Source organism: Borrelia venezuelensis (assembly GCF_023035835.1).
GTDB lineage: Bacteria > Spirochaetota > Spirochaetia > Borreliales > Borreliaceae > Borrelia > Borrelia turicatae.
On the sequence record NZ_CP073220.1, the window covers coordinates 1 to 57,671 of the forward strand.

60 protein-coding genes, 1 tRNA gene and 1 other RNA gene (1 of these 62 running past the window's edge) are annotated in these 57,671 nt (G+C 28.0%); 20 read left to right on the forward strand and 42 right to left on the reverse strand.

Annotated features, from left to right (window positions below):
- Window positions 1-435: 435 nt before the first annotated feature.
- The 3 genes from bvRMA01_RS00005 to bvRMA01_RS00015 all read right to left on the reverse strand — a co-directional run bounded on the left by bvRMA01_RS00005 (window position 436) and on the right by bvRMA01_RS00015 (window position 3,170).
- Complete coding sequence (locus bvRMA01_RS00005; RefSeq protein ID WP_247031290.1) at window positions 436-624, reverse strand: hypothetical protein; 189 nt, start codon at window positions 622-624, stop codon at window positions 436-438.
- 61 nt (window positions 625-685) lie between these two features.
- On the reverse strand, window positions 686-1,753 hold the full coding sequence (locus tag bvRMA01_RS00010; protein WP_433996701.1) for a glycoside hydrolase family 3 N-terminal domain-containing protein: 1,068 nt from the start codon (window positions 1,751-1,753) through the stop codon (window positions 686-688).
- On the reverse strand, window positions 1,716-3,170 hold the full coding sequence (locus bvRMA01_RS00015) for a UTP--glucose-1-phosphate uridylyltransferase (protein ID WP_247031292.1): 1,455 nt from the start codon (window positions 3,168-3,170) through the stop codon (window positions 1,716-1,718). Before bvRMA01_RS00015 ends, bvRMA01_RS00010 begins: the two co-directional genes overlap by 38 nt.
- 151 nt (window positions 3,171-3,321) lie before the next feature.
- Between bvRMA01_RS00015 and bvRMA01_RS00020 the strand changes: the two genes are divergently transcribed.
- A complete protein-coding gene (locus bvRMA01_RS00020; protein WP_247031294.1) occupies window positions 3,322-5,112 on the forward strand; it encodes a phosphoglucomutase in 1,791 nt (596 codons plus the stop codon).
- An 82-nt stretch (window positions 5,113-5,194) separates the two neighbouring features.
- On the opposite strand, the gene trpS is transcribed toward bvRMA01_RS00020, so the two are convergent.
- The 3 genes from trpS to bvRMA01_RS00035 form a co-directional block, all read right to left on the reverse strand.
- Entirely contained in the window at window positions 5,195-6,247 is a 1,053-nt protein-coding gene (trpS, locus tag bvRMA01_RS00025) for a tryptophan--tRNA ligase (protein ID WP_247031296.1), read from the reverse strand.
- A gap of 2 nt (window positions 6,248-6,249) precedes the next feature.
- Window positions 6,250-7,323: an AI-2E family transporter gene (locus bvRMA01_RS00030; protein WP_011771970.1), complete on the reverse strand. Its 1,074-nt coding sequence runs from the start codon at window positions 7,321-7,323 to the stop codon at window positions 6,250-6,252.
- Between the two features lie 96 nt (window positions 7,324-7,419).
- A complete protein-coding gene (locus tag bvRMA01_RS00035) occupies window positions 7,420-8,277 on the reverse strand; it encodes a hypothetical protein (protein ID WP_247031298.1) in 858 nt (285 codons plus the stop codon).
- 125 nt (window positions 8,278-8,402) lie between these two features.
- Here bvRMA01_RS00035 and cdaA point away from each other — a divergent pair, with 125 nt between their 5' ends.
- Genes cdaA through priA form a run of 7 tightly spaced genes read left to right on the forward strand, consistent with a single transcriptional unit; the run spans window position 8,403 to window position 14,681 of the window.
- A complete protein-coding gene (cdaA, locus tag bvRMA01_RS00040) occupies window positions 8,403-9,173 on the forward strand; it encodes a diadenylate cyclase CdaA (protein ID WP_041178546.1) in 771 nt (256 codons plus the stop codon).
- A 3-nt stretch (window positions 9,174-9,176) separates the two neighbouring features.
- Window positions 9,177-10,172 carry a CdaR family protein gene (locus bvRMA01_RS00045; RefSeq protein ID WP_011771973.1) on the forward strand — a complete coding sequence of 332 codons (996 nt, stop codon included), beginning with the start codon at window positions 9,177-9,179 and terminating at the stop codon, window positions 10,170-10,172.
- Window position 10,173: 1 nt separating this feature from the next.
- On the forward strand, window positions 10,174-10,551 hold the full coding sequence (gene acpS / locus bvRMA01_RS00050; protein WP_011771974.1) for a holo-ACP synthase: 378 nt from the start codon (window positions 10,174-10,176) through the stop codon (window positions 10,549-10,551).
- Window positions 10,552-10,554: 3 nt separating this feature from the next.
- Window positions 10,555-11,403, forward strand: a complete 849-nt coding sequence (locus tag bvRMA01_RS00055) for a DUF2225 domain-containing protein (RefSeq protein WP_247031300.1) — start codon at window positions 10,555-10,557, stop codon at window positions 11,401-11,403.
- A complete protein-coding gene (gene truA, locus bvRMA01_RS00060) occupies window positions 11,404-12,141 on the forward strand; it encodes a tRNA pseudouridine(38-40) synthase TruA (RefSeq protein WP_247031302.1) in 738 nt (245 codons plus the stop codon).
- On the forward strand, window positions 12,134-12,712 hold the full coding sequence (locus tag bvRMA01_RS00065; RefSeq protein ID WP_247031304.1) for a hypothetical protein: 579 nt from the start codon (window positions 12,134-12,136) through the stop codon (window positions 12,710-12,712). Before truA ends, bvRMA01_RS00065 begins: the two co-directional genes overlap by 8 nt.
- Window positions 12,705-14,681 carry a replication restart helicase PriA gene (gene priA, locus bvRMA01_RS00070; protein WP_247031306.1) on the forward strand — a complete coding sequence of 659 codons (1,977 nt, stop codon included), beginning with the start codon at window positions 12,705-12,707 and terminating at the stop codon, window positions 14,679-14,681. The genes bvRMA01_RS00065 and priA overlap by 8 nt, the downstream gene beginning before the upstream one ends.
- Here priA and udk read toward each other — a convergent pair.
- Complete coding sequence (gene udk, locus bvRMA01_RS00075) at window positions 14,678-15,298, reverse strand: uridine kinase (protein WP_247031308.1); 621 nt, start codon at window positions 15,296-15,298, stop codon at window positions 14,678-14,680. The genes priA and udk overlap by 4 nt on opposite strands.
- On the reverse strand, window positions 15,291-15,680 hold the full coding sequence (locus bvRMA01_RS00080) for a rhodanese-like domain-containing protein (RefSeq protein WP_011771980.1): 390 nt from the start codon (window positions 15,678-15,680) through the stop codon (window positions 15,291-15,293). Before bvRMA01_RS00080 ends, udk begins: the two co-directional genes overlap by 8 nt.
- Window positions 15,681-15,808: 128 nt before the next feature.
- Here bvRMA01_RS00080 and bvRMA01_RS00085 point away from each other — a divergent pair, with 128 nt between their 5' ends.
- A complete protein-coding gene (locus bvRMA01_RS00085; RefSeq protein ID WP_011771981.1) occupies window positions 15,809-16,777 on the forward strand; it encodes a YitT family protein in 969 nt (322 codons plus the stop codon).
- Here the strand turns inward: bvRMA01_RS00085 and bvRMA01_RS00090 are convergent.
- The 9 genes from bvRMA01_RS00090 to bvRMA01_RS00130 form a co-directional block, all read right to left on the reverse strand.
- Complete coding sequence (locus bvRMA01_RS00090) at window positions 16,774-17,754, reverse strand: RluA family pseudouridine synthase (protein WP_247031310.1); 981 nt, start codon at window positions 17,752-17,754, stop codon at window positions 16,774-16,776. The two genes, bvRMA01_RS00085 and bvRMA01_RS00090, sit on opposite strands and share 4 nt — an antisense overlap.
- Entirely contained in the window at window positions 17,755-18,252 is a 498-nt protein-coding gene (locus tag bvRMA01_RS00095; RefSeq protein ID WP_247031312.1) for a hypothetical protein, read from the reverse strand.
- 4 nt (window positions 18,253-18,256) lie between these two features.
- On the reverse strand, window positions 18,257-19,921 hold the full coding sequence (locus bvRMA01_RS00100; protein WP_247031314.1) for a diphosphate--fructose-6-phosphate 1-phosphotransferase: 1,665 nt from the start codon (window positions 19,919-19,921) through the stop codon (window positions 18,257-18,259).
- A gap of 68 nt (window positions 19,922-19,989) precedes the next feature.
- A complete protein-coding gene (gene queA / locus bvRMA01_RS00105; protein ID WP_247031316.1) occupies window positions 19,990-21,027 on the reverse strand; it encodes a tRNA preQ1(34) S-adenosylmethionine ribosyltransferase-isomerase QueA in 1,038 nt (345 codons plus the stop codon).
- Window positions 21,017-22,060 carry a Holliday junction branch migration DNA helicase RuvB gene (gene ruvB / locus bvRMA01_RS00110; protein ID WP_247031318.1) on the reverse strand — a complete coding sequence of 348 codons (1,044 nt, stop codon included), beginning with the start codon at window positions 22,058-22,060 and terminating at the stop codon, window positions 21,017-21,019. Before ruvB ends, queA begins: the two co-directional genes overlap by 11 nt.
- 54 nt (window positions 22,061-22,114) lie before the next feature.
- Window positions 22,115-22,705 (reverse strand): Holliday junction branch migration protein RuvA, encoded by a 591-nt coding sequence (ruvA, locus tag bvRMA01_RS00115; RefSeq protein ID WP_247031320.1) that lies wholly within the window; start codon window positions 22,703-22,705, stop codon window positions 22,115-22,117.
- Window positions 22,706-22,792: 87 nt separating this feature from the next.
- Window positions 22,793-23,272: a crossover junction endodeoxyribonuclease RuvC gene (gene ruvC / locus bvRMA01_RS00120; protein ID WP_247031322.1), complete on the reverse strand. Its 480-nt coding sequence runs from the start codon at window positions 23,270-23,272 to the stop codon at window positions 22,793-22,795.
- A 31-nt stretch (window positions 23,273-23,303) separates the two neighbouring features.
- Complete coding sequence (locus bvRMA01_RS00125; protein ID WP_247031324.1) at window positions 23,304-24,038, reverse strand: YebC/PmpR family DNA-binding transcriptional regulator; 735 nt, start codon at window positions 24,036-24,038, stop codon at window positions 23,304-23,306.
- Complete coding sequence (locus tag bvRMA01_RS00130; protein ID WP_247031326.1) at window positions 24,039-24,944, reverse strand: bifunctional 5,10-methylenetetrahydrofolate dehydrogenase/5,10-methenyltetrahydrofolate cyclohydrolase; 906 nt, start codon at window positions 24,942-24,944, stop codon at window positions 24,039-24,041.
- Between the two features lie 159 nt (window positions 24,945-25,103).
- Between bvRMA01_RS00130 and bvRMA01_RS00135 the strand changes: the two genes are divergently transcribed.
- A complete protein-coding gene (locus bvRMA01_RS00135; RefSeq protein ID WP_247031328.1) occupies window positions 25,104-25,739 on the forward strand; it encodes a BB0027 family outer member beta-barrel protein in 636 nt (211 codons plus the stop codon).
- Between the two features lie 6 nt (window positions 25,740-25,745).
- On the forward strand, window positions 25,746-26,777 hold the full coding sequence (gene bamB / locus bvRMA01_RS00140; protein WP_247031330.1) for an outer membrane protein assembly factor BamB: 1,032 nt from the start codon (window positions 25,746-25,748) through the stop codon (window positions 26,775-26,777).
- Here the strand turns inward: bamB and bvRMA01_RS00145 are convergent.
- From bvRMA01_RS00145 to lepB (bvRMA01_RS00155), 3 genes are read right to left on the reverse strand one after another with little or no spacing between them, the layout of a single operon-like run.
- Window positions 26,763-27,194, reverse strand: coding sequence for a DUF188 domain-containing protein (locus tag bvRMA01_RS00145; protein ID WP_011771993.1), 432 nt, complete (start codon window positions 27,192-27,194; stop codon window positions 26,763-26,765). The two genes, bamB and bvRMA01_RS00145, sit on opposite strands and share 15 nt — an antisense overlap.
- Complete coding sequence (lepB, locus tag bvRMA01_RS00150) at window positions 27,184-27,819, reverse strand: signal peptidase I (protein ID WP_011771994.1); 636 nt, start codon at window positions 27,817-27,819, stop codon at window positions 27,184-27,186. The genes bvRMA01_RS00145 and lepB (bvRMA01_RS00150) overlap by 11 nt, the downstream gene beginning before the upstream one ends.
- A gap of 2 nt (window positions 27,820-27,821) precedes the next feature.
- Window positions 27,822-28,802 carry a signal peptidase I gene (gene lepB, locus bvRMA01_RS00155; protein WP_011771995.1) on the reverse strand — a complete coding sequence of 327 codons (981 nt, stop codon included), beginning with the start codon at window positions 28,800-28,802 and terminating at the stop codon, window positions 27,822-27,824.
- A gap of 191 nt (window positions 28,803-28,993) precedes the next feature.
- Here lepB (bvRMA01_RS00155) and bvRMA01_RS00160 point away from each other — a divergent pair, with 191 nt between their 5' ends.
- Together bvRMA01_RS00160 and smpB are read left to right on the forward strand one after the other, a co-directional pair.
- Window positions 28,994-30,463, forward strand: a complete 1,470-nt coding sequence (locus tag bvRMA01_RS00160) for a PEGA domain-containing protein (RefSeq protein WP_247031332.1) — start codon at window positions 28,994-28,996, stop codon at window positions 30,461-30,463.
- A gap of 2 nt (window positions 30,464-30,465) precedes the next feature.
- Window positions 30,466-30,915, forward strand: a complete 450-nt coding sequence (gene smpB / locus bvRMA01_RS00165; protein WP_433996703.1) for an SsrA-binding protein SmpB — start codon at window positions 30,466-30,468, stop codon at window positions 30,913-30,915.
- 215 nt (window positions 30,916-31,130) lie between these two features.
- Here smpB and bvRMA01_RS00170 read toward each other — a convergent pair whose 3' ends face one another.
- The 6 genes from bvRMA01_RS00170 to bvRMA01_RS00195 all read right to left on the reverse strand — a co-directional run bounded on the left by bvRMA01_RS00170 (window position 31,131) and on the right by bvRMA01_RS00195 (window position 39,243).
- A complete protein-coding gene (locus bvRMA01_RS00170) occupies window positions 31,131-31,655 on the reverse strand; it encodes a P13 family porin (RefSeq protein WP_247031334.1) in 525 nt (174 codons plus the stop codon).
- A gap of 130 nt (window positions 31,656-31,785) precedes the next feature.
- Entirely contained in the window at window positions 31,786-33,672 is a 1,887-nt protein-coding gene (locus bvRMA01_RS00175) for a DNA topoisomerase IV subunit A (protein WP_247031336.1), read from the reverse strand.
- The gene (locus tag bvRMA01_RS00180; RefSeq protein WP_247031338.1) at window positions 33,672-35,468 is read right to left on the reverse strand and encodes a DNA topoisomerase IV subunit B; all 1,797 of its coding nucleotides are present in this window, start codon (window positions 35,466-35,468) and stop codon (window positions 33,672-33,674) included. The genes bvRMA01_RS00175 and bvRMA01_RS00180 overlap by 1 nt, the downstream gene beginning before the upstream one ends.
- Complete coding sequence (locus bvRMA01_RS00185; protein WP_247031340.1) at window positions 35,455-36,228, reverse strand: lysophospholipid acyltransferase family protein; 774 nt, start codon at window positions 36,226-36,228, stop codon at window positions 35,455-35,457. The genes bvRMA01_RS00180 and bvRMA01_RS00185 overlap by 14 nt, the downstream gene beginning before the upstream one ends.
- A gap of 5 nt (window positions 36,229-36,233) precedes the next feature.
- Window positions 36,234-37,685 carry a pallilysin-related adhesin gene (locus bvRMA01_RS00190; RefSeq protein WP_247031342.1) on the reverse strand — a complete coding sequence of 484 codons (1,452 nt, stop codon included), beginning with the start codon at window positions 37,683-37,685 and terminating at the stop codon, window positions 36,234-36,236.
- Window positions 37,686-37,749: 64 nt separating this feature from the next.
- Window positions 37,750-39,243 (reverse strand): foldase protein PrsA, encoded by a 1,494-nt coding sequence (locus bvRMA01_RS00195; protein ID WP_247031343.1) that lies wholly within the window; start codon window positions 39,241-39,243, stop codon window positions 37,750-37,752.
- Window positions 39,244-39,444: 201 nt separating this feature from the next.
- On the opposite strand from bvRMA01_RS00195, the gene bvRMA01_RS00200 reads away from it, so the two are divergent.
- Window positions 39,445-40,284 (forward strand): CheR family methyltransferase, encoded by an 840-nt coding sequence (locus bvRMA01_RS00200; RefSeq protein WP_247031345.1) that lies wholly within the window; start codon window positions 39,445-39,447, stop codon window positions 40,282-40,284.
- A gap of 47 nt (window positions 40,285-40,331) precedes the next feature.
- Here bvRMA01_RS00200 and phoU read toward each other — a convergent pair whose 3' ends face one another.
- Genes phoU through bvRMA01_RS00220 form a run of 4 tightly spaced genes read right to left on the reverse strand, consistent with a single transcriptional unit; the run spans window position 40,332 to window position 44,904 of the window.
- Complete coding sequence (gene phoU / locus bvRMA01_RS00205; RefSeq protein ID WP_011772005.1) at window positions 40,332-41,003, reverse strand: phosphate signaling complex protein PhoU; 672 nt, start codon at window positions 41,001-41,003, stop codon at window positions 40,332-40,334.
- Window positions 41,004-41,014: 11 nt separating this feature from the next.
- Window positions 41,015-42,040 carry a hypothetical protein gene (locus bvRMA01_RS00210; protein WP_247031347.1) on the reverse strand — a complete coding sequence of 342 codons (1,026 nt, stop codon included), beginning with the start codon at window positions 42,038-42,040 and terminating at the stop codon, window positions 41,015-41,017.
- Entirely contained in the window at window positions 42,037-42,423 is a 387-nt protein-coding gene (locus tag bvRMA01_RS00215; RefSeq protein WP_247031349.1) for a hypothetical protein, read from the reverse strand. The genes bvRMA01_RS00210 and bvRMA01_RS00215 overlap by 4 nt, the downstream gene beginning before the upstream one ends.
- Window positions 42,424-42,450: 27 nt before the next feature.
- Complete coding sequence (locus tag bvRMA01_RS00220; protein ID WP_247031351.1) at window positions 42,451-44,904, reverse strand: AAA family ATPase; 2,454 nt, start codon at window positions 44,902-44,904, stop codon at window positions 42,451-42,453.
- A 69-nt stretch (window positions 44,905-44,973) separates the two neighbouring features.
- Here bvRMA01_RS00220 and bvRMA01_RS00225 point away from each other — a divergent pair, with 69 nt between their 5' ends.
- Window positions 44,974-45,519: a ribonuclease HII gene (locus tag bvRMA01_RS00225; RefSeq protein ID WP_041178404.1), complete on the forward strand. Its 546-nt coding sequence runs from the start codon at window positions 44,974-44,976 to the stop codon at window positions 45,517-45,519.
- 8 nt (window positions 45,520-45,527) lie between these two features.
- On the opposite strand, the gene bvRMA01_RS00230 is transcribed toward bvRMA01_RS00225, so the two are convergent.
- On the reverse strand, window positions 45,528-45,890 hold the full coding sequence (locus bvRMA01_RS00230) for a DUF3276 family protein (RefSeq protein WP_081422774.1): 363 nt from the start codon (window positions 45,888-45,890) through the stop codon (window positions 45,528-45,530).
- A gap of 155 nt (window positions 45,891-46,045) precedes the next feature.
- On the opposite strand from bvRMA01_RS00230, the gene bvRMA01_RS00235 reads away from it, so the two are divergent.
- Window positions 46,046-46,118, forward strand: a tRNA-Gly gene (locus bvRMA01_RS00235).
- Window positions 46,119-46,163: 45 nt separating this feature from the next.
- Here the strand turns inward: bvRMA01_RS00235 and ssrA are convergent.
- Window positions 46,164-46,529: a transfer-messenger RNA gene (gene ssrA / locus bvRMA01_RS00240) on the reverse strand.
- A gap of 153 nt (window positions 46,530-46,682) precedes the next feature.
- Here ssrA and bvRMA01_RS00245 point away from each other — a divergent pair.
- A complete protein-coding gene (locus bvRMA01_RS00245; protein ID WP_247031353.1) occupies window positions 46,683-47,369 on the forward strand; it encodes a queuosine precursor transporter in 687 nt (228 codons plus the stop codon).
- Window positions 47,370-47,528: 159 nt separating this feature from the next.
- Window positions 47,529-48,104: a VUT family protein gene (locus tag bvRMA01_RS00250; RefSeq protein ID WP_236842838.1), complete on the forward strand. Its 576-nt coding sequence runs from the start codon at window positions 47,529-47,531 to the stop codon at window positions 48,102-48,104.
- Here bvRMA01_RS00250 and bvRMA01_RS00255 read toward each other — a convergent pair.
- On the reverse strand, window positions 48,091-48,747 hold the full coding sequence (locus tag bvRMA01_RS00255) for a TrmH family RNA methyltransferase (protein ID WP_247031355.1): 657 nt from the start codon (window positions 48,745-48,747) through the stop codon (window positions 48,091-48,093). The genes bvRMA01_RS00250 and bvRMA01_RS00255 overlap by 14 nt on opposite strands.
- 79 nt (window positions 48,748-48,826) lie before the next feature.
- Here bvRMA01_RS00255 and ung point away from each other — a divergent pair, with 79 nt between their 5' ends.
- The gene (ung, locus tag bvRMA01_RS00260) at window positions 48,827-49,498 is read left to right on the forward strand and encodes a uracil-DNA glycosylase (RefSeq protein ID WP_247031357.1); all 672 of its coding nucleotides are present in this window, start codon (window positions 48,827-48,829) and stop codon (window positions 49,496-49,498) included.
- Window positions 49,499-49,561: 63 nt separating this feature from the next.
- Here the strand turns inward: ung and secG are convergent, their stop codons facing one another.
- The 8 genes from secG to trxA all read right to left on the reverse strand — a co-directional run bounded on the left by secG (window position 49,562) and on the right by trxA (window position 56,633).
- Entirely contained in the window at window positions 49,562-49,924 is a 363-nt protein-coding gene (gene secG / locus bvRMA01_RS00265) for a preprotein translocase subunit SecG (protein WP_011772015.1), read from the reverse strand.
- Between the two features lie 11 nt (window positions 49,925-49,935).
- On the reverse strand, window positions 49,936-50,700 hold the full coding sequence (gene tpiA, locus bvRMA01_RS00270) for a triose-phosphate isomerase (RefSeq protein ID WP_247031359.1): 765 nt from the start codon (window positions 50,698-50,700) through the stop codon (window positions 49,936-49,938).
- Window position 50,701: 1 nt separating this feature from the next.
- Window positions 50,702-51,880 (reverse strand): phosphoglycerate kinase, encoded by a 1,179-nt coding sequence (locus bvRMA01_RS00275; protein ID WP_011772017.1) that lies wholly within the window; start codon window positions 51,878-51,880, stop codon window positions 50,702-50,704.
- Window positions 51,881-51,908: 28 nt separating this feature from the next.
- On the reverse strand, window positions 51,909-52,916 hold the full coding sequence (gap, locus tag bvRMA01_RS00280; RefSeq protein ID WP_011772018.1) for a type I glyceraldehyde-3-phosphate dehydrogenase: 1,008 nt from the start codon (window positions 52,914-52,916) through the stop codon (window positions 51,909-51,911).
- A gap of 73 nt (window positions 52,917-52,989) precedes the next feature.
- The gene (locus bvRMA01_RS00285) at window positions 52,990-54,975 is read right to left on the reverse strand and encodes a tetratricopeptide repeat protein (protein ID WP_247031361.1); all 1,986 of its coding nucleotides are present in this window, start codon (window positions 54,973-54,975) and stop codon (window positions 52,990-52,992) included.
- The gene (locus bvRMA01_RS00290; protein ID WP_041178405.1) at window positions 54,972-55,748 is read right to left on the reverse strand and encodes a hemolysin family protein; all 777 of its coding nucleotides are present in this window, start codon (window positions 55,746-55,748) and stop codon (window positions 54,972-54,974) included. Before bvRMA01_RS00290 ends, bvRMA01_RS00285 begins: the two co-directional genes overlap by 4 nt.
- Window positions 55,748-56,194: an rRNA maturation RNase YbeY gene (gene ybeY, locus bvRMA01_RS00295; protein ID WP_011772021.1), complete on the reverse strand. Its 447-nt coding sequence runs from the start codon at window positions 56,192-56,194 to the stop codon at window positions 55,748-55,750. Before ybeY ends, bvRMA01_RS00290 begins: the two co-directional genes overlap by 1 nt.
- Before the next feature lie 79 nt (window positions 56,195-56,273).
- Window positions 56,274-56,633: a thioredoxin gene (gene trxA, locus bvRMA01_RS00300; RefSeq protein WP_247031363.1), complete on the reverse strand. Its 360-nt coding sequence runs from the start codon at window positions 56,631-56,633 to the stop codon at window positions 56,274-56,276.
- A gap of 73 nt (window positions 56,634-56,706) precedes the next feature.
- On the opposite strand from trxA, the gene bvRMA01_RS00305 reads away from it, so the two are divergent.
- Entirely contained in the window at window positions 56,707-57,429 is a 723-nt protein-coding gene (locus tag bvRMA01_RS00305) for a 16S rRNA (uracil(1498)-N(3))-methyltransferase (RefSeq protein WP_247031365.1), read from the forward strand.
- Between the two features lie 121 nt (window positions 57,430-57,550).
- Here bvRMA01_RS00305 and bvRMA01_RS00310 read toward each other — a convergent pair whose 3' ends face one another.
- Window positions 57,551-57,671, reverse strand: partial view of a PASTA domain-containing protein gene (locus bvRMA01_RS00310; protein WP_433996704.1) — the end only. The gene runs 938 nt beyond the window's last position; only the last 121 of its 1,059 coding nucleotides appear in the window; its start codon lies beyond the right edge, outside the window; the stop codon is at window positions 57,551-57,553.

The window sequence follows — 57,671 nt, forward strand, 5'->3', positions numbered from 1 at the left end:
TAGTTTAATTGTTAATAGTATAATATTTATTATTACCTCCTTCCAAACAAGTACAAACTGTTCTTTATTCCTTAATAACATGTTACAATTCCTTACACACACAATGAAAAATTTAATACTTATATCACTACTAATAATATATACCCATGCATGGGGTAAAAAATTTAATAATGAAAATATAAAACCACTACAAATAGGTATCATTCAACACAATTATATAAATTTAACTCCTTATAATCAACATTATAAATATTACGCTTTCATTGGAATAACCATGACCTACAATGAATGGATTGATTTCAATATCATCCCCATCCACTTTTATCCCCTCATTCCAACTTTCTCAAATGTCTATTTTACTCTATCTATTTCTCTTTATATATTGAAATATCAAATACACATATATTCTTTCATTATCAATATCTTAATAGGTACTCAATTACCTATAGCTCTTAGAACTTCCATTATTACTGGTAACAATATCTCTGCTTTTCTTTTCCCTGCATTGCCTTTTGTCTCTGTTAAACTTAACATTCCAATTACTAATTTATTCTCTATCCTCTCTACATTTTCTTCTTCTCTACGTGAGTATTTTTTAGTCGATATAGCTATTACCTTTCCCATCTAATTATAACAATAATGGTAATTTTTAATAAGCATTTCCTTTATACAAAACTAAGAATATTCATTCTTCTACATTAAGTTTCTTAAACCCTTCTGGAATAAGCACAACATCAATACCTGAATTTAATGATTTCCTAATCGCATGCCCCAAACTAAAATTATTTACAATTGCCCCCATATCATATGCATCTGTCATGATAATACTAAAGATATTCAGATTATGTCTTATAATATCCACAATATCTTTTGACATACTACTTACATCTCCGGAAATCTTAGGAACAAGTACATGCCCAAGCATAATAAATTTTGCTTCCTTGCCAAAAAGAAATGGTATAAAATTATTTACCATTAAAAAATTTTTACTATAAGGTAATAAGGCCAAATCTTTATGGGTATCTACTTTTGTGCCTCCAAGTCCAGGAAAGTGTTTAACCACAGCAAACACACCTTCCCTTTGTATCCCATCAATAAATGCCTCTACCATAAGACCAATATTATAAGATGAATACCCAAAAGTTCTGCTACCTAAGGGACTATTTGGAACAAATTTTGCATCTGCTACAGGTGCCATATTTACATTGATACCAAGTCGTCTAAGCTGTTTCCCAAGAATTTCACCAATCTTATATGCAAGCTGAGAATCTCCAGTCTTTCCAACAGATTCCATAGCAGGAAAATTATAAACTCCCAATTTTTTATTCTCACTAGCTCTACTAACTAGTCCTCCTTCTTCATCAACAGCAATCAATATGTCAGAACCAAGATGTCTCTTTATCCCTTCAATCAACTCTTTAGTTTGCTGTGCATCCTTAAAATTTTCTCTAAATAAAATAATTCCTACTGGATTTATCTCTCTTATTTTACCAAGTTCTTCTTTACTTAGTGCTTGCACAGCACTAGGATTAGCAACATTCCTAATGCCAATAAAAAAACAACGTTCCCTCAAAATGTTCTTAACATTAACTCTTCCTAAAAATTTATCAATATCTACAAGATCAAATTTATCATTTTCAAAATAATCATAATCTATATCAGGAATGGAGCCTAGTAAAACCAAACTAGACAATAAAAGGCCAAATAACACAAATCTAAACATCCCACTTACCTTGCCTAAATACCAAATCATATTTATTCTTCAATGCATTATTAAGAGCATAATTTAAATATCTAGCAATATCAGAAATATTACCCGAAAATTTATCATTCATGTAATTACTCATAATAAGCGTATCAACAAATAATTTTGCGGGCAGAAACCTATCTTCTCTATTGACCTCAAAAATTAATGGATTATCTACTATTCTCATAACTTCCCAAGTTATTTGCTCAATTGCAGTATATCTACCAAACTCTTTATCCTGTTCAATAATTCTTATAGGCATATCTGATATTATTCTATCCATATTTTCTATCAAATATTCTAAATTAAAAAGACCTGTGGCACAATTAAATAAAATCCTAGAACCTCTACATTCAGCTTTAAGTACAGCTTCTTTAGAAATAACACTACCAATATCAACACATGTTAAATGATTATCATCATCCAAGACTAAAACCCCACCCTTTGTATCTAGTAGGGTTTTAACACTAAATTCAAAGCCAGAAGAACTATTAGTTATAGCCATTATGGCAAGAGTCTGTAAATTAACAGTAAAACCAATATTATCAACATTACCAATATACACAAATTTTTTTCCAGAATTATAAAGTCTAAAATAAATATCTCTTAAAACTTTAAAATTTTGCCCATGACCAGCAGGTAAAGCCAAAAAAGATCTCTTGCCATTAGTACAATAGCTAAAATATTCATATTGACCATCATCTAATTTATTATAACAATAAACCAAAGGCTGAATCGCCGTCAAAATATCTGCCCTTTGCAAACCACAAGAATTCAAATCTTTAATCAAATTATCATCAAAAATATTATCTAAAAAATTAGAAATTGGTTTATAAGTCTTAAAACTTGTCATCTGAAAAATCGAAGGCTTAATACTCTTACCATAAAGCTCACAATATCTATTAGAAAGCATTAAAAGATGTCGCATTTTTAATGCTAAAAATGAAAATCCATAACTACCATCTCTATTAACATATGCGGGTGTTATTCCCTTTGGCAAATGCCCAAACAACCTCCTAGCTTCAAGTATTTTATCTGCATATAAAGAATACAATTCCTCATTAAAATCGTTATTTTTCAGTATATCAAAATAACTAGTCGCAGAACCCCCATTTAAAATACCAAATGAGAGATAAGGATAAAGCAATAATCCTAGTCTTTCCAGATCATCACCGGTAAAAACATAAAAATTACTTTCTGATGAAACCGAAAACTTTGTAAAATCATCAATATATTTTTTTAAATTATGTTCAACAAGCTCCTTTTTAAACTTTAATTTAACAGAATTATTAGCAAGACTTAAAATACTGCCATGACTCTCATCAGGAAAATTCTTAACAGATATGCTTAAAGTTTTAAGTTTGTGCATATTAAGCATATCAAGCATTTTTTTAGAAAAAATTTCATCAATTACTTCATACACACCAAAACCTCATTTGAAGACAAGGTAAACAACAATTAACATAATAAGAAGCACGTTAAATAATGCTTATTATAATAGAATATGTTACTATAATCATAGTACTACAAATAAAGGCAAATATTAAATAAAATATACTAATGAAGAGGAAAATATGCTAAAAAGGTATATACTAAATATGACAAATCTAAGCAACGCCATTAATGAAATGATACTCTCTCATTCAGGATTTAGAAAGATATTTGCAAAATCAAAAAATGAAAATTCAATAGAATATGAAATCAATGATGACGACAAAATATTGGTTGCTCTTATAACCCTTACAATATCAAATTATTTTAAAGATAAACCAAAAAAATATATCAATGTTGGATTAGATTCAAGAGCAACTGGAAATATAATCTCAGAGATAATAATTAAGACCTTAATTTTAAACAATAACAGTGTAAAATTTTTTGGAATACTCCCAATACCAGAAATCTTAGCTTATACAAAAGAAAATCAAAATTCAAAAGGATTTATATACATTTCTGCCAGTCATAATCCTACAGGATATAATGGCATTAAAATTGGATTAAATGATGGGGGTGTGCTAAATTCAAATGAAACAAAGAAAATAATATGTCAGCTCAGATCCAACATTGAAAATGAAACTTTAATAAACAATCTAATAACAAACTTACAAAAGTTTAATACCAATGCTCTGCACTTAAAAACATATGAAACAATTATCACTTCACAGGCTAGACATAAAACACAATCTTATAACTCATATAAATCATTAATGCAGCAAATAATATATTCAGATACCCATAATCAAAAAAATATTGACATACTAAAAAAAACTATCAAAAAAGAACCTATAGGAATCATAGGAGAGATGAATGGTAGTTCTCGCATTAACTCAATTGATAGAGAAATGATTGAATCTTTGGGAATAAAATTGGAATTTCATAACACAGAAATTGGTATCTTTAAACATGGAATGACTCCTGAAGGGACATCTTTAAACATATGCAAACAAATATTAGAACAAAAATTTAAGAATGACAATTCTTTCAAGTTAGGATATGTCCCTGATTGTGATGGAGACAGAGGCAATTTGGTCGCAATTTTAAAAAAAGAACAAGCAAGTATCATTACACCACAAAAAATATTTGCACTCTCAGTACTCTCAGAGCTTAGCTATCTTTACCATACAGGAATTAAAGACAATTTAGCTATCGTAGTTAATGATGCAACCTCACTAAACATTGAAAAAATAGCCTCGCTATTTAACACAAAAGTTTATAGAGTGGAGGTTGGTGAAGCCAACTTAACAGAAATGGCTGACCTTTTACGGAATAAAGGATTAATAGTAAAAATTTTAGGAGAAGGATCAAATGGGGGCAATATTACATACCCTTCAAAAGTAAGAGATCCATTAACAACTCTCTTTAGCATCATAAAATTGCTTAAAATCAAAAATCTTTACAAAATATGGTGCTCAATATCTAATAATTCATATAATGAACAATACACTCTTGAAGACATATTAAAGACAATCAATTTTTATAGCAATGTAGAAGTATCATCAGAAAAAGCCATGCTTAAAATAAAAGTAGAAAATCAAGAAATATTAAAAACCAACTACGAAAAATTATTAGACAAAGAATTCAACAACAATAATACCGTATTACACAAATTACCAATACATAATTATGAAATTATAAATTATGAGGGTATCAAACAAAACATCTCTAGAACAGGTGACTCATCAGGAGGGCTTAAAGTTTTATTTAAAAATAATAAACATGAAATAATTGCTAGTTTATGGTTCCGTGGCTCAAAAACAGAACCAATACTTAGAGTATTAAGTGAGGTCATATCTGAACATAATGATTTACTATATCCTCTCTTAGATTTTCATACAAATTTAATACACTCGGCTAACTCTTTAATCTAATTAACATACATGAATTATGACATAAAACTCAAACAACTTGATTTATTATAGTCAATTATTCGGTACAACCTATATACTTAAATTATTTTAAATTATTTTTTAAAATTTTCTCTACATTTCTCCTCACCCCATTCCACGTCCTTGATATACCCATTAAATTTTTAGCATTTTTTATAACTTCTATTGCAACTTTTCTGGTTTTACTTGTACCTTCAAATATTATTTCATCAATATAACCCTTTTTAGCTTTAAAAAATTTTCTTCTCTCTCTAATTGGTATTAAAAATTGATTTAAAACCTCAAAAAGCCTCTCTTTAACTTCAACATCTCCAATTGTACCCTTCCTATACCTAGTTTTAAACTCATAAAGCTCATCAACATTACTATTAAAAAGATCATGATAAATAAAAACAGGATTACCATCAACTTCTCCTGGTATATCTGCTCTCACTCTTTTCGGATCTGTAAACATAGACATAACTTTCTTACGCAATGATTTTTCATCATCACTTAAAAATATCGCATTACCAAGACTTTTACTCATCTTAGCCTTGCCATAAATTCCCACAAGAGCCTGAGAATCTGTAAAGATAGCTTCAGGAATTGGAAAAAAATCTCCATAAAGATAATTAAATTTCCTAGCAAGTTCTCTTGTAAGCTCAATATGAGCCTCATTATCACGTCCAACTGGAACTAAATTAGCCTTTGCCATCAAAATATCCGCACTCATAAGAACAGGATAACCCAAAAGTCCATAAGGAACCTCAGATAGTCCAGCAGCAACACTCATGTCCTTTATACTAGGAATCCTTTGCAAACGATTAACCATTACAATCATTGACAGTATTAAATTTAACTCTAAAAGCTCAGGTATAGCTGATTGCAAATAGATATTAACTTTTTCAGGATTAATCCCACAAGCCAGATAATCCAAAACCATTTCTCTAACATTAACAGATATTTCATTAATGCTTTTTAAATCTGGTTTTGTAGTAAGAGTATGCAAATCCGCTATAATAATATAAGTCTCATATTCCTCCTGATACTTTAATCTATTAACAATAGACCCGATATAATGCCCTAAATGAAGAGAACCTGTAGGTCTATCTCCTGTAAGCATAACTTTTCTCTGCAAACTTAACTCTCCTTATTATTATCAACACTTAAGATCTTTGAACCACTTAAAAACACAGAAAAAGGTTTTAAACACGCTATATTATCTACTATTACTTTTATAATCACTGTAAAAGGATAGGCTATTAAAAGTCCCACAATGCCCCAAAGCCATCCCCAAAAGAAAAGAAAACAAAGCAGCAAAAAAGGAGAAAGATCAAGCCTATGTCCTTGCATCTTAGGCTCAAGAATATTCCCAATCAACATTTGAACAAATGTATTATATATAAATATATAAAAAACTAAATTTAAATTAGGATAAAACTGTACTAAAGCAGCTATCATAATAAAAAAAACTGCTAAAATTGAACCTATACTTGGAATAAAATTAAAAACAAATGTAAGCACAGCCCATACACGAGGAAAATCTTGTCCAAACAACTTTAAACCTATAAACACTAAAAAACCTGTAAGACAACTAACAAAGAGCTTTATTCCCAGATACTTACTAATCTGACTATTTATTGTACTTAAAGCCTCAATAAATATACTCGAAACAGATTGTTTAAAAGCATTTTTAACTTTTATATCAAAAATGTGTATTTCTGATAGTAAAAAATACAACAATAAAAATAACACAACCAAACTGCTTGCAAATCCAATAATCTCATTAGATATCCGAGTTAAAAAAGGATAAATATATTTAGAAAAATCTATAGTGCTAATAATAGCACTATCTAACTTATATTTTTCAAGAATATCTACCATAATAAAAATCAACTGCTTCTGATAATAAGGTAATTGATCAATTAAGACAGTAACACTATAATAAACAAAACTAAAAACCAAATAAGAAAATGAAAAAAGAACAAAAAAAATTACAAAAACTATTAAAACTCTTGGGATCTTTAGTTTTTTAAGAAAAGTATAAATGGGATATACCAAAAACCCAAGAACCACCGCAATAGCTAAAGGTTTAAATATTGTTTGTGCTATTTTTAAAATAGCAATTAACATTACAATCAAAGCTATAACATAAAACACAGACTGTAATTTAACAAACTTTAACCTATCAGTTGGTTTTAGCTCTAAAGACATCTCACTGCTCCTTCAATATATCTTAATCATTATGAAAAATACTTAAAAACAGAGTCAATACTCACTCACGAATATTTGTCAAAATTTAAAATCAATTCATATATTTAAATGAATCTTTTCCATTATCCAATTATATAACTTAGTTCCCTTACTATAATTAGCTTCAGCTAAATCCCCTACTCTTTTCTCTTTAACTAGCCTCTTAGCATTTTCATCATTTCCATGATAAACCGTCAACGTATTTTTATAATGATTTAAGCTGTTATTCAAAATTTCAAAGGCTGGAATATCATTAAAACCATCTGCAATATAAAACATATTTTCAAAAGGAATCTCTCTTCTACCTTTAGGAATCCTCTTATTAATTTTATCATAAGATCCCTTATTTAGCTCGAAAATTACCCGGGTTTTTATTGTATGATCTACGAAATAACATACGCTACTTAAAACAACATTTTCTGAAAACTTATTATCTAAATTCTGATAAAAAGGCATAAGGTATGTGTCTATAAATTCACAAGCCCAAACCTTAGTAACATAAGGAGCAATACTACTGCCTAAAATCATCTGTCTAAAACCACTTGAAACAATATAAATATTTATCACAGTAGCTGATTTTTTTAAACTTCGATTTATTTCATCGATTTCTTTAAACAAAGAAATAACTCCTTCAAAAAATCTCAATTTTGAGCCCAATTCAAATAATATTTTATTATTTAAGCCTTTAAAAATCCCTTCCTTGACATATGTTAAAAAATGTGACAAATATATCATTTCATTAGCAATGATATTACAATGATTTTTGTTATAAGTAATAGATAAATTTTCAACTTCATCCCAAAATAAACTAGCATTAACATTATACTCATCAAAAAGTACCTGTTGCATATTACCATAAATTAAAGTGTCATCAAAATCAAATATCAAAGCTATAATCTTTTCTTTTTTACCCATAAACAAAAAATAAATTTAAATTAACATTAACTTGTATTACAATATATATATAACTATGAATATATTCAATATATTTATATATGGTATTATTTTAACATATATGAATATATTGAATAAAAATGATTATGATAGATATAAGTAGTATAAATCAAATAAAAGATATTTTCTCTAAAGTATTAGATGTAAGTTTAATCAGCATTTTAGTTTATTATATCTATAAAAATGTTATTAATTCTTATTCTGTAAATTTACTCAAAGGAATGATCATCATTACATCCATTGGTATCGTGTCTTATTATTTCAACTTATACACAATAAATTGGCTATTAAATTACATAGCAAACATATTGCCAATTGCAATGCTTATACTATTTCATCAAGAAATAAAAAAAATAATTATGCAAATTGGAAATTTTAATTTATCTTTTAAACTTGCAAACAACAAAGAAGAAACTACCAAAACTATTGTTGAGATAATAAAAACAATTAAGCATCTATCAGAAAATAAATCTGGTAGCTTAATCTGCATAGAAAAAAAAATACAATTAGATCAAATAATAAATAAAGGCATAAGATTAGATTCCATTGTATCTAATGAAATACTAATATCAATTTTTGATTATGAAACACCTTTACATGATGGAGCAGTCATAATTAGTAATAACAAAATAGTTTATGCTGGTTCTTTCCTACCACTATCTAATGTCGAATCTATCAGCAAAACCTTTGGAACAAGACACAGAGCAGGGCTTGGGATTTCTGAAAATTCAGATGCAATAACAATAATAACATCTGAAGAAACTGGTTCTATTTCACTCACACAAAACGGAAAATTAGAATATAATTTAAGCTTAAATGAAATCAAAAAAAAATTAAATCTTGCATTAATAGAATGAATAATGATTATAACTAAAAAATTTATGAATATAATAAAATTATTATTTGAAGATTGGCAAAATAAAGCTATTTCTATCCTAATAGCCATTATTATGTTCACGACATCTTACTTTCATAGTATAGAATCAATTACAATAGAAAAAAAATTTAATATTTTATTAGAAGATGAAGTTACATTAGGTAAAATACCTGATTTTAATAAAATGTTACTTACAGTCAAAATCAATAAAAAAGACTTAAAATATTTAGACCTTGACCGAATAACCTTATTAGTTGAAGCTAATAACATAAAAGAAGCCGGGGAATATGAACTGCCAATAAAGATCAAAAACTTTAATCCCATACCTATTGTTGAATATAAGCTTTCAAAAAATAAAATTACACTAAACCTTGATAAAAAAATCTCAAAATTAGTCAAAGTTGAACCCAAATTTAAATTACTTGAAAAAGAGGGTAAAGGAGAATATTTCATTGCCAAATATAATATAGTACCTGAAAAATTAAAAATACATGGCCCTGAAAAAGTAATCAAGACAATAAACTCAATCAAAACCAAAATAAAAGAATTCGATATAAATACTGTATTTATTTCAGAACATCTGGAAGTAATTTCTCCAAACCCACTAATAACGCTTGAGAAAAATCACGTAATAGTCAATATTACACTAGGTAAAAAATACATACATACAACAATCAAAAACCCCAATTTAATTTTCAATAACCTAAAAAATGGACTGGAAATAAAAAATAAAGAAAAAATCTTAGACCCAGAAAATGAGATGTTTATTAAGATAAGAAGCGGACTCTCAGAAAAGATAATTAAAATGCATATAGCTAACAAAAATATTAATCTTAATCTCGATTTAAGTCAAATTGCAACTCCTGGAATTTATAATATTAACACAGATATAATACTTAAAAATAACACTCATGGCATAGAAGTGTATGAATATGAACCCAAAACAATAAAAATTGAAGTAATCTCAACAGAGCAATAAAATGACGAAATCAATAGGATGTGATATAATAAAAGTTACAAGATTTAATAGTTTTTTACAAAATAGAAAAAAATTAGAAAGATTTTTTACACAAAGAGAAATTGAAAATTCAGCAATGAAAGGAAAAGGGGTTTTAGAAAGTTTAGCTGGTAAGTTTTCAGCAAAGGAATCATTAATCAAAGCGCTAAGCCCACTAATAAATATCAAAATAAAATATTCACTTAAAGATATTGAAATTATAAGCTTACCAAAAGGTAACATAATATTCCAATTACACAATGATATTAAAACTCTGATTAACCAAATGAATCTAAAATTATACTTGACAATTTCACATGAAAGGGAGTATGCTATTGCATTTGTAATAGTAGAGAATTAATTTATGAAAAAAATATCATATTTGACAAAATACGAAATTGAATGTCCTTTATGCAAACACAAATTTAGGAAAGAAGAACTATTAACAGGAGGTAGCAGATTAATAGCTGGGGAGTTAAAAGTTGATTTAAAGAGAGAGTATATAAAAAATGAAAAATATGGCAACATTTATCCCAGGATATATTCAATAACAGTATGTCCCAATTGTTATCTGGCTGCTTTCCCAAATGAGTTCAATGCAATAGCACTTATTAACAACAACATAAAACAAATTCTAATTATCCGTACTGATGAACGTAAAGAAATAAAATCAATTTTCGAAGACAACCTAAATTTTAATGAACCAAGAAGACTTCAAGAAGGAGCTGCTAGTTATATCCTTGCCATAATGTGTTATGAACATCTGGACAAAACTCATAATCCAACTTTCAATCAAGCAAAATGTGCAATAAGATCGGCCTGGATCTTTGAAGATCTAAACAAAGAATATCCAAATCAAAACTATAACTATTTACAAAAAATATTTTATCATAAAGCAGCATATCTTTATAAATTAACAATCGAAAAAGAGCAAAATAATTCAGAACCAATTAACGCTGAAATAGTATTTGGTCCTGATACAGATAAAAATTATGGATATGACAGTGTTCTATACCTATCAAGTTTACTAGAATATTTTTATGGTAATAAAGAAGATAAACAATACAGATACAATCAATTAGTTGACATAAAAACTCTACTATCTAAAATAACCGGGATGGGAAAATCATCAAAAGAAAAGCCTTCAATACTTTTAGATAAAATAAAAGAAGTTTATTTTAAAATTTCAAACGAAATAAAAACTTTTAAATAAATGAAAAAAGTACTTGCAAAAATAACATATGACGGTTCGCTATATTATGGATTTCAAATCCAACCAAAAAAACCAACAATTCAAGGAGAAATTGAAAAGGTATTAAAGAAAATAAGTAAAACAAAGATTAAAATTCATTCAGCAGGCAGAACAGACAAAGGAGTACATGCAAGAGGACAAATAATATCTTTTTATATAAAAATAAATATTAAGCTCAAAAATCTAAAAACAGCAATAAATTCCCTATTAAAGGACGATATTAGAATAATAAAATTAAAGTACGTAGAAGATAAATTTCAACCTAGATTTGATGCCAAGGGAAGAAAATATAGCTATTACATACTCAACAATGAAAACCACTATCCTTGGGAAGGATATCGGGCTTATTATGTAAAGAAAAAACTAAATATTAATAGACTAAATGAAATGGCCGAAATGCTAATTGGAATACACGATTTTACTACCTTCTCATGCATAAGAGACCAAACAAACTCAAAATTGAAAGAAATTTATTATGCTAGATTTAAGAAAAAAAATAAATTTATAATCTTTGAAATAATAGGCTCTTCATTTTTATGGAAAATGGTAAGATCAATAGTAGGAGTAATGATCGATATAGAGATAAAAAATGAACCTGTCGATACTTTTAAAAAAATTTTAAACTCAAAAAATAGAAAACTTACAAGAAAAACAGCACCCGCTAAAGCTTTATTTTTAGATAAGGTTTTTTATGAATAAAAGCAAATTGCTTAAAAAATTGATACTTCTCAGAATACTTAAAAACAATATATCGGAAAATATTTATAGCAAACAAGAAGAATTTGAGAAACTTAAAAATCAAATAATCAAAGCCAGAAACATAAAAATTTTAAAACACACAGAACAAAAAGATATAAAAGAAAATAATAGATTAATAAAATCAACAGGATACAAAATAAATAAAAATGACAAAAAAGGTTTATTAATAGTATATATAGATAAAAAATATCTAAATCAAAATGCAAAAATAATAGTAAAAAAATGGTGTGAAAGTATTAAAATATTAAATTACAAAATAATAGATAATCCTAACACTCTAACCTTCGAGATTAACAACCAACAACCTAAAGCAATTCTTGCATGTGAAGAAGTAGCATTATTCTTAAACCAACACTTAAGAATACAAATTGTGAGAGGATTTGAATTAAACTTTAAAGGAATTCCAATAGTATTTACATATCTCCCTACAAATCAAGTAACAAATCCAGAAATCAAAAAAGAAATCTGGCAAGACTTAAAAATCATAAAAGGTATAATAAAATATGGATAAAAGCTCAGAACACAATTTTTATTATGAAATTGCGTTTAATATTCCCATAAATAGACTTTTTTTTTATAAATATAACTTAAAATTAGAAACAGGAATAAGAATAATAACAAATTTTAATGGAAAAGACACAATTGGAATCATAATTAAAAGATATGCTAAGGAAGAACTTAAGGAAAATTTCACGTTTGAAATAAAAGATATAATAAAAGTCATTGACAAGAATGCAATAATAATAGAACATAACATCAATCTTGCACACTGGATTAGTCAAAAAACATTTTCTGGATTTGGAGAAACTCTATTTTGTGGGTTACCTAAAATTTCAACTTCAAATAAAGAAATCAAAAATAATGACAATGAAAATTTAAGCTATAAACTACCCATTCAATTAAATGAAGAACAAAATAGTATTTATAAAGAAATTATTGAATCAAATACACAAAATACATTTTACTTATTTGGTGTCCCCGGCTCTGGAAAAACAGAAATATTTATCAAACTATGCGAAAACTATTTGGAACAAAAAAAACAAATAATTTTCTTAATTCCCGAAATTTCTCTGGGCTATCAAATAATTAAAAGGATAAAATCAAATCTAAACACAAATAAAGTCTATGAATATAACTCAAAAGTATCAAATTCAACGAAAACCTTAATATGGAATAAAGTCAAGAATGGAGAAAATTTAATTATAATTGGTGTTAAGAGCGCATTAATGTTGCCATTTAAGAATTTAGGGTTAATAATAATGGACGAAGAACATGAATACACATATAAATCTGAAAACACCCCAAGATTTCATTCAAGACACATAGGATTTTTTCTACAAAGCACATTTAATGCCAAATTTGTAATGGGAAGTGCAACGCCATCACTTGAAGCATATCTTGCCATGGAAAATAATCAGATAAAAAAAATGGTTTTAAAAAATAAATTTTTTGAAAGAACATTCAAAGAACTTAAAATAATAGACATGAAAAAAGAACGCCAAATAATATCTTCAGAATTGCTTTACAGTATACAAAAAAGTTTAATTGATAAAAGACAAGCACTAATATTTATCAATAAAAGAGGATATTCAAAAACACTTGAATGCAAGATTTGTGGACATATAATTTACTGTCCACATTGTTCTTTCAATTTAATTTACCATAAAAGTGAAAATAAACTCATCTGTCATTACTGTAATTACAAAACAAACATAATAAATAATTGTCCTAATTGCAACTCACAAGATATCATATACAAAACATATGGGATTCAATTTATTGAAAGAGAATTAAAAAATTTTTTGCCGAATGCAAGAATAGCAAGAACAGACTCCGATCTTAATAAAAAAGAAATTATTCAATCAATAAATGCATTTGAAAATGGACAATTAGATATCTTAATTGGAACACAAATCATTGCAAAAGGTTTTAATTTTAAACAGATCAAAACACTAGGTATCATTAATGCAGATATTGGAATGGGTTTACCTGATTTTAGAAGCAGTGAAAGAATTTTTGCAATAATCTCACAAGTACTAGGCAGAGCTGCAAGATTCCAAAGTGACAACACAATTATTATTCAAACAAAAAATCCGGATTATTATCCTATAAAATACGCATATGAGGGCAAATATGAAGAATTTTATAAAGAAGAAATAAAAATTCGAAAAGAATTAAATTATCCTCCTTTTAAAAAAATCATTAGAATAGTAATTAGAAGCAAAAAACAAGAAACTGCTAGACATAAATGTTTAGAATTTTTTGAAATATCTAAAGAGTTATTAAATGATAAGATCGAATATCTTGGCCCATCAAAAGCACCCATGTCAAAAATATCCAAATACTATAGGTATAATATAATATATTTATCAAAATCATTCAATTTACTTGAAAAGCTAATACGTCACACAAAAGAAAAAATAAAATTAACAAGAGATACATACATTGAAATAGATTATTACCCAATTTCATTGCTTTAAAAAAAAACTGAACTTTCTTGTCCAAGAGTTCTTAAGAAAGATGAGAGAACATAAAGGGCTTTATCATTATGTCCTCCTTCAGGAATAATAAGGTCAGCATATTCCTTAGTAGGTTCAATAAATCTATAATATCCTGCCCTAGTAGTACTTAAATACTGTTCAATAACGGATTCCAATGTACGCCCCCTCTTAGACATATCTCGTTCAAGTCTCCTAATAAACCTAATATCATTAGGCGTATCAATATATATCTTTAAATCTATCAAATTGCGCACTCTCTCTTCAACAAAAACCATAATACCTTCAACAATAACAACAGGGGTTGGAACTATTTCAACGGTTTCATCTTTTCTTTTATGATTAATAAAATCATAAAGAGGCATATGAATTAACTTATTTTCTTTTAGTTTCTTTAAGTGCTTATAAAACAAATTGTTATCAAAAGCATCTGGATGATCAAAATTAACATCTAAAAATTCATATTCATAATCACCGACACTTTTATAATAATTATCTTGCGATATAAGAACAAATTCAGGAATAACTTCACTAATTTTATTAACAACTGTAGTTTTCCCACTCCCAGATCCACCTGTTATTCCGATAATTTTAACCATTAACCTCTTCTTTAGAACTAGGCAATTTAGGCATGTTTTTTAAAGTTCCTGCAACAAATACATTATTAAAGCCTAATCCTTTTAAAATTTTCTTAGCTTCAATAGACTTGTTAAAAGTTTTACCATAAATTATTATTTGAGTTTCAACATTACCTAACTTATCTTTTTTAGCAAACAAATCCTTAAAAGGAATATTGATTGATTTTGCATAATGAGATTTACTATATTCTTTGGGGGATCTAATATCTAATATTTTTGCACCATTTTTAATTTTTTCCAGTAAAACCAAATTAGTTCTTTTCATCTTTAAAACAATAAAGAACCAAATATAAAAAAAGAGAAAAACTATCAAACATATAAGCTTTATATAACTAACAATCATATCTTTTATAAAACAATAATATCAAAAAAAAAGAAATAAATGCAATAAAATTGAATTGTTTTTTAGTAAAATTAATATAAAATTCAAGTAAATCAATGATTTTATGCTAAAGAGTAAGTAACAAAAAAATGAAAAAAAAAAGGAATAAATGGACTAGAATAAAACAAAAAATTAAGTTCATTATATTAAAAATACTGAGAAAACAGCTAAAGAATATCCTCAAAGATCCAAAATTAATACTGATTAGCACATTGCAAATAACAACTGGTTCACTCTTAATGGCAATATCCACAAACATTTTATACATACCACACGGACTTTTAAGTGGTGGCATTGCAGGAATTGCACTTATGATGCATTACCTCTTAAACTTTAATCTAGGGCTTACAATATTCATATTAAACATTCCATTATTCATTATTGGAATCAAGTTCTTAAATATAACATTTGTAATTCAAAGCTGGATCGCAATGGCTTTATACTCACTCATAGTCAACTATTCACAATTTTTACAATATAAAATGCAAATAAACGATATGATACTTGTATCAATTTTAGCAGGTCTCATATCAGGTCTTGGACTTGGTCTAATCTTTAGAGCAAAGGGATCATCAGGTGGTACAGACATTGTCTCCATGATAATTAAAGAAAAATATTCAATTAGCATTGGAACTACAAATTTCCTATTTAACCTTGCAGTTTTACTAATTGCAGCAGCCTTTTTCAATATTGAAATTGCCCTTTACACTTTAATTGCTTCATTTGTAACAGCTATAATGACGGATAAGACAAGTACAGGATTTGGTAATCAAAAAGCAATCCTTATTATCTCAGATAAAGGAAAAGAAATATCTTATTTGCTTACCAATAAATTAAAAGTAGCAGCTACACTACTTGAGGGAAAAGGTGCTTGGGCTGGAAACGATAAAACTATAGTTTTCATAGTAGTTCCTACAATGCGTATGTCCAGAATTAAATATATTTCTCAAAAAATTGACCCTAACTGCTTCATTACAGTACTCAACACAAATGAAATAACTGGTGGAAAAAAAATTATTGAATCACCAATTACAAATAAATACGATACTACAACTTAAAACTTATCTAAAAATACAATAAAATCATTAACAAGTATACTTAACGCCTCTTTATCGTAAAATATCGATAAAAAATTAATGAATCTTTGTGGAAATACTGAAATAAATTTTTTCAAAGAACCTTCTTTAATATTAATTTCAAGTTTGAAAGCATGAAGCATCAAAGACATTTCTTTAAACTCTTTATCCAATCTAGCATAAACACTATCTCCTAATATTGGATGATTTAAATGCTTCATATGAACTCTTAATTGATGAGTACGTCCTGTTTTAGGCTTTAGAGCTACCAAGGAATAATTACCTATACTAGCCAATACTCTATACTCAGTTAAAGCCCTCTTTCCCCTATTCTCATGCACGCTAAATCTTTTTCTATCATGTCTATCTCTATCTATAAAAGTTTCAATAATACCAGAATCAATTTTAAAATTGCCTTTAACAACTGCTATATAAACTTTCTTAACAAATCTTTCCTTAAACTGTCTAGATAAGAAATTTAAAGTTTTCAAATTTTTAGCACAAATCATCACACCAGACGTTTCTTTATCTAACCGATGCACAATTCCGGGTCTAAGTTTATCCTCCTGAAAACTATCTCTTAAGCCCGAGATATGGTATAAAAGAAAATTTACAATAGTATTCTCTAAGTTAGATATACCAGGATGACTTAAAATACCTTGGGGTTTATCCACAACAATGACATTTATATCTTCATAAAGAATACTAATAGGCAAATTCAAAGGTCTTACATATTCCCTTAAATTAATTTCTTCATTAAACTCTATTAATATTTTATCATCTACAAAAACGGGTCTTGATAATTTTATTGCAACAAAAACACCATCATGATATTTAAAAGCTTTTACCTCTCTTTTCTTAATTTGGCTTCTAGTAAAAAGACACAAATCTTCAGACAAATAAATATCCAATCTTTGAGAATCTTTCCTTACAATAAACTCTTTTTGAAATTTTTTCATCTAATAACTAAAACAATCAATCAAGGCAATTATTAAAGATATTGCTAACCCAGCTGACGCTGAAATCATAAATTTTTTAAAAGTTTCATCTTTTGAAAGCTCAAAACCACTTGAGAAAGGATATGGAAAATTTTTTCCATCCATATTATTAAAATAATAAGATAAATCAAAACAATACAAACCTACAAATAACGCTATAGGAAAAGTGCCAACACTTATTGCTGAAAACCTAAATAATTTCTTACCCCAATTAGAATTAATAGTTTTTTCTATATTTAAATCTTTATTTTCTTGAACATCTTTATAAAAAAAATCATCATTAGATTCAAGCCTCACAAAAACTTCACTACCAAAATCAATATTATTTTCGCTGGAGGAAATTTTATCTCGCAGCGAAAATTTATAATTTAAATATTCCAACTCAAATTTAAAATAATCCAAAGAATTTGAATAAAGAATAAAAACATTAAAAAGCAAGAGCAAAAATCTAATCATCAATACTTTAATTTTCCAATTCTAATTTCAATGTTAAAGTCACTTCATCAACAAGCTCAGAAACACCAAAATATTGAATAGGTCCTGGGGAAACATATAGATTATTCACTGCCCATTCTTCACGATTCTTCACAAACTCATTAAAAGGTGCTCCTTTCAAATCAACAAGGGCCTTCTTAATAACGGGTTTAGCAACACCATATCTCTCTTCCATATTCATCATCATTGTTAAAGGCACTCCACCTGCAAGCCATTCAGTAGCATTTTTATTTAAGTTTTTAACACTAGACATATAACCTGTTAAGCCATTTAAAACAAGTATTGCTGCATTATATCCCAAACTATAACAATAATCACTATCAAAATTTGAAGGAGCAACACTTCTACCCTCATAGCCAAAAAAATGATCAATAGGAACAAATTTACCACTATATTCACCAAGCTTTCTCAACTCTTCTAATCTAACATTAACCATTTCCATAAACAGTTTCTCAGTAGGAACTCTTGATACATTAAAGTTACCATGGGGATCTCTCTCTAAAACAGAATTTACAAGTTCAATTTGAATAAATAAAGGCAAAGATACATACACTTCTCTCATATAACCACTAAGCTTAGAGATAAAAATTTTTCGTATATCCTCAACATCTAATCCCTTAAACTCACTTTCATTACTATCAAATATACTACACAACTCAATCATTAAAGATTTAACTTCGGGAATGAATTCAATAACACCTTCAGGAACTATAACAACACCAAAATCATATCCTTTTAAAGAACGTTTTACTACAACAGAAGTCATGTCTCTTACAAGCTCCGATAAAGTTTTCTTCTTTGCTAAAATTTCTTCAGATATAATGCAGATATTAGGATGTGTCTTTAATGCACACTCAAGAGCAACATGAGATGCACTTCTTCCCATAAGCTTCACAAAATGCCAATATTTCCTAGTTGACATAGCATCACGACATAAATTGCCTATCATTTCAGAATAAGTCTTAGTAGCAGAATCAAATCCAAATGAAATCTGAATATGTGCATTCCTCAAATCAGCATCAATTGTTTTTGGAACACCAATAACTTGAATATCATGATGTTTTTTCTTAAAAAACTCTGCCAATAAAGCCGCATTGGTATTTGAATCATCTCCACCAATAACAATAAGAGCATTAAGATTATTTTTAAGAATAACTGACAAAGCCTGTTCATACTGAGCATCAGTCTCTATTTTAGTTCGACCAGAAGATACAATATCAAACCCTCCTGTATTTCTATAAGAATCTATTAACTCTTGTGTAATCTCAATTTTTTTATCCTCTAATAAACCTGAAGGTCCACCTTTGAACCCAAAAATTTTTGAATTCGGATTAGATTTTTTTATCGCATCAAAAATGCCAGCAACAACATTATGCCCTCCAGGAGCAGGACCACCAGAGAGAATTATTCCTACATTTAAAACCCTTGTAAAATCCACATTTGAAGAACCTTGAGTAAAATTTACAACTGGAAGCCCATAAGTATTTTTAAAAATTTCTCTTAAAGCATCTCTATCTCCAAGGGCTTCTGTTTTTTCACCAAAAACTACACTAATATTTTGAAAATCATTTTCCAAAATTTTCGGCAGTTTTGGAATATATTTATATCTTTCTTTTTGAAAAACTGATACCATATACCTTCTCCTTTCAAGATGTATCTAATTATTATTAAATAAATAGTAAAATAATTAACCATGAATATCTACATATGATTTAAAAATAAAGTAGCATCACCATAAGAGAAAAATTTATAATTCATTTTTACAGCTTCCCTGTAAGCACTAAATACAAAATCCTTACCACCAAACGAAGAGACTAACATTAAAAGAGTTGATTCTGGTGTATGAAAATTGGTAAAAAGCATATCAACAAATTTAAATTCATACCCCTTTCCTGGGTAAATAAAAAGATCAGTTTTTTGTTCACCTCTTACAAAACCTTTTTGCTTATCATAAGCAGATTCTAATGCTCTAAGAGTAGTAGTTCCAATAGCCAAAATCTTCTTACCTAAAGCCTTTGCCTTCTCAAGTCTAAGCGCTACAGAATTTTTTATTGAAAAACTTTCAAAATGCATTTTATGTTCCTCTATTGTCTTAGTTCTTACAGGAAGAAAAGTACCAAGCCCAACATGAAGTGTAATAAAATCGTATTCAATATTATTTTCATCCAATTTAGAAAACAGTTCCTCACTAAAATGTAACCCCGCTGTAGCTGATGCTGATGAACCAATATATTTTGAATAAATCGTTCGATAACGCTCCTCATCCGCTCTATCATAGTTTCTCTTAATATAAGGTGGCAAAGGAATAAGTCCATGCTGTTCAAAGTAAGACTCACTCACACACTTATTAAATTTAATTATAAATTCATTATCTGTCTTTGAAATTATTTGAGCCAATAAACCTTGAGGGAACATATAAACTTTGCCAATATTCTGTTTTTTAGCCTTAGAAATTAAAGATGTAAATTCATCCCCTGCCAATCTATCTAGAATTAAAAACTCAATACTACCTCCATGCTCCGTCTTGGCATATATTCTCGCTTTCCTAACCCTTGAATCATTAAACACCAAAAAAATATTGCTATTAATGTACTTAAAAATATCGTTTATTGAATCATTATGATAAATTTTCTGATTTCCAGAATCTAGCACCATTAATCTTGACAAGCCTCTTTTCTCACTTGGATACTGTGCTATTAACTTACATGGTAGATCAAAATAAAATTCTTTAGTATCCATATTCTCCACTATTTAAGTCATCATGATTATTTTTATTCAAATTTAGATGAAAATATGCAAAATCAGTAGCCTTGCGTCCTCTGCTAGTCCTCTCAATTAGACCCTTTAAAATAAGATAGGGTTCGTAAAAATCCTCAAGAGAATCTGCTGTCTCGCCAACAGAAATTGCTAAAGTTTCAACACCAACAGGTCCACCTTTAAATTTCAGTATTAAACTCCTTAAAATATTTCTATCTTGTTCATCAAGTCCTTTATGATCAATTTTTAACATTTCAAGTCCAGAACTCACAATACTCTCTGTAATCAAACCATAACCACCAACTTGTGCAAAATCTCTCATCCGTCTTAAAAACCTATTTGCTACACGAGGCGTTCCTCTTGAACTTCTTGCAAGAAGCCAGGCAGCTTTATCCTCCAATTTAACATTTAAAATAATCGAATTTCTCTGTATTATCTTCACAAGTTCATCTTCATTATAAAGATCAAATCTAAATACAATTCCAAATCTCGCATAAAGCGGTGACGCCACTTTTCCAGGCTTTGTAGTAGCGCCAATTAAAGTGAATTTAGGAATTGGCATTCTTACAGTCCTTGCAGCAGGACCTTGTCCAATTATCCAGTCTATCTTATAATCTTCCATTGCAATATAAAGCATCTCTTCTATTACGGGTTTAAGCCTATGTATCTCATCAATAAATAAAATACTCTTATCATCAAGCGTCGTTAAAATACCAACAATATCTTTTGGCTTATCAAGAGCTGGAGCTGAAGTCATCTTAATTGTAGTATTCATTTCAAAAGCAATAATACTAGCCAGAGTAGTCTTCCCAAGCCCTGGGGGGCCACTTAAAAAAACATGATCAAGCGCTTCATTTCTATCTCTAGATGCCTTTATAAAAATATTTAAATTTTCTTTAATATGAGATTGTCTTACAAAATCTTTAAGGGATTTTGGCCTAAGTTCACTCTCATTTCTATCATACAGAAAATTCTTGTCAGAACTTAAAAACTTAGATCCCCCTCCAAAATCCATCTAATCACCCTCTCTTTAATAAACACCCATTATAAGCCTCTAAAAATCCAAAATTTAACCTGAAAGCTTTCTTAAAACTTCTCTAAACAAAAATTGTTCTTGATCAACTTGTCTCAACATTAAAAACTCATCAATAAGCATAATTTCCTTAATAGCAGCTGCAACCAATTTTCTATCAAAGCCCATATTAACAATTGATTGTTCAAGCTCCTTAAATTTCAATACACCTGAACTTGCCTCATTAACTTTAATAATTTTCCCCCTAAGTTTTAAAAAGATTTTGCCTGCCATTTTATTTCCAATGCCCTTGACATTAGAAATAAGCTTAACATCTTCCCTTTCAACTGCATCTCTAAATTCATTATATTTTATCCCAGATAATATCCTCAAAGCCGCTTTTGGACCTATTCCATCAACACTAATAAGTTTTTCAAAAACTCCTCTTTCCGATACATTTAAAAAACCAAAAAGTCTAATTTCATCCTCTCGAAGATGAAGATAAGTTAATATTTCAACATCTTCTTGCAACACTAATTCTGCATTACAAAAAGAACTAACTAAAATCTCAAATTCAAAGGGAAGTGCTACAATGACAATACTAGACTCTCTTTTCTCTACAATTTTACCACAAATCTTATTGATCATAGACTTAAACTATAATACATAAAAAATCAAGCTTACCTTATTTATATCCAAATTATTTACCATACCTTTCATTCCCTTAATTAAATTTCACAAAATATGATAATTACTATGACAAATTGCAAGCGCTAATGCATCACTACTATGATCACTAGTAAAAATAAAATCGGGTTTCATCCCAAGTAAAATACGAATAACATATTTTACTTGTACCTTTTCAATTCTACCAAACCCAGAAATTGAATTCTTGACCTGTATTGGAGTATACTCATAAAAATCTAAATTTTTCAAAGCAAAAGTTAAAATAATAGCTCCTCGTGCTTCAGACACACTTATAGCCGTTTTTTTATTTTTAGCAAAATAAATATTCTCAATGCTTGCAACATCAGGTTTAAAATTATCAATAATAAGAATAATTTCATCAGAAATTAATTTTAACCTATCTTTCAAAGACATAAAAGGATGAGTTATGACAGTTCCATCTTGAACATACATGTACTTACTACCTTTCCTATCTAAAATTCCCCATCCAACATTTGCAAGTCCAGGATCGATACCTAATATTCTCATAATCAACTTTCAGAAAAAATTCAATGATAAACTAATTAATCTCATCAATAATTTCTAAATTATGCACAACTTCTTGAACATCATCAAAATCTTCTAATTTTTCAATAAGAGCAAGGACTTTATCCATCTGTTCTTTATTTAAAGAAAGCTTGTTTCCAGGAATAAGAACAATCTCTGCTATATCTTCCTCAAACTTAGTTCTCAAAAAAGATGAAATAGCTTCAAAATTTTCAGCACTTGTTATCACTTCTATCTGAGACCCTTCACTATAAATATCTTCTGCACCAGCTTCTAATGCAAGCTCTATTATTTCATCTTCGGGATATTTATCTAAACTATAAGAAATTAATCCTTTTTTGTGAAACATATAAGATACAGAACCTGGAGCACCAAGAGAACCACCGCTCTTTGAGAGAACACTCCGCACCTCACTTGCCGTTCTATTTTTATTATCAGTTAAGCACTTAATTATTAAAGCTACACCATGGGGTGCATAAGCCTCATAAGTAAGCTCAAAATATTCAGAGCCTATATTATCATCCCCACTGCCCTTCTTTATTGCCTTTTCAATATTATCCTTAGGCATATTAGAAACTCTGGCTTTATTAACAGCAAGTCGCAATCTAGAATTAGATTCAATATCACCTCCTCCCATCTTGGCAGCAATGCTTATCTCACGAATTAGTTTAGTAAAAATCTTATTTCTCTTAGCATCAAGAGCACCTTTTTTTCTCTTTATAGTTGACCACTTACTATGACCAGACATTCAAACCTCCACCAACTTTTCTAACTTTTCTAAAATATCAAACTTATTATACCTAATTAAATGTGCCTTAATTGTATTAAACATCAACATAAAAACCGTAACAGGGCCGATTCCACCTACTACAGGAGTAATAAACTTAACTTTTTCTTTAACTGATTCAAAATCAACATCCCCTATAAGAACACTCTTACCATCAATCTCTACTCTAGAAATACCAATATCAATAACATAAGGATATCCATCAATCATACTAGCTTTTATTAATTTAGGTTTTCCAACAGCAGAAATAATAATATCTGATTGTCTTACATACACATCTAAATTAGTACTTTTACTATGACAAGTAATTACAGTAGCATCATAGGGTTTAGAAGAAAGCAAGATAGAAATAGGCCTCCCAACAAGAGAACTTCTTCCAATCACAACAACAGTCTTACCAGAAATTTCTATTCCCTTATCAAATAAAACTTTTAAAACAGCAAAAGCTGTACAAGGAATAAATCCTTTCCTATCACCCGAAATTAACTTGCCCAAGTTAATAGCAGAAAGTCCATCTACATCCTTAGTACTCATTATACCGTTTAAAACCATATTTACATCTATTTCACTAGCAAGAGGCAACTGAACAATAATCCCATCAGTATATTCATTTATATTTTCAGCCTCGATCAACGTCAAAATATTATCTTGTTCTGAGTTACCAGCTAACTTAATAACATGAAAATTAATACCAATTTCTCTAGATACCCTTTCCTTAACAGCAACATAAAGTTTACTTGCAGGGTTATCATTTGCCAAAATCACTTTTAAAGAAACTTTATCCACTAAATCATGATGAATTAAAAACTCTTTAAGTAATAAATAATATTGATTTGCAAAAAGTTTACCATCAAAAACATTGTTCAACTCAGATCCCTCACCAATTTAGATCAAAACATTATATATTATACTATACTTGTATTATAAGTATAAATAAAAACAGATTCACACAAAAATTAATTGTAATAAAACATATTTTTCAATATAATAACTTTTAAATAAAGAATTTTTGAAATATGGAGAATAATGAAAAAGAATTTTTTAGTTGGTCTCACCTTACTATTCTTATTGCATGCAAATGTGAACAGGATTGAAGCATATTCAATTGATAGAAACGGAAATTCTATTATAGAAGTAGATTTAAGCTTAGGTATTCCCCTTTTCTACCATAGTTTATCAAAAGTCTTTTCTTCCAATCTGTACCCAGGAGGAATTGGGGCACTTAAATATAAATATCACATCCTAAGCAACTTAGCTATAGGTTTTGAGCTTAGATACATGTTTAATTTTGATATCAATCATTCATTTAACCTATTAAATCCTGATTCGGGCATAGGTAAGACATTTAGTACAGTGCCTATCACATTCCTAACAGCCTATGTCTTTGACATAGGGGAGATCTTTCAGATACCTATATTTTCAAATATAGGATTTTCTTTAAGCTCCTATGGAGATAAAAGTGATAATATCTCAAATTTAAGAACTTTTGATGCAATGCCTGTAATGTCTATTGGTTCTGGAATTTTATGGAATTTCAACTACCAATGGGCCTTAGGAATTACAACGGCATGGTGGACAATGTTTGAATTTGGAAATATGGCTAAAACCGGACATTTTTTACTAATATCACTCTCAGTAATAGTGAATATCAATAAATTGTAGGTAAATATGGATAAAAAAGGTTACAAAAAATTCATGATAATAATATTAATAATGTTAGTTTTATCATGTTCAAGTGAATCTATCTTTTCTCAGCTCAGCAAGTTACAAAAAATCAATAGTAATAATAATATTCTAGACACTTCAAGTCCAAGTGGCATCTCATTAGTCAATGATACTCTTTATGTTGCAGCCATGCATTTATTTAAAAAATCAAATGGAAATGTTGAAAGAGTAAATTTTAGCAATTCTTATGAATTTGTAATTGACCTTGTAAATATATCAGGCAAAACATATTTATTAGTTCAAAATAAAAATGGACAACTAGAACTCTACTCTCTTGAAAGCAATAATTGGAAACTTCTATTTCAAAAAAATCTAATCCCAATTAAATTCTTAAAATCTATAGGAACAAGTGGTATTACTTCTGCTTTCATCCTAGCATTAGGAGAAAATGGAAATCAAACTATTCTAGATACAAATGGAAATAATCAAACTCCCAAGAGCACAACTAACAATGATAAATTTTATCAAATTTCAAATGACCAGCAGTCCATTACAGGAAAATCTGCAAAAATTTGGAAACTAAAAGGTAGCGGAGTTATAAATGTTAAATCAACAAATGAAATAATGGCAATAATAGAAACAAGTATCCGTGGATCCAAAGAAACTTTGGTATTTACCGGAAGAAATCATGATACATCAGATCACAAATTCAAAATATACTCAAGCACAAATAATTACCAAGATCCAATATTCAATCGAGATGGCATAGGAGAATTTATTGCATACTTTGCAAGAGAAGTGGATGGAATAATACTTATCGGCAGTAATAATGGATTTGTAGAACTTGTAAGAGATAAAAATACATTCGATCTACAACCACCTTCACAATCTGTATTACCGGGTTCTTATAATGGTTCACAACTAAGTAAAACAAGACTTAATGATATTATACCCACATCAAATAAAACAATTTACATATTAACCCAAGGAAAAGGATTATGGAAAATTGAAAATAAAAAACTAATTAAAGAATAAACGATAAAAATTCATTGCAAAATTTGAATACCGAACTTTATTAGTTTCTTCATGAAAATATTTTTTAACTTTAATACCTAAATTAATGTTTAATTTAGATCTAAAATACAAATAATTTATATTATTTGTATCAAAAATTTGTCCCTCATCATTCATAACTTTAATTTGCAAATTCAATAAGTTTTTAACAAATAATATGTCCCTGGTAACCACCATACTATTCTTATCAATTAATTCTAAAATCAAAGAATCAACATCTCTTGCAATTTTAACAGAAGTATTTTTTGACATCTCTAAATTTAAATGCCTGTTTGCAACCAAAATAAGCCTCACATTTCTATTTGACACAAAATTTTGTAAAAATTTTATTACTTGTAAATTACAAGAATCAGCATCAACAAAAATCTTATTTAACAAATTTATAATCCATTATCCTTAATACTAAGAAAGACAAAATATGGGATTGTTCAACAGGTCCAAATACTCTAGAATCATTTAAAATTTTTAAATTCTCATTTAAGAGAAAAAATTCATTTTTCTTTAAAGCAAAACACCTAATTACTTCATTAAAGTTAAAAAAATCATTTAATCTATAACCACTCATAAAATTACCATTCAAATAATAAGAATTATCATCTCTCCTATGAACCAAGATATCAAAACCCTTAACATAAACTAAATCTCCCTGAGTAGCAACTATTTTTGCAATTTTATAACTTCTTGTATTAAAAATTTTGTTTAAAAAAAATAAATCCCTGAAAAAATTTAAAATAAAATTTCTCCGTAAATTTGAATCTTCATAAAGCACAACATCATTTACTTTCAAAGGAACAAAAAAAGATCGCATATATTTTGAAATAAAAATCAAACTATCATTTTTTGTTATTAAAGGCAACATTTCATCACCTTGAAAAATAAAAATTTGTAAGACAAATTTTGTAAAAAAATAATTTAATACCAAAAACAACAGAATAATTTTAAGAAAATTTTGTCTTCTCTTTTTTCTTAAAAGTCTTTGTTCAAAAGTTAAATATGCTGCCATATTTAAATCAAACCTATTCTAGAAAAAGGGAAATACATAAAAAAAGCTCTACCAAGAATTTTACTTTTATTTATAACACCAAAAAATCTACCATCATAAGAATTATCTCTATTATCCCCAATAGGCAATACATACCCATAAGGCACATATATTCCATAATCCCTCATTATTGCCTTTTCCATATAATAATCAACATATGGCATGAAAGCTACTAAATAACGATATTCCAATCTTTCAATTTCAAATCTATCAACTTCCCTAACATTAAAAAATGAAAAATCAGATATATTCTCTAAATCAACACTCAATTGATTTAATGCAATAAACATAGCAAGATTATCATAAACCTTATAGTCCACATCTTCTATAACCTTCTTAATACCAAAATTATACCCTAATGAGGCTTTATAAGAATTTTCTTCTATAAAACTTTCTTCGCCTTCCTTCCTAACAAACACTGTCCCATTTCGAAATCTTACAAGCTTACCATCCGCAAATAACGCTCTTTTAACAAGGAATCTAACACTAGGATTTCCATTTTCATCCCTATCAAGATCAACAAAGCTAAAAGACAACATATAAAGTAATCTATGCAAAATATCAAAAAAAAGCCCTTTTGATTCATATTCTACATTTTCAAAAATCACAATCTCTGCTTCATTTGGTTCTTTTACCCCATTGATTTTACATACTCCTGGCAAAAGTTCAGGTCCATAAGAAAATTTATCCACAAATAATAAATCTCCAATTTGAAGAGTATTTTCCATTGATCCTGATGGAATTCTATATGCTTGTAAAAAATATTGATTTATTCCCAAAACAAAAATCGAAGCACCCAAAAGTTCAAGTAAAAAGTTAAGCATAAATCCTCGTCTTTTAGCTTTAAGTTTATAAAAATACTTTCTTTTTTTCCTATAAGTTAAATATTTTTCAATAATCTTCACTAAAAAGTTAGCAAACTTATCTAATTTTTCTAAATACATACACTTATCCTCAAAAATAAATTATACATAAAATCAATAATTATCAATATCTTCATAATCACAAAGCTTTATTAAAAAGAACGAAATCTGAAATCAATCATAAATAACTATATTTATTTTTCTTTAACTAATATAAACAAAAATACATGCAATATTGAATTTCTTTTCATACTTTTTTATAATCATCATATATGCTCAAAGAGAATGATCGTCTTGATATTAATGAGGAATTACTTACAGTAAAATTAAAGCCAATATTAGGAATAACCCCAAAAATTTACGTTTTCTTTACAATAATTATCCTACCTTTAATATTAGTATTTAGTTTAATCATAAATACCAAATTAAACAATCCTGGGGCATACTTAAAGATAAAAACCAATGTCAATAATGCACATGTTTACTTAGACGAAAAATACATTGGAAGAACTCCACTAAAAAAATACATAAATGCTACTAAAGGAACCTTAAAAATTCAAAGGCTTGGATTTGAGACTTATGAAAAGAAAATTGATATACAAAATAAATTTTTCACAAGCTATCAATTCAACATTGATTTAAAACTAAAAAATCCTGATAAGATCATTGCACAAAGACAAAAAGAACTCTCAGTTATGACAAAAATTAAAAATAATAACGACAATATACAATTAATTCCCGTATTCTCATTAATTGTAAACGACTTACCGAACAGTCCAGAACATATAAAGAAATTCTTTAAAACATCCATTCCACATATACATTCAAATACAATGTTTAAAGACTTTCTCATAGCATACAAAGATATGTATTCAATAAACAATAATAACAGCAAAGAAATATGGAAATCTCTACAACAAAACTTCAATTTGGAAAATAGGACAATAATTTGGTTTTTTGAAAATTTAGATAAAGAACAACAAAAACAAATATCCAACGAAACGTGGTTTAAAACACTAATAGAAAAACTAAAAAATGAAAATAAAATATTAAACTTTGAAACTAAAAATATAAATTTACATCTAAAGGATTTTAAAAAGATAGCCCCACAAAATATTGAAAGTACCCAAAATTACAAATTATATTCCCAAAATCTCACACTCAAGACTACATATAAATTAAAAGAATTTTTAATCCAGAACAGAAATGTAACTAAAACCGAATATCAAAAATTTTTAAATGAAAATCCAAAATGGACATTAAACAACAAAGACAATTTAATAAAAGAAGAACTTGTAGATGAAAGTTACCTTAAAACCTTTAAACAAATGCCTTCAAATGAAGATATTACTCATATATCTTATCATGCAGCAACAGAATATGCTAAATGGTATTCTTCAAATTTACCTAAAGGATTTAAAGCAAGACTCCCTATATCTCAAGAATGGGAAGTATATCAAAAAGAAGTACCAAAAGCTATAGAAAGTTTAAATACAAATGAAATAGCTAAAAAAGTTGGCTTTTGGAATTTAATGCAAAACCCAAAAATCAATGACTCCATATTATTTCAAGACGAAAACGATATATACTATGCACATTCAAACTTTAACTCACTAATCACTGAGATTAGAACATACAATTACAATAACAACTCAACACTTAAACCTTCAACTCAGGCTTCATTCCTAAAACATTGGTGTTCACCAAACATTGGATTTAGACTAGTTATTGAAAAGGAATAGGTGTGAGCATATTACTGCTTGAAAACAAAAAAGCAAGGTTCAATTACTTCATTGAAGATAAAATAAACTGTGGAATAATCTTAAAAGGAACTGAGGTTAAATCCATTAAATTAAAAAAATTTTCATTTAATGATAGCTTTGCCAGCATTAAAAAAGATGAAGTATGGCTTGAAAATTTACATATAGCAAAATATAAAGAGGGTAATATCTTCAATCACAAAGAAATAAGACGCAGAAAACTTCTTTTAACAAAAAAAGAAATACAAAAACTAAAAAAATTTAAAGAAAAAGAAGGATACACATTAGTTCCTATCTCGATTTATCTGAAGAATTCATTAATAAAAGTAGAACTTGGGGTATGTAAAGGAAAAAAATTATTTGATAAAAGAGAAGTGTTAAAACAAAAAAGCATAAAAAAAGATTTAAATCGTGAGATCAAACAATATAGATAAATGAATTAAATATAATTTATAAACCATACAATAATCTTAAAGCGCAAATAAAAACTACTTACTTAAAAACTACACAATAACAAAGCATTAGAAATTAAAAAAATGACACACTTTTTTGACAGGTAATGAAAAACAAATATTACCAAAATTCTCACAAATTGAGCAATTATAATTAATATATTACAATTCCTCAATTTTTATTTTGATTTTTATAATTAATACCTCTTAGTGAAAGAGACTTCAAGCATTAACCTAGCATCTTCATTAAAATTCATATCAACTTCTGGTTGCAATCCCCCCAATGTTATTCCTAAATTCTCTTGAAGTTTTCTATTATAACTAGACGCATATGTAAAAGGAAGTACAGCTTCAATAATTCGTGTTAAAACTAGAGTAGCTCCCCCTACCGCCGCTAAAGATAAAGCAAGTACTGTTGGCTTTTCCTTTTTTTCATAATGAGATTCAATTATAGAATATGTACCATAACTCAACAAACCAATACTCACAGCATCAAAGCCTAAACTCAGTAATCCACCAGTAATATCGCCTTGTACTAAAGATCCTATCCCAAAACCTACAAAAAGATTCAATAAACAAGGCACTACAGCATCTTTTTTATAAGTTTCATAAAGTAACATTTTTTCTACGTTGCCACCACTACCCACAAGCTCATCATGATTTTGGGCAAAACTAACAAAAGCACAAAAGAAAACTAACATTAAAATCAATATTTTTTTCATAAAATACCTCCCAAATATAAACTGCTCAATGTTTGCAGCATATATTGCATCATATACTTCATTACATACTTATTACATATTCATTATATACTTATTAACTAAATTGTTCAATCTTTAATTTTAATACGAATCATTTAAACTTAACCTTCTTAACAATACTGCTTGAAATTCTCTTACCCACAGAAATACGTGATTTAATCATAAAATCATCAATGCTAATCATTCTAACAATATCTTTACTAGTAGAAAATTCTACAAATTCTGGATTCAAAGCAAAATCTATAAATTCATCTCCATCATTTAAAAATTCATAAATCTTGTCTGTAATAAACTTATCTATCTTAAACCTCTTAACATAATAAAAATTATCAGCTTTATTTAGATAAATTATAGAAAATACTTGATCTTTAGAATTATTGATATCATACACTAAAACATTCACATTATTCTTATCAATGAATGTTTTATCTTCAATATTTTTTAAAACATAAGAATTTTTCTTAAATATCAATATTTTATCATAATAGCTAGCATTACCAATAAATTCACCATCAATAAGACTAGTTCCAACAAAACCTGCCTTTAAGTTCAAATAAACCTTCATATTCTTAGTAGCTATTTCTTTAACATTTTTTGACTTAATAAGGGATATTTCCGTTTTTCTACGATAAACTTTGGAATATTTTTCAAGCAGAGTATCAATAAAATTTATTGAAAAACCTCTAATTGATTTAATATTACTCTCTACACTTTTTAATTCTTTACTTAAATTTCGAATATCTTTATTATTTTTATCAATATCAAACATACTGATCTTCCTAATAGGAATTTTAAGTAAATTTTCAATATCATCTAAAACAATATCTCTATACAAAAAACTATCTTTATATTTTAAAATTTCACTCAACACAATATTAACAACATCAGATTCTTTAGAAATAGTCTCAAGAATTTTATAAATCTTCTTTTCAATAAACATTTGTTCCAGAGTCTTAGAAAATATTTTTTCAAGTATTTTACTTCTCTCCAATTCAAGTTCCATCTTTAAAATCTTTTGCAAATGTTCAGCATGAAACTTGATAATATCTGTAACAGTATAGATAACAGGATATCTATCACTTAGTAAAAGCAAATTAACAGAAATAGAAACTTGACAATTTGTATAATGATACAATTTTTCAATAACTTCACTTGCATAAACTCCTCTTGGAAGGGTTAATTCAATCTCCACATTTTCGGTAGTAAAATCGTTAATACTTGAGACTTTAATATAATTTTTCCGAATAGCTCTCTCAATTGAAGCTATCAAACTCTCAGTAGTCTCTCCAAATGGCAATTCTTTTATTAAAATGGCCTTATTATCATCTGTAGGTTCAATCCTTGCACGAACCAAAACTTTTCCATTTCCATCAGCATACTCATTAACATCGACTATTCCACCAGTTGGAAAATCAGGATAAAGCTCATAAGACTCTCCAAGCAACTCACTTTTAACAGCACTTAAAATCTCATTAAAATTATGAGGAAGAATTTTAGCAGCCATGCCAACAGCTATTCCTTCACTTCCCTGAACAAGTATTACAGGAATTTTAGCAGGAAAAATTAAAGGTTCATCATTGCGACCATCATAAGAAGGTTCATAAGAGGTTATTTCCTTGCTATAAAGCACTTCAAAGGCTAGAGGGGTTAATCGACATTCAATGTAACGCGATGCAGAAGCAGGATCTCCTGTTAAAAGATTACCAAAATTTCCTTGCTTTTCAATAAATAAATCCTTATTTGCCATATTAACAAGTGCTTCATAAATTGAAGTATCGCCATGGGGATGATATTTCATTGTATTTCCAACAACATTTGCAACTTTATGAAAATTACCATCATTCATCTCAAAAAGAGAATGTATGATTCGTCTCTGCACAGGCTTAAATCCATCAATAACACTAGCAATTGCACGATCTTTAATGACGTAAGATGAATACTGTAAAAAATTATCCTTAAGTAATGTTTTAATATCCATTAAATTAAATTCTCCATAATAAAGTTTCGCCTCTCAGGAGTATTTGGTCCCATATAAAACCCTAAGTGCTCTTTTATTTCCTTAATATTGACAAGATCTACTTTTGTAAGTCTAATATTAGAAATATCAATAAAACTCCTAAACTCACTTGGAGAAATTTCTCCAAGTCCTTTAAATCTTGTAACTTCAGGATTCTTAAGTTCACGAACAGCTTTTTGCTTCTCTTCTTCAAAATAACAGTAAATAGTGGAACTTTTATTCCTTACTCTAAAGAGTGGTGTCTCTAAAATATACATATGTCCATTCAAAACTAAATCTTCAAAATAAGTCAAGAAAAATGTTAAAAGCAAATTTCTAATATGAAAACCATCAAAATCTGCATCTGTAGCAATGACTATTTTATTATATCTCAAATTTTCAATTGATTCTTCAATACCAAGAGCCACCATCATATTATACAGTTCTTCATTTTTATATATTTCAGACTTATTTTTTTCAAACATGTTTTGTGGCTTCCCACGAAGAGAAAATATAGCCTGCGTATATACATCTCTACAAGACACCATTGACCCTGTTGCAGAATCTCCTTCTGTTAAGAAGATCATAGTCGAATCAGAATGCATACTCTTTTCATTAAAATGAAATTTACAATCTTTAAGTTTAGGAATTTTAAAAGATATTTTCTTTGCTCTCTCTTTTGCCTCTTTGCGTACACTACTTAATTCTTTTCTAAGACGCTCATTATCAACAACTTTGTTTTCAATTGCCTTTGCAAGGGTCTTATCCTTATAAAGGATTTCCAAAATTATCCTTTGTACTTCTTTAGCAACACTGCTTCTAGTTTCAATATTACCAAGCTTATTTTTAGTCTGACTTTCAAATATTGGGTCTTTTATCTTAACTGAAAGTGTAGCTATAAGTCCTTCTCTAATATCAGTAGATGAATATGTTTTTTTTAGAAAATCATTAATGGCTCTAGCAAAACCTTCTCTAAACCCTGTCTGATGGGTACCTCCATCACTAGTATATTGTCCATTCACAAATGAAAAATATGTCTCGCCATAATTATTTGTATGAGAGAAGGCAAATTCTAAAGTCTTACTGGAATAATAAACAAAATCATAAAGTAAATCTTCACCTTTAATCTCAGCATTTATAAAATCGAGAAGTCCATTATCAGATTGAAAAATCTGATCATTATAATTAATTTTTAAACCTTTATTTAAACAAGCATAATGAAAGAATCTTCTCCGTAAAAAATCTTCACTATATTTATATTTACCAAAAATCTCTGTATCAGCTAAAAATTCAATATAAGTGCCATTTTGTTCATTCGACTTACCTTCTATAGTATTAATTAAATTCCCTTTTGAAAAAATTGCTTCAAAGAAATTTCCGTCCCTTATTGACCTTACTAAAAAGTTTGAGCTTAAAGCATTAACCGCTTTAGTACCAACTCCATTAAGTCCTACAGAAAATTGGAAAACATCATCATTATACTTAGCACCAGTATTAATAACAGAAACACTCTCTACAACTTTTCCAAGAGGAATCCCACGACCATAATCTCTTACACTAATGATATTATTTTCTTTTTTTATCAAAATTTCTTTGCCATGGCCCATAATAAATTCATCAATTGAATTATCAATAATCTCTTTAACTAAAATGTAAATACCATCATCAATATTAGAACCATCGCCCAATCTCCCAATATACATTCCAGACCGCAACCTAATATGCTCAAGGGAAGATAAGGTAACAATCTTACTCTCATCATAACTATTTGTATTCATTTAAATTCCTATCAACATTATATTGAATTTTCATCTTTTCTAATTTTTTAATTATCTTATCTCTAACAATAATATGAAGCTGAGCCTTATCATCATCTGTCAAATTAGAAACATCTATTAAAGAATGAACATGTACATATATGGATAATCCTGAATTCAATATCAAATTTTTAACAAAAACCTTATGTGTATTAAACAAAGTCACAGGAATAATTGAAGAATTTGTTCGTAAAGCCAGATTAACAGAACCTCTTTTAAAATCTCTTGTACTACCACCGCGATTTCTAGTCCCTTCAGGAAAAATTCCAATAGCTCCACCTTCTTGAATAACTTTAGCTGCTTTCCTTTGAGTAATAGCAGAAGATTTTATACTATTCCTATTTATAAAAATAGATCCCATAGAAATTAATAGAAAATTAATTAACGGAATTTTTAAAAGGGATTTCTTAGCAACTATCACAAAAGGTTTCATAAAAACATAAATTAAAAAAAGTGGATCCATTGAAGCAATATGATTTGCCATAATGACTACACCACTCTCAGGCAAAGAACAATCATCATCCTTTGTAACAATAACTTTAATTCCAGCAAACCACAAACTGATCTTAATAGCAAATCTAACTAATATAAAACTAAATTTTATAAAATAATTTTCAAATCTAAAAATCTTAAAAATTAAAAATACTGGAAATAAGACAGTAAAAACCAAAACAAAGAAAAAAAAATTAATATAAGTAACAATACTCCTTAATATTTTCATAAAATTTAACCTAATTTTTCTATCCTTTCAAGTTTCAATTTCTGCCCCTTCACCAAACTTACTCCATCTTTTAAAATTTTAATAGGATTAAGGAGAATTGTAGAAAACTTTTGTTTCTGAACTATTCTCTCGCTATACTCAATAATAAAAGCTTCACTTATCTTATTTTCATCCATGCTAATTTCATACTCAAGCACTAAATTATTATTTAGACTAAAAACATTAAAAATTCCATAATAAATATTATCTCCAACAATATAAGTAAGATTAGGATAAGAAAAATCATAAATGATATCCTTACACACATAATTACCATTTGGAATAAACAAAGAATCCTTATCATCCTCAACTAAAACAGAATCATTAAATCGTTTAAAAACACCTGAGAATCCATATTTATCATAAGCATCTGTTCCAGTATCAATTTTTATCTCAATATTATCAATATCAATAATTTTAATCCAAAAATTATATACTATTAAATCTGAAAAAATAGACTTGGTACTGATATTAAGAGTATTATAAGCAGGTCTTGAGATATACTCAATATGTGCAATTTCTTGAGCATTGTTTTTAAAAATACTAATTTCATTAAGATGCCTATTAAATGATAAAAATAAAGCATCCTCAAAATTTGATTTCCTTAAACGTTGATGTGCATTACTATCATACCAAACACCATATAAAAATTTATAAACTTCTTCTTTGGGTAAATTTTTCAAAGTTTGATATACATCATTATCTATCCGCCTGACTTTCTCACTAGCAGATAAAGGATAATATTTACCTTGTAATTGAGAATACTCATACTTTTCTATTTTACTTACTATCATATCCTCACCCTGCTTCTCATACCTTTCTAAAGAAATAGAATAACTTTCCCTTGACTTTTTATCATCATAAGCTGAGGATCTATCATATTTATTTATAATAATACTTCCATTCACCTTATCAAAAAATATAGGTCTATACGAGGCTACATCATTAGCAACTGCTCTTTGAAAGATATACAAAACAGAATCTTCATCTAAAAAACCTTGGATTACTATATCAAAATTATAATCACCAGTAATATCCTCAAGATACATATTGTAAGAATTTTTAGAATCAATATTTACTTGGGTTCTAAAAAGAACGACTGCTTCATGACTCTTTGGATCAAAACCAATAATAAATAAATAAGTTTTAAGATCTGCAAAATTCTGTGCTAAAACCACTTGTTCAAAATAAACATCTAAATTTAAATTTTCCTGATGAACTGACAAAATTTTGTAACCCTTAAGATCAATCAAAGAACCAAAGACATCTTCTCCAGTATCTCCACTTAAATCTGTATCAGAATAACTTATTTCACTAATTTTTTTCATCTCTTTATTAAAAATAATAAAATCTTTACTGCCTTTAACACAAGAGAACAAAGTTACAAAAAGAAATATAATCCATTTTTTAAAACACATATCACATGATTTTTATCTATACCAACAACAACTCAAATGTCTAAACATACTAATTGCTGGTCTTTCAACTAAAATCCTGTAAAGAAAAGAATGCTTCATTAAAATTTTCCTTAAAATTATTTTTATTCAAAATATAATCCAACACCAACTTATTATTTGCCTGATAAAGGATATCAAGCATACGATCTTCTTTAATTAAATTATCAGAATTAACAGAATCATTAACACTTGAACTGAAAGAAAATAAATAAACTCGCTGATCTGCTAAAAAGGGCTTAGACCACTGACCTTCTTTCAAATCAAAGATGACATCATAAAAATCTTTACTATTGCTGAAAACTGACAGTTCCCTTAAAGTACTAGGATAAATATTCATATTATACGCAAGATTAACAACATCTTTTTTCAATACCAAATTATGTTTTCTAAAAACTTGTTGCGGTCCATCAAAATTAACTTCAGTCAGAATATCATTAAGCTTTTTTTCAAGAAAAGTCTCAATAACACTGGGTTCATAAGTTTCTATATAGTTTCTAACAGAACTAATATCATGCTCTGAATTTTTATCAAAATCACCAATATTGCTCAATGCTTTGTATATATCATATCCATTTCCATTTTTAGATTTAATAGGACTAGTAAATTCATTCATCTTCAAAGAAAAAATTGCAGCAAGATCTTCCTTTTTCTCAAGGACAAGATCCAAATCAAAATAATATTTCTTAGAAGATGCAATACCTTTAAAATTAGTAACGTCTTCGGAATAAAATTTAGCAACTTCTTCAAAAGGCATACCTTTAGACAATTTTTCATAAGCACCACCAGCATCGCTTAAATTTTTAAAACGAATAGAAACAATATCTAAACTCTTAAATAATTTTTGATTCTGATCAGCATAAGAGATCACCTCATCTTTTGGAAAATCCTGGTATGAGAGTGAAACATATACAATATTGCGTCTAATTTCATTCATACTTTTAATAGCATTCAGAAGAGAGTCTGGCAATATGAAGCTGCTGCTTAACAAAACCTGTATATTTGAAGAGAGTAAATTGTCTACTGTTTCATTATGAATTTTAAACTTCTGATAATCAGAAACTTTATTGTATCTCTTGGGACTAAAATTACCACTAGAGTCTAAATACACAGGAGAATTCATTAAATTCTTATTCAAAACATTTTTTGAAACATAAAAACTATTAGTCTTTGCTAAATCAATAAAGGCAATATCTTCAACATACTTCTTAAAAGCCAAGTTCCAAATAAAATACTCTATATCAAGACTATTATTTTTTTTCAATTTAGAATAAAAATTTGAGTAAGATTTAACATATTGAGCAAATTTATTGTCTTTTTCATAATAAACTGGTTGTCCCTTATAAGATCCAAATTTTAAACTAGATGAATCAGTAGTATCAAATAAACCTGGCATTAAGGGTGCAATAATAAATCCAAACACAATTACGATAAGTGCTAAAAGCCCCCATGTTCCAACTTTTTTATCATTAAAATCAACTTTGGATATAACTTCTTTTGCTTGATTTACTCTCTTACGCATAAAAACAACCTTTATAATTTAAATAAAATAACATTTTAGATATTAAAATAGCATAATTAACATATTATTTCAATTAAAATATTTATATCAAAAAGCATTTTTGGTATCATATTTGGTATCATAAATGTACGTAAAATGTTTTTGGGAATTTAAGAGATCCCTATAACTTAATAATAAAAAATATGATAAAAGACAATTTGTATGAATAATGAATTTAATATCAAAATAAATCAAGAAGAGTTTAATAGGCTTACCAAAATAATTTATAATAATTTCGGTATTAATCTTAACGATAAAAAAAAATTGCTAATTGAAAGTCGATTATCATCAACAATCAGAGCAAAAAATTTGAGTAATTTTACAGAATATATTAATTACTTAGAAAAACAAAACAATCAAATATCTTTAATAGAACTAGTGGATAAAATATCAACAAATCACACTTATTTTTTTAGAGAACCTAACCATTTTAAATTTCTTGAGAAAAAATTGTTACCCAAAATGCTTAAGCAAATGGCTCAATCAAGAGAAGAAGAAATTAGAATATGGTCAGCTGGATGCTCAAGTGGAGAAGAACCATACACAATTGCAATGATATTAAATGAACACATAAACAACAACAAAATTCACTGCAAAGCAAAAATATTAGCAACAGATATTTCCATTACTGTTCTTAACGAAGCTAAACTGGGAATTTATTCTGAAGATCGGGTAAAAACACTTCCCAATCATCTAAAAATCAAATATTTAAATAAGCTTACAAATGACAAATTCGAAGTCAAAGACATACTAAAAAAAATGATTCAATTTAAAAAATTGAATCTAATGAATGCAATTTTTCCATTCAAGAAAAAATTTGATTTAATCTTTTGCAGAAATGTAATGATTTATTTTGATGAAAAAACTAGAAACAAACTTGCTGAAAAATTCACTCAACATTTAAAAGATGACTCTTATTTGCTCATTGGTCATTCAGAAGCAATTAAAGACAGTAAAAATTTAGAATACATCATGCCAGCAACATATAAAAAAATCAACTGAATAAAAATAAGTGAAAATTGTTTATTCATAACTTAAATCATACTTCTTTAAGTCAGATTTACTTTTTCTCCCACTTTAACAAAATAAAGTAACTCACCTATCGTTGCAACATGATCTCCTACTCTTTCTAAAAAACTATTTAAAAATAATATATTTAAAAGATAATCTAAATTCTCTGGATTATTTTTCATCGCATCAATTACAATAGTTTTTTGCTTTGAAAATAATTTATCTATAATGTTATCATACTTTACTATTTTAAGTATTTTAACAAAATCTCCATCAAAATACGCATCAAAAATATTCGCAAGCATATCTTTTGCTGTATCTGCCATCTCCCTTAAAGGCTTTTGATAAATGTCAACCGAAGAAAAATCACCTACATTAGATTCTAAAAGAAGTACGACCTTTACAATTTTAGTAGAATGATCCGCAATACGCTCAAGAGAACTGATTATTTTAATAATTGCCAAAATCTCTCTAAGTTCAGTAGCGACAGGATGTTCAGTAGCAATGATTCGTCCACATAAATCCTCAATATCATATTGATAATCATCTATCATTTTCTCATCCTCATTGATAATCTTTTTAGCCAAATTTTTGTCTCTAGATTCCAAAGCTATTAACGAGTTTTCTATGATCTTAAGAACACACTCCTTCATATCCCAAAGATAATCTTTAATAACTTCAAGTTGTTTAGTAAGTCTACGTCTAATCATACCAAATTCTCCTAAAAAAACCGTTTTAAAAATAAAAATCTCAATTTAGAAAGCTCATAATAACTGCTAAAAGGATAGCTATCAATAACTCTCTTATAATAACTAAGAGACTTTATAAAATCTTTATACTTGCTCTCAGTCTCATATAGTTTGCCCAACAAATAATTATATCTATCTGGAAACCTTGCATTTAAATACTTTGGATAGTATAGCAAGCTTAAATTCAAAAAAAATTCATATTCGCCATTCATTAACAAAAATTCAAGAATATCAAGATAAGTATTCTCACTAAAATCAATATTATTTTCTACTAAAAATCTAACATCTCTTAATACATTTTCCACCTTACTTAATTTAATTCCAAGATCAATTAGATTTAAAAAAATCTTATTAAAGTATACATCTCTTAAACTCAAGTAATTTAAGTAAGAATTCAGATAATCTCCACTCTTATAATAAAGCTCGGCTTTTAATAAAGTATATTCATTATCATCAAAATCGTATTTATTAAGTAATGCAATTGCTCCTTTATAGTCATTAATGTAAGATAAATTTAAAGCTCTCTTCATAATGTCTCTCAAGCTTAAATTATTATTACTCTTATCAGTTTTAATAAACTTATCTAAACTTAAATTACCTTTGGGATTCATCTCATTCAAATTGGAAGATTCTTCCCTCTTAGCAATTTTCAAAATCACATTTTTAGTAAACTCCCTAGAATCCTTCACATTTTGATATTTAAAAGTCAATATAATAATTCCAATATTCTTTGAAGTTTGAAAAGTAAACATAGCTCCATTTTGATAGGATTCTGATAAAAGCCTAATGAAGGCATTATTTTTAATATTTTTAATATAAATCCAAGTAGAATCTTTAAAAAAAAAATTAAATTTTGAATTAGTATTTACCAAAAATTCTTGCTTCTCGCTACTAAAATCAAGCTCATAAGTACTATATCGATTTTCAAAAGCTAAAGAAGGTATAATATTAATAATAAAAAATAAAAAATTAAAATAAATAAAACATTCTTTACTCACTTATAATTTTCCAAAATTTTATCAACTAATGATTCATTTTCTTTCTCTAAATCAATATTAAACAAATTATCTGACTTTACCCAAAGACTCTTAAGAAGCTCTTCACTAATTGACTGATGATGCATTACACTATCTCCTAACTTACCATCAGGAAGATTAGGCTTGGGGAAAAAAAAATCATCCATATTTAGACTAGAATTTAAATCAAAATAAAAATCTTCTATATTAAGTAATTTTAATTTTTGATTTAAATGTTCTTCTGTATTACTGCGAGTCTTTTCAATCATTCTATATGAATAAAAATAAGTAAAAAAAGAAATAATAATCGATAAAAGTATCAAAATTAAAAAATATTTTTGAAAACGAAATTTTTTCTCTCTCATAATAAATTCCCTAATATACTTAATAAATTATATATTAAATATTACACTTTCTCCATTATCACTAGTAACACCGATTAAATTTTTTCTTCCTTGAGCAACATACATATTATGAGTTATTATAAACAATTGCACTCTCTGACCAAGTTCCTTTAAAAGTACTGATAGCTTATTACTATTTTCAAAATCAAGAGAAGCATCTATTTCATCAAGAACACAAAATGAAGCAGGAGAATAATAATACAAAGCAAATAAAAATGCTATGCTAATTAAAGAATGTTCACCCCCAGAAAGCATTTTATTTCCCTTTGTTAATTTATCCTTAAAGTCTATTTTGATTTCTATCTCACCTGAATCCTTACCATAAAAAAGACTCCCATTGCCCTTAAACATTCGATTAAAAAAATAAATAAAATGATTATTAATTTCATTAAAAGCATCATTAAATCTTTTATCAATTTCCCTTTTTATTTTTTTTCTCAGCTTATTTAAAGATTCCTTAGTCGAATTTAAATCATCTATTTGTGAACTTATTCTCTCAACCTTTTCTTTTATCTCATTATATTCTCTCTCAACATTAAAAAAAATATAATTATTATGTTCAATCATATTAATTTCTTTTTGTAAAGCATCTATTTTAGCCATATCTTCTGTAAATTCAAATTTTTCTAAATTCTTATTAACAAGATTAAAATCTTTTATCTCATCTGCAATATCTAAACTAGAATTAAATAAAATATCATATTCTGCCTGTTTTTTCATATATTCATAATAAGATGAATTTTTAAAAGCATCTAACAAATTTAAAGAATTAATCTCATTACTAGCAACTAATTCACTACCCTTAGCTTCACTTAAAAATTTATCCAAATTAACATTAATATCACTTCTCTCCAAACTTAGTTCATCTAATTTTAAGTTCAAATTATTAAGTCTTTCTCTAAGTTCATCCCTAGTTTCAAATAAAAATCTTAAATTACTATCTATCAATTTAATCTCATCTTCATTCTTAAGCCTAGAAAGCTCTGTATATTCAATTTCTCCTAATATCTCGTTTAATTTTGCCGTTTTATTCGACACCAGCCCCTCAATAGTAGTGATTTCCTTTGCAAGACTAGTCTTAGAATTATTTTTTGCAAGCAAAAATTTCCTTAAATCAACATTCTGCTCAAAGATAGGTTCAATTTTTTCCTTTAATAAATTTAAAAGCTTATCTTCTTTGACTATATACTTAAGTAAATTTTCCCTAATCTCTTTAATATATTTTATACTTAAAGTATCCTCAAAATATTTTAAAGAATTCAAAATATTTTTCTTTAGCAGTTCAAATTCTTCTATGTTACTCTCCTTAGAAATTGATAAAACTAAATCAACAAGTTCAAAAAAACTTCTAGTATACCTATTTATTTCATCAGTAACAGTAAAAAAATCTTTCTTCTTAGATTGAAGTGAATTATTTAAATCCACTAGTTCTTCATTTATGCCAACCTTTACCGATTCAATTTGCACTTTATTGCTCATAAAAATATCTGCCAAATTCAATTTTCCTTTTCTGTCATGTTCTAATTTTTGAATTTTGATCTCTATTTCAAGCAATTTGGATTTTAAAGTTTCAATTTCTTTCTTAATTACCTCAATGTTCTTAATAACATTCTTTTCTCTAAAAGAATAAAATTCTAACTTTTCCTTAACACTTTCAATAGAAAAGCTATTTAAAGATAAAATCTTATCTATATCCTTAATATCCAATTTGCTCTTAAGTTCATTTAACTCAAAATTAACATTAAAGAGTTTTTTTAATCTTAAATTCTTCTCCAATATCTCTAAATCCATCTTTAATTTTTGATACTTACCCTTAAGAAAAAAATCATTTTTGATCTTTTCATATTTTTCATTCAACTCATCTCTTAAAGTCCAAAGAGAATTCAAATTTTCTTTGGACTTTTCCAATCTCTTATATGCCTGTTCTTCTTCAACTCTAAGCATATCTATTCCACTCGCCTCTTCTATTAAAGATTTCAAATTAATACTTCCACTTGAAGAAATTTTTTCAATTTTACCTTGATTAATAAACATATAAGGTGAATTCTTTAGCCTTAACTTATTGATAAGACTTTCATAACTTTTAAGATTTAAAGTATCATTATTCAAAAAATATTCACTTGTACCATCTTTATAAAGCCTTCTTCTAATGTAAAATCTATCTCTAAAATCACTCACAGATAAATCTTCATTATTAAAAAAAAGAGTTACTTCAGCAAAATTAGATTCTCCAGACTTAACAGCAGAAATCAAATCTGTTATATATTTAACTCTTAAAACACTTAAATTATCTTCTCCTATACAAAAACGAATTGCATCTAACAAATTACTTTTTCCACAACCATTAGGCCCGACAATAAAATTTAAACTACTATTTAATTTTAATTCCTGCATTTTAACAAAAGATTTAAAACCTAAAAGTCCTATTTTTTCTAAAAACAAAGCCACTCCCAATTAAATTATAAATAAAATTAATTTACTAAGAACAATTTCATATTATAATCAATAGTGATGATTTGTGGAATTGATGAAGTTGGACGAGGTTGTATCTTTGGACCTGTTTTAAGTGCAGCTGTTATTTTTAAAGGAAATCCCAAATTTTTAAATGCACTAGATGATTCAAAAAAACTTAACAAATCAAAAAGAGAATACCTATCATCATTAATACTCGAAAATTCATATTATGCATTTGCAGAAGTACCTAATGAAATTATTGATAAAATCAATATTCATCATGCTTCACTCCTTGCAATGCAAATTGCATATGAAAAATTAAATATAGAATGCAATTTGGTACTTGTGGACGGAAAATTTATTCCAAAAATAAAAGCTAAAAAAATCCAAGCAATAATTAAAGGAGATTCTATAATTAATGAGATAAAAGCAGCATCAATCATTGCAAAAGTACAAAGAGACAAATTGATGGATGAATACGATAAAATTTATCCTCTATATGCACTTAAAAAAAACAAAGGATATCCAACAAAGGAACATAAAGATGCAATAAAAAAATATGGAATTTCAAGGCTTCACAGAAGAAGCTTTCAACTCATTTAAATAAAATTTTAATTATTCTCATCTCTGGATTTGTCTGAAAAACGATAATTTCTGTCAAAACTAAGATTGCCGTTTTTACTCCTTTCTCTGTGTCGATCAAAATCATTATGATAGTCCCCTCTTGTAACCGAATTCTTAGAAATTTTTTTCTTAACCACAGAAATAGCTCTTAATAAATTTGACTCAAATTCTTCAATATTTTCTTCATAAACAAAAACCGAATGTCTCTCAAAATCTCCATTAACATTTCTCTTACTCTCTACAATATTTAAAAAATAATCGCCCTTTCTATTTTCTTTGACATTAAAAAAATAAGTTCTATCAGAATTTGTAAACAACTTATCAGAATATACTTCCCCTCTCTCGCCCATTAAATCCTCCACACAAAAAGTCTTTATATTATATTAACCCACACAAAAGTTAACATAATTGTACTTACTAAATAAAAAAAATACTAGCTAAAATTAATAATAAAATCAATTGACATAAAGTACATTTTTTTTATAAAATCAACTCTGTTCTTTATGCGTCCTTCGTATAATGGTTAATTACCTTAGCCTTCCAAGCTAATGATGTCGGTTCGATTCCGATAGGACGCTTTTCAAATAATACTTTAAATAAATGTGTATTCTAATGCATCACAATATTGGAGATGGCGGGAATTGAACCCGCGTCCTAAAAATAATATCATAAATATCTACAAGCTTAGCTAGTGTTTTAAAAAAAAGTAACAAGGTTTGGGAAAACTAGCAAACCGCCAAATTACTCTCAAGTTTAAAAGTCCCTAAAAATCAACTTGAAATATTTTTAAGCAAGCTTTGATGTCTTGAAAGAGTATAAGCTGAACCTCAAAGCAAAATCCAACAGAACTCTCTGCTAATTTAAGCAGCCATTACAAGATTTGAACTTGTAAAGTTATTATTTTTTGCATTTATTAAAGAAATTTTAAGAGATTCCCTCTGCTTGCAATTTATGCTACTAAAGTTTTTAGTCAAATCCAAAACATCCCCTGATCATACTTTAAAAAATAAGTATAACATAAATGCACCTAAAAAGGCAAAACAATCCAATTTGCAAAACAACATCTAAAAGCTTATAATAGTCCTAATATATTCAACAATATATTAATAAAAAATAAAATAATAAATGATGAGGGAGTCCTTTTGAATAACGAAATTTTATGGTTCATTATGTTAATCTGTACTTATTCAAGTCTAATTATTATATACAAACTTTTTGGAAAAAAGGGATTGTTCGCATGGGTAACATCATCTGTAATTATCGCAAATATTCAAGTTTTAAAGCAAATCACAATATTTGGATTTAATGCCACACTTGGTAATATTATTTATGCTTCATCATATGTTGCAACAGATATTTTATCAGAATTTTATGGTCGAAAAATTTCAAAAAAAGCAGTTTATATTGGATTTATAAGCTTCATAGCTTTCGCATTCATCACAAATATTCAACTTTATTTTTCAACAAGTAGTTCCGATATATATTTAAAAAGCCTAGAAATCATTTTTTCTTCAATTCCAATTCTATTAGTTGCATCAATTATCGCATACATCATATCTCAACTAAATGACATATACCTATACCAATTTATTAAAGATAAATTCCCAAAATTCTTATTTATAAGAAGCAACGGCTCAACATTAGTAAGTGAGCTAATAGACACAATAATCTTTGTAAGTATTGCAACATATTTTAATATATTCCCAAAAGAAGCTTATTTAGATATAGTAATTTCCACATATTTCATTAAAGGATTTGCAGGCATACTAGGAACTCCTTTCATTTACATTGCAAAATGTGTATATCAAAACAAAAAAAATTCAATATAACAGCAATATCCCTTTAACTATTGCCTATCAATCTATGTTATAATTAATGACATGATGGACATGATTTTATGGATGACCTTACTAGTATTTGTATACCTACAATTAACATTATTATACTATCTGTTTGGAAAATCGGGTCTTTTTTGTTTTAACATCATTATGACAATACTTTCAAATCTCATCATATTGAAAAAAGTATTTATATTCGAACAGCAAATAAGCCTAGCAGGAATAATATTTCTCTCAATTCTTTGCTCATTAAACCTGATTACAGAAAAATACAATGATAAATTAGCAATAGAGTCAACAACATTAAACATGTTTATACATATAACTTTTGTAATAATGATTCATTTTACATTATATTTTCAACAAAATGAATTTGACACTTCTAATATACATTTAAAAGTATTGTTTAACAATGCTTCCTATACTGCAATAATTTTCACTGGAACATACATTATATATTTATGTAATTATGTTAATATAAAAATATATTCTATATTACAAAAGAACAACATAAGCAATAAATTGATAAATCATAATTTGTCAAGATTATGTTCCGCATGTATAGCTTATATATTAGCTAACATCTCAATGCATGTGATAGCACAATTATATCCTGGCAATAATATCAACATGGTAGAAAGCTCATGGATTTTTACTATCACAATCATGATAATTGATACTTTTATCTATTATTTTTTAAATGCTTTGAAAGTTAGAAAAGCTTAAGTTTTTCAATAGTCTGATACTTTTTTACAATTTTTCTATAATAATCAAGTTTTAAAACCAATTTTTCATCTTCATTCAACAAATATTTAATAGAACTTTTTCTTAAACGACTAATCAATGAATAAAAGACTATTGAAACGGCTACAGAAAGATTATAACTTTGAGTAAACCCATACATTGGAATTTTTAAATGCAAATCAGCATTTTCTAAGACTGTATTACTAAGTCCTGTTAATTCTGTCCCAAAAAATATTGCCATTTTATCATCAATTGGAAAATCATCAAGAAATATAGCCTCATTATCTAATGATGTAGCTACTATTTTATATCCATTACCCTTCAGATTATCAAATGCAGACTCAACACATTGATATTTAATTATATCTATCCATTTTGAAGCTCCAAGAACAACACCTGGATTTAAAGTATATGTATTATTGGTCTCAATAATATGAATATTATTAAGTCCCAAAATTTCAATCGTACGCATCGTCGCACTTGCATTTTGAGGCTGAAAAATATCTTCAAGTACAAGTGTCAAATAATTTGTGCGATTACTTAACACTTCATCTATTCTCTCTCGCCTTCTTTGCGTGATAAATTCAGACAAAATTTCTATTCTCTTCAAGATCTCATTACTCACAAAATACAATTTTATATAAAAAAATAATAAAATCCAATTCAAATGTTAAAAAACATTTTATTTTTTATATAATATAAGAATGGAAGTAAAGATAGAAGAATCTTGGAAAGAAATGTTAAAAGGCGAATTTTGCAAAAGCTATTTCAAAAGACTTGTGAATTTCATAAAAAACGAATATAAAACTAAAAAGGACAAAATATTTCCATCACCAAAATTAATATTTAATGCATTTGATTCTTTGCCATTTAAAGATATAAAAATAGTAATACTTGGACAAGATCCGTATCATGGAAAAGGACAAGCCAATGGTTTAGCCTTTTCTGTTAATTCAGATATCAAAATACCCCCATCACTACAAAATATTTTTAAAGAAATAGAGAGAAGTTTAAAAATTAAAACTATTCCAAATGGAAATCTAACACGATGGGCAACACAAGGCGTATTTTTACTAAATTCAATATTAACAGTAGAAGAAGGACGTCCATCATCTCACAAGGACATTGGCTGGGAAATTTTTACAAATGAAGTAATAAAAATTATTTCAAAAAACCTAAATAATGTTGTGTTTATGTTATGGGGTAATTTTGCAAGAGGAAAAAAAGAATTAATAGATGCATCAAAACATTTAATTCTTGAAACAAGTCACCCATCCCCTTATTCTGCACATAACGGTTTTTTAGGCTCAAATCATTTTAGTCAAACTTTAAAATATCTAAAAGAACACAATAAAATTTCAATAGACTTTCAATAGGCTAACTTGCCCAATATTTAATTTCAATAGCCTATCAGACAAGTCATTCTAACTTAGATTTTATTATTTTTCTTTCTTTAAAGTATCTTCATTAACAACATCTTCATTTTCTTCATTTTGATTTGTATCATCATTCCAAAATGTTGAACTTTTTTCATTTGTCTTAACGTCCTTTAACAAACTGTTATCAACTCTTCTGGTATTAATAAAAGACAATGCTATCACAAAAATAAAGAAAAGCGTAATAAAGAATGCTGTAATTCTTATCGCAATATTTGAAGATTTTGCTCCAAAAATAGAAGAACTACCACCTCCAAATACGCCTCCAATACTATCACCTTGTTCATCTTGAAATAAGACTAACAAAACAATCATAAATGAAGTAATAATAAAAAAGACAAAAATTAACAATCTAAATAACTCCAAAATAAACCCCTCTATTTGGCAACCTTATTAACTATATTCAAAAATGAATCGGCCTTTAAAGATGCACCACCAATCAATGCTCCATCAATATCACTCTCACCCATAAGGCCTTTCACATTATCAATATTAACAGAACCACCATACTGAATAATAATGTTATTTGCCGCTGAAACTGAATACAATGATTCAATCTCATGCCTAATTGCTCTGTGAACTTCTTGGGCCTCTTCTTTTGTTGCCGTTTTTCCAGTTCCAATTGCCCATACAGGCTCATAAGCTAAAATTATTCGTTTAAGATCAGATTCAAACACAGAAATCAATCCTTTTCTAATCTGATTTAAAACAACATCCAAAGTTTTATTATTCTCTCTCTCCTCAAGAGTTTCCCCAATACAAAGAATCAAATATTTAAATGGATGTTTAAGTCCTGCAAGAACTTTTTTATTTACTACTTCATCAGTATCCCCAAGATAAGTTCTACATTCAGAGTGCCCAAGTATTACGTAATCGACCCCAAATTCCAAAAGCATAGAAGGAGAAATTTCACTTGTTCTTGCTCCACTATCCTCATAAGACATATTTTGCGCACCAAGAAGAACATTACTTCCTCTCGTAACTTCACAAACTTTACAAAGAGATGTAAATGGAGGTGTTATCATAACCACAACATCATCCTTAATATTTTTAACTCCGTCTACAATTTGTTTAGCAACACCTGCGGCTTCCATACTTGTATAGTGCATTTTCCAGTTTCCCGCTAAAAATATCTTTCTCATTTTACTTCTCCAACACTTTTATACCTGGTAAAACTTTTCCCTCAAGATATTCAAGAGAAGCGCCACCCCCTGTTGAAACATGGGTTATCTTTTCAGATAAATTAAATTTATTCACAGCAGCCACTGAATCTCCTCCACCAACAACCGTAATTCCAGAACAACTTGCAACATATTCTGCAACCTTTGCTGTACCTTTAGAAAAAGAATTAAATTCAAAGACCCCAAGAGGCCCATTCCAAATCACAGTCTTTGCACTAACAAGAACTTCTTCAATTTTTCTCAAAGTTTTCTCACCAATATCCATCCCAACCTTATCATTAGGGATATCAACAGAATCAACATACTCAGGAATAGAATCTTCCCTAAATTCACTTGCAACAACATGATCAAGTGGTAAAATAACTTTTACATCTAATTCTTTTGCCTTTTTCAAAAAAGATGAAGCCACATCAATATACTCATTCTCTAAAAGAGACTGTCCAATAGAATACCCTTCTACCTTTAAAAAAGTATATGCCATTCCACCACCAATTACCATTACATTTGATTTTGGCAAAAGAGATTCCAGTACTGCAATTTTTGAAGAAACTTTTGAACCACCAATTATTGCAACAAATGGACTCTCAGGATTTCTTAAAATTTTGCCCAAAAATTCATCTTCTTTTTCCATTAAAAATCCACCAACAGCTGGTAAATAAGCTGCAAGTCCTGCTGTAGAAGCATGTGCTCTATGAGCAGTTCCAAAAGCATCATTTACAAAAATATCACCATTTTGAGATAATTTCCTTACAAAAGCATCACAATTTTCTTCTTCTTCCTTATAAAATCTTAAATTCTCAAGCAAAACAATATCTCCATTTTTCATACAAGAAACAGTGGTTGCTACTTCATCACCGATGCAATCAGGTAGCATCTTAACATCTTGTCCTAATAGTTCCGACAACCTTTTAGCAACAGGCATAAGAGAATATTTAAGATTTTTCTCTCCCTTTGGCCTACCCAAATGACTCATAAGAATAACTCTGGCTCCTTGAGACTTAAGATACTCTATTGTAGGTAATGCAGCCCTAATCCTGGTATCATCAGTAATGTTCCCTTCTTTCAAGGGAACATTAAAATCACATCTTACTAAAGCACGTTTGCCTGCAAAGTCACAATCCTTTATCGTTTTTATTGACATTTATAACTACCTCAAGACTATTTTGCTCTTATTTCACTAACTTTTGTGCAAGGTCAACTACTCTTGTAGAATACCCAAATTCATTGTCATACCATGAAAGTACTTTTACAAAACCATTTAATAACACCATTGTTTCAAGACCATCAACTATTGAAGAATGAGAATTTCCCTTAATATCTGAAGATACTATTGGATCTTCTGTATATCCTAAAATACCACTAAGTTCTCTAGACTCTGATGCTTTCTTAAGCGCAGAATTAATCTCTTCTTTTGTAACATCTTTTTTCTTAAGTTGAACTGTAAAGTCGACAATAGAACCTGTTGGAACAGGAACTCTCATAGAAGTACCATTAAGTTTACCCTTAAGCTCAGGTAAAACAAGTCCAACAGCCTTAGCAGCACCTGTTGAAGTAGGAATAATTGAAAGAGCCGCAGCTCGTGCTCGTCTAAGATCAGCATGTGGCAAATCAAGGATTTTTTGATCATTTGTATAAGCATGAACAGTAGTCATAAGACCTTGTTCAATCCCAAAAGTCTCATGCAAAACTTTTGCAAGAGGTGCAAGACAGTTTGTTGTGCATGAAGCATTAGAAACAGCTTTCAAATCAGAAGTAATCTCATGATCATTTACACCAAGTACAATTGTCTTAATCTCATCCTTAGCAGGTACTGTCAAAATTACTTTTTTAGCACCGGCATGCTCAACATGATCAAGATACCCACCTCTATCACTTGTTGCTGATGAAAATACACCTGTTGATTCAATTACAACATCAACTCCAAGTTTGCCCCAAGGAAGGTTTTTTGGATCGCGTTCAGCAATAATCTTTATTTCTTTTCCATCTACTATAATTGCCCCATCTCTTGCCTCTACTTTTTTATTATATATTCCAAAAGTTGAATCATATTTTAAAAGATGAGCAAGTGTCTTAGGATCTGTTAAGTCATTTATTGCAATAACTTCAATTCCTCTCTCAAAAGCAATTTTAAAAACATTTCTACCTATACGCCCAAAACCGTTAATAGCTAGCTTCATACAACTCCTCCATCTATTTTGTATTATCTACTAGAATTATTAAATAATAAATTAATTAACCACAAGTGTCAAACTATTTTTTTATAAAAACTGTATATCCTTCCTGAATATAATCTCTTAAAAGAGTAGGTGCTTTTAAAATCCCTCTAGAAATGTAATCGCCAATCTCTTCAATAGAAATTTCACCTAAAATATCTGACTTACTATAGCTCATAAAACTAGAACTATCACTATTATACTTTAAAGCACCTTCTTTAAGAACTAAAAAAACATCACCTTTTTTCACATCATTCACATGTCCAAGATTAATGAGAACATCATCTCTCTTAATCTGAAGGATCTCTCCCTTTTTAGGTAAATAATCATTAAAATCTCTAGAAAAAGAACTTAAAATATCACTTAAATATAGAACTCCTCCCGAATTATAGTCAAAAGTCTTAACTTTAACACCCGTCTTACCTGAAAAAATATCTACTCTTAAATTAGCCGAATTTTTAAAAACATCTACATCAAGATCGAACATCAAAAACAAATCAAGATTATTATTCCTTGCATAAGAAAATTCTTCAGAAAAACTACTTACCAAATAATCTTTATCTTTATTATAATCGAATCTATAATTAACTACTTCTATATTTAAATTACGATCAAGTATTCTCTCAGCATATTTTAAAATTAAATCATTTGCACCAAAAACCTTGTTCTCATTTTGAGTAAAAATACCTACTCTATAAACTGTTTGATTATTATAAAGCCTATTTAAATCACCAATGGTCTTATAACCATATTTAAAAAATAAAGAACTTCTAATATCAAATGCAACTACATCATAAAAATCTAAAATTTTAGTATCTGTAACCTTTCTATGCTCTATTAAATAATAGAGTTCCTCATAAGCCATCACATCTAATTTCATAAATTTATAAATTTTAGCAAGTAAAAATCTAGCACTATCATTATCAGGATAAATATCAATAGCATTCCTTACATTAAATACTGCTCTATCTAAGTTTAAATTTTTAAAAGCCTTCAATCCCTCATTTTCATATCTTTTAGAAATTCCTATATTAGTACCATTATTTTTTTGAAACGAACTCCTAAAATTAGATACAAAAAAACTTTCCTCAAGAGCTATATCATAAAATTCCAAGTCCTTTTTCATACTCTTAGCTCTCTCAAAGTTTAAAACGGCTTTATCAACTCTTTCAAGCTTCAAATAAGAATAACCAAGCAAATAATAAAGTTCATCAGAATTTTGATCAACAAGTATTGCCTTTTGAAGAAAATCGGTTGCATCTTCATACTTAGACTGATATAAATAAACAAGGGCAAGTAAACGGTAAGCATCAACAAGTCCAAAATCTCTATAAGTAGTTCTTACCAACATTAAGTAATTTTGAGCATATTTCTCAGCAACTCCTAAACTATTAGTCTTAATAGAAAATTCTGCCACCCTTTTATGAAAATCTGGCAAAGAAGTAAAATTACCCCTTACTTTGTTTATTAAATGCTGCGCCTTATCATTCATGTTTAATTTTTCATAAATGCTCATAAGACGCTCAAATGCATTATAATTTGTCTGATTATACTCAAGAATAGATAGATAATAATTAGCAGCTGCAATAAGCAATCCTTCTTCCTCAAAAATTGAAGCAAGTCCCACTAAAGCATCAATATTATTTTTTTGCTTTGCTAAAACTTCTGAATAAAATTTCTTAGCCTGTGCTGTTCTATTATTTTTAAGCAATATATTCGCATAAAGAATCTTATATTTAGTATCACCATTTGACATTTTATAGGCTTTCTCTATAAAAAACTGAGCCTGATTATATATCTTCAATAGATAATAAATTTCTGCAATAAACTTATATGCCTCATAATAATTAGGATTAATCTTTACAGCCTCAAGAAGTTCGTCAATAGCATCATAATACTTTTGCATAAGATAATATGTTTGCGCCTTTTGATAATATTTGATTGCGGTTGTAGTATCACCTATTAAACTCCCAAAATTTAAATTAAAAATTAAAAGCATTGGCAAAAATCTCTTCAAATTCATAAACCTTCCTTCTGGGAAATTTTTATTACTTTAATGTTTCTTTGATGCATATTTTTAATGGTAAATGTTAAATTATTATATTTTATTTTCTCATTTTTCAAAGGGATCCTTCCGAATAGATCATAAACAAATCCCCCAAGAGTATCAAAGTCCCCATCTGGAAGACTTAATCCAAGCTTTTCATTTAAATCTTCAATCAAAACTCTAGCGGTACAAAGATAACTCCCATCATCAAGAGGTACTATTTCATCAAGCTCATTATCAAACTCATCTTGAATATCTCCTACAATCTCTTCAAGAATATCTTCAAGAGTGACAAGACCTGCAACTCCCCCATATTCATCAACTACAATAGCAATATGAACATGATTTTCCTGGAACTCTTTTAAAAGTGAATCAATCTTTTTACTCTCAGGAACAAACATAACCTTTCGCATAATATCTCTTAGATCTATTTCATAAAAATCTCTCTTCCACATATGCAAAAGTATATCTTTCGTATGAATTATCCCAATAATATCATCTATTGTTTCTCTATAAACGGGGAATCTTGAATGATTGCTAGATGTCACAACTTTTAAAATTTCATCTTTACTCCAAGAATAATCAACAAAAACCACACTTATTCTTGGAATCATAATTTCTTTAACAATTGTTTCCTTTAGAGAATTAAAATTCTTAAGCAAAGATGTTTCAAATTTCGACTTTTCCTCAATATTTTTACAATCATCATCTCTTATTTTTTTATTTTTAAAACTCAAAAACTTGAACATCAAAATACCCTTCTGGTTTCTCTTAAAACTTTCTCCTGAATAATTAACATCTCTTCATTTTGGAAGTCATTTGTTTTGTGAGTATATCCTATTAAATGTAAAATACCATGTATAGTATTCCTTTGAAGCTCATCGTACAGTTCAACATTAAACTCCAAAGAACTAAACTCTAAATACTCAAGAGATATTATAAGATCACCTTGTATTTTATGATCTATTTGTCCACTCTCTTCAAGATAATTAAAAGAGAGAACATCAGTAGGCTCGGATTTTTGTCTAAATTGACTATTTAACTTTTGAATGTACTCATTATTACACAAGATAACAGAAAGTTCATATTCTTTAATACAAAGAAAATCTAGAACAGATAAAATAAAATTATAATAAGCATCCCAATGTTTAAACTCAACACCTTCTGCCCATAAGTTTAACTCTTCTTTTATCAATTCACTATATCCTAGAATAATTATAACTTAAAAAAATATTATATAAACAGACAAGATTTTAATTTTTTATTAAAATTCTTTACACATGAACTTTAAACAAATCTTTAATTGCATCTTCAAAAGAATCTTTTTGAATAAAACCAACAGAAACCCTTGGCTTTTCTCCAACAGGAACAAAAATAATAGTAGGAAGACTTTGCACACCAAGCGCCATAGAAATTTCCTGTTCTTTATCAGTATTGACTTTATAAAAATCAATCCTATCTCCATATTCTTTTGAAAGTTCATCATAAATCGGAGCAAGCATTTTACATGGACCACACCAATCAGCATAAAAATCAATTATTGCAGGTTTTTTTCCCTTGAAATCCCACTCTTTATTATTCTTATAATCAAAAACCTTATCAATAAATTCTTGTTTAGTTAAACTAATTGCCATATTTTCTCCTAAATCAATCGATTTTTCATTATAACATAAATACAATATAATTAATAAAGGATTAGATATAGCAATGAACTTAATATTAATAAACCCAGACGAACTTAAAAACGGATTAATACTCAATGATTCAAGAGTAAAACACATTAATGAGATATTAAAACTTAAAAATAATGAAACATTTAAGTTTGGTATTATTGGGGAAGAACACATTTACTCATGCGTATATCAAAAAGATGTAAAACTTTTTTTTAGAGAAAATCATAAAATAGCAAAGTCAAACAAACTAAAAAAGTTAAAAGTAATAATTGGTTTATTACGACCAATTGCAGCAAAAAGAATAATCACACATCTTGGAAGCATGGGAATATCTGAACTGATTTTTTTTAATGCTTTACTTAGCGAAAAATCTTATTCATGTTCCAAACTTTTTAAAGAAAGAGAATATGAAAAATATCTAATAGAAGGTGCTATGCAAGGTGGAATTACCTACATACCAAAAGTCAACATTCTTAATAATCTAAGAGAAGTTTTAAAGAACACAGAATATGAGGGATCTAATACCACAAAAATATTACTTGAAAGAGAAAGCAAAAATAAATTAGTTGACTTAAATATAAAAACAAAAAATACAGTTGTTATCATTGGACCAGAGAGAGGATTTATAACAAAAGAAATAAACTTAATCAAAGAATATAATTTTAATGCCTATAACATTTCATCAAATATTTTAAGAACAGAAACGGCTACAATCGTAGCATCCGCTATTATCACATCAAAAATGAATAGTAAATAATATTTTTCAACATCTTAAATATGCATCAAATAAATAAGCACATTATCAAACATTTCACTTTTAAATTCACTTTAAAAGTGAATTTAAAAGTGAAAAAAAAATACAAATAAAGCAAATAAACTCAGTTTACTACTGTTTGATTTACAAGCCTATCATAAATATAAAGTTCAATTATCGAACCTTTTAATGCCTCATAAGGCAATTTAATAAGTCCGCCCTTAGATCTAAAAGAATAAAGCAAA

Bases quoted from the DNA above. Each gene is read 5' to 3' on its own strand.
- ruvC (WP_247031322.1), bottom strand. From the start codon at position 23,272: ATGAGAATATTAGGTATCGATCCTGGACTTGCAAATGTTGGATGGGGA.
- trxA (WP_247031363.1), bottom strand. From the start codon at position 56,633: ATGGCAATTAGTTTAACTAAACAAGAATTTATTGATAAGGTTTTTGAT.
- bvRMA01_RS00250 (WP_236842838.1), top strand. From the start codon at position 47,529: ATGACAATACTTTCAAATCTCATCATATTGAAAAAAGTATTTATATTC.
- bvRMA01_RS00195 (WP_247031343.1), bottom strand. From the start codon at position 39,243: ATGCGTAAGAGAGTAAATCAAGCAAAAGAAGTTATATCCAAAGTTGAT.
- bvRMA01_RS00005 (WP_247031290.1), bottom strand. From the start codon at position 624: ATGGGAAAGGTAATAGCTATATCGACTAAAAAATACTCACGTAGAGAA.
- bamB (WP_247031330.1), top strand. From the start codon at position 25,746: ATGGATAAAAAAGGTTACAAAAAATTCATGATAATAATATTAATAATG.
- bvRMA01_RS00030 (WP_011771970.1), bottom strand. From the start codon at position 7,323: ATGTCTTTAGAGCTAAAACCAACTGATAGGTTAAAGTTTGTTAAATTA.
- cdaA (WP_041178546.1), top strand. From the start codon at position 8,403: ATGATAGATATAAGTAGTATAAATCAAATAAAAGATATTTTCTCTAAA.
- bvRMA01_RS00185 (WP_247031340.1), bottom strand. From the start codon at position 36,228: ATGAAAATATTAAGGAGTATTGTTACTTATATTAATTTTTTTTTCTTT.
- bvRMA01_RS00275 (WP_011772017.1), bottom strand. From the start codon at position 51,880: ATGTCAATAAAAACGATAAAGGATTGTGACTTTGCAGGCAAACGTGCT.
- bvRMA01_RS00125 (WP_247031324.1), bottom strand. From the start codon at position 24,038: ATGTCTGGTCATAGTAAGTGGTCAACTATAAAGAGAAAAAAAGGTGCT.
- bvRMA01_RS00200 (WP_247031345.1), top strand. From the start codon at position 39,445: ATGAATAATGAATTTAATATCAAAATAAATCAAGAAGAGTTTAATAGG.
- bvRMA01_RS00305 (WP_247031365.1), top strand. From the start codon at position 56,707: ATGAACTTAATATTAATAAACCCAGACGAACTTAAAAACGGATTAATA.
- priA (WP_247031306.1), top strand. From the start codon at position 12,705: ATGGATAAAAGCTCAGAACACAATTTTTATTATGAAATTGCGTTTAAT.
- ruvB (WP_247031318.1), bottom strand. From the start codon at position 22,060: ATGGATTTTGGAGGGGGATCTAAGTTTTTAAGTTCTGACAAGAATTTT.
- bvRMA01_RS00170 (WP_247031334.1), bottom strand. From the start codon at position 31,655: ATGAAAAAAATATTGATTTTAATGTTAGTTTTCTTTTGTGCTTTTGTT.
- bvRMA01_RS00020 (WP_247031294.1), top strand. From the start codon at position 3,322: ATGCTAAAAAGGTATATACTAAATATGACAAATCTAAGCAACGCCATT.
- bvRMA01_RS00090 (WP_247031310.1), bottom strand. From the start codon at position 17,754: ATGAAAAAATTTCAAAAAGAGTTTATTGTAAGGAAAGATTCTCAAAGA.
- queA (WP_247031316.1), bottom strand. From the start codon at position 21,027: ATGGATACTAAAGAATTTTATTTTGATCTACCATGTAAGTTAATAGCA.
- bvRMA01_RS00100 (WP_247031314.1), bottom strand. From the start codon at position 19,921: ATGGTATCAGTTTTTCAAAAAGAAAGATATAAATATATTCCAAAACTG.
- truA (WP_247031302.1), top strand. From the start codon at position 11,404: ATGAAAAAAGTACTTGCAAAAATAACATATGACGGTTCGCTATATTAT.
- bvRMA01_RS00190 (WP_247031342.1), bottom strand. From the start codon at position 37,685: ATGTGTTTTAAAAAATGGATTATATTTCTTTTTGTAACTTTGTTCTCT.
- bvRMA01_RS00215 (WP_247031349.1), bottom strand. From the start codon at position 42,423: ATGAGAGAGAAAAAATTTCGTTTTCAAAAATATTTTTTAATTTTGATA.
- bvRMA01_RS00065 (WP_247031304.1), top strand. From the start codon at position 12,134: ATGAATAAAAGCAAATTGCTTAAAAAATTGATACTTCTCAGAATACTT.
- phoU (WP_011772005.1), bottom strand. From the start codon at position 41,003: ATGATTAGACGTAGACTTACTAAACAACTTGAAGTTATTAAAGATTAT.
- bvRMA01_RS00175 (WP_247031336.1), bottom strand. From the start codon at position 33,672: ATGGATATTAAAACATTACTTAAGGATAATTTTTTACAGTATTCATCT.
- bvRMA01_RS00180 (WP_247031338.1), bottom strand. From the start codon at position 35,468: ATGAATACAAATAGTTATGATGAGAGTAAGATTGTTACCTTATCTTCC.
- bvRMA01_RS00285 (WP_247031361.1), bottom strand. From the start codon at position 54,975: ATGAATTTGAAGAGATTTTTGCCAATGCTTTTAATTTTTAATTTAAAT.
- tpiA (WP_247031359.1), bottom strand. From the start codon at position 50,700: ATGAGAAAGATATTTTTAGCGGGAAACTGGAAAATGCACTATACAAGT.
- acpS (WP_011771974.1), top strand. From the start codon at position 10,174: ATGACGAAATCAATAGGATGTGATATAATAAAAGTTACAAGATTTAAT.
- bvRMA01_RS00160 (WP_247031332.1), top strand. From the start codon at position 28,994: ATGCTCAAAGAGAATGATCGTCTTGATATTAATGAGGAATTACTTACA.
- bvRMA01_RS00230 (WP_081422774.1), bottom strand. From the start codon at position 45,890: ATGGGCGAGAGAGGGGAAGTATATTCTGATAAGTTGTTTACAAATTCT.
- bvRMA01_RS00290 (WP_041178405.1), bottom strand. From the start codon at position 55,748: ATGTTCAAGTTTTTGAGTTTTAAAAATAAAAAAATAAGAGATGATGAT.
- bvRMA01_RS00135 (WP_247031328.1), top strand. From the start codon at position 25,104: ATGAAAAAGAATTTTTTAGTTGGTCTCACCTTACTATTCTTATTGCAT.
- udk (WP_247031308.1), bottom strand. From the start codon at position 15,298: ATGGTTAAAATTATCGGAATAACAGGTGGATCTGGGAGTGGGAAAACT.
- ruvA (WP_247031320.1), bottom strand. From the start codon at position 22,705: ATGATCAATAAGATTTGTGGTAAAATTGTAGAGAAAAGAGAGTCTAGT.
- ung (WP_247031357.1), top strand. From the start codon at position 48,827: ATGGAAGTAAAGATAGAAGAATCTTGGAAAGAAATGTTAAAAGGCGAA.
- bvRMA01_RS00085 (WP_011771981.1), top strand. From the start codon at position 15,809: ATGAAAAAAAAAAGGAATAAATGGACTAGAATAAAACAAAAAATTAAG.
- bvRMA01_RS00035 (WP_247031298.1), bottom strand. From the start codon at position 8,277: ATGGGTAAAAAAGAAAAGATTATAGCTTTGATATTTGATTTTGATGAC.
- bvRMA01_RS00080 (WP_011771980.1), bottom strand. From the start codon at position 15,680: ATGATTGTTAGTTATATAAAGCTTATATGTTTGATAGTTTTTCTCTTT.
- gap (WP_011772018.1), bottom strand. From the start codon at position 52,916: ATGAAGCTAGCTATTAACGGTTTTGGGCGTATAGGTAGAAATGTTTTT.
- bvRMA01_RS00010 (WP_433996701.1), bottom strand. From the start codon at position 1,753: ATGATTTGGTATTTAGGCAAGGTAAGTGGGATGTTTAGATTTGTGTTA.
- bvRMA01_RS00045 (WP_011771973.1), top strand. From the start codon at position 9,177: ATGATTATAACTAAAAAATTTATGAATATAATAAAATTATTATTTGAA.
- lepB (WP_011771994.1), bottom strand. From the start codon at position 27,819: ATGGCAGCATATTTAACTTTTGAACAAAGACTTTTAAGAAAAAAGAGA.
- bvRMA01_RS00055 (WP_247031300.1), top strand. From the start codon at position 10,555: ATGAAAAAAATATCATATTTGACAAAATACGAAATTGAATGTCCTTTA.
- bvRMA01_RS00225 (WP_041178404.1), top strand. From the start codon at position 44,974: ATGATTTGTGGAATTGATGAAGTTGGACGAGGTTGTATCTTTGGACCT.
- lepB (WP_011771995.1), bottom strand. From the start codon at position 28,802: ATGTATTTAGAAAAATTAGATAAGTTTGCTAACTTTTTAGTGAAGATT.